The organism is Hydrogenophaga sp. GW823-FHT04C09, assembly GCF_058796355.1.
This window is the reverse complement of sequence record NZ_JBXAIO010000002.1, coordinates 543,303-599,095: the sequence shown is the minus strand read 5'-3', so window position 1 is coordinate 599,095 and position 55,793 is coordinate 543,303. Positions and strand designations below refer to the sequence as shown.

Genomic DNA, 55,793 nt, shown 5'->3' with positions numbered 1-55,793 from the left:
GCCCTGGTTGTCGCGCACGGCGGTCTTGCGCGCCGCGAACACCGCGAGCTTGCCCGCGGCCATGTCGGCCTGGCGCGCCTGCACCTCGTCGCGCACCTTGGCCGGCACCTTGCTGCCGAAGCTGTCGACGCGGATCATGCCCTCCTTCACCCCGCCCCAGACGCTCGCGCTCTGCCAGGTGCCGTCCAGCACGGCCTGCACGCGGCGGGTGTAGTAGTCGCCCCAGAGGTGGGTCACGGCGGCGATCTGCGCATCGGGCCCGAAGCGGCGCATGTCGGAGTGGTAGGCCACGGCGAGCCTGCCGCGCTCCTGCGCGGCCACCATCACGGCGGTGGAACCGGTGTGGAAGGCCAGCACCTCGGCGCCCTGGTTCATCAGCGTCATGGCCGCGTCGCGCTCGCGCGGTGGGTTGAACCACTCACCCAGCCACACCACCTTGACGGTGGCGCGCGGGTTGACCGAGCGCATGCCCAGGGTGAAGGCGTTGACGCCCTGGATCACCTCGGGGATCGGGAAACCGGCGATGTAGCCCGCCTGCGTGGCCATGCGGCCCGCGGCCACGCCGGCCAGGTAGCGGCCCTCGTAGTAGCGCGCGTTGGCGGTGGCGACGTTGGGCGCGGTCTTGTAGCCGGTGATGGACTCGAACTTCACGTCCGGGAACTCGCGCGCCACCTTGAGCGTGGGCTCCATGTAGCCGAAGCTGGGCGTGAAGATGATGCGGTGGCCCTGCTGCGCCAGATCGCGGATCACGCGCTCGGCGTCGGCGCCTTCGGCCACGTTCTCCACGTAGCGTGTCTCGACCTTGTTGCCCAGGGCGGCCTGCACGGCGAGCCGGGCCTGCTCGTGCTGGCGCACCCAGCCAGCTTCGGTCAGCGGCGTCACGTAGACGAACGCGGCCTTGAGCGGCGGCGTCTGTGCCTGGGCGGGGGTGGAAAAGGGAAATAAAAAGCTGGCAGCCGCCAGTGCGCACGCGCACCGGGCCACGAGGTTTTTGTACATGGTGGTCCTCTACATGGCTTCCGTGAATGAAAAAGCGAGCCGGGGAAGCACCGGGCTCGCTGGGGCGTGATTTTACCCGGGCCCGGGGCCGTCAAACAGATCGAGCTGCCGGGCGGGCTGCAGCAGCCAGCTTCCGATCACGTCGTAGCGGTAGTGCTCATCGTGGTCGCCCACCCGGTGTCCTTCGACCAGGAAGAGTTCGTCGATGGTCCACTGGATCGGGCGGATCCAGTGGGTCGCTCGGGCGGATGGCGCCCAGTAACTGATGCTGTAGCGACTCGTGCCAGTTCGCCGGATCGAACATCGCGCCGTCCAGCCGGGCCTTCAGCCCCGAGATCTCGAGCGCGCTCTTCAACGCCGCCCTGTTCATTGGCGAGGGCATGGCCACGACCAGAAACCTCGGTTGGGTCATGGCACGGCCCGTTCAGCCAGCGACCGCGCCGTCCAGCAAGGCCATAAGTTCCGCGCGCCGCGCCGCGCTCACGAAGCTGGCCTCGAAACTGTTGCGAGCCAGGGTGATCACGTCTTCGCGCGTGAGGTCCAGCGCTTGCACGGTCTGCACGAAGTTGGCGTTCATGTAGCCGCCGAAGTAGGCCGGGTCGTCGGAGTTGACGGTGGCGCACAGGCCGGCGTCGAGCAGGCGCTTCATCGGGTGGTCCTTCAGGTCGTTCACCACGCAGAGCTTGAGGTTGGAGAGTGGGCACACCGTGAGCGGGATGCGCCGCCGCGCCAGTTCGGCGACCAGGTCCGGGTCTTCCAGCGAGCGCACGCCGTGGTCGATGCGCTCGGTCTTCAGGTCGTTCAGTGCTTCCCAGATGTAGGCCGGCGGGCCCTCTTCGCCCGCGTGCGCCACCACATGGAAGCCCAGCTCGCGGCAGCGCGCGAAGACGCGCGAGAACTTGGACGGCGGGTGGCCGACCTCGCTCGAATCCAGGCCCACGCCGATGAAGTGCTGGCGGTAAGGCAAGGCGGCTTCCAGCGTCTGGAAGGCATCTTCCTCGCTCAGGTGGCGCAGGAAGCACAGGATCAGCGCCGCGCTCACGCCCAGCTCGGCCTGGGCGCGCGCGCAGGCGCTGGCCAGGCCCTGGATCACCGTGGCCATGGGCACGCCGCGCGCGGTGTGGGTCTGGGGGTCGAAGAAGAGCTCGGCGTGCGCCACGTTGTCGGCCTTGGCGCGCAGGAAGTAGGCCCAGGCCATGTCGTGGAAGTCGGCCTCGTGCAGCAGCACGCTGGCGCCGGCGTAGTAGATGTCCAGGAAACTCTGCAGGTTGGTGAAGGCGTAGGCCTCGCGCAGCGCGTCCACGCTGGCGTAGGGCAGGCTCAGGCCGTTGCGCTGGGCCAGCGCGAAGATCAGTTCGGGTTCCAGCGAACCCTCGATGTGCATGTGCAGTTCGGCCTTGGGGATGGCGGCGGCGAGTTGGGCGGGGGTCATGGTCATGTCACGTCCTTCGGTCAGCAGGTGCCCAGTGCGATGTCCAGGCGTTTCAGGTAGCGGCGGTAGGCGCTGGAGACGCGGTCGGCCGGGCCGTGCACCTCGGTCACGGGGGTGGTGCGGCCCACCGGCAGCGCGCGCGGCGACTGCGATTCCACCACCGGGCGGTCCTGCGCGAACACCGCGTCCTGGAAGGCGACCAGTTCCTGGTCGGTCGAGGCATCGCCGCGCGTGGCCATCACGAACCAGGCGGTGCAGAGTTCGTGGCCGTCGGGCCGGATGAAGAGCGCGATCGCGTTGCTCACCGGGTCGCCCTCGGTGGCGTCCTTGCGCAGGATGGCGGCGAAGGGGTGCGGCACGTCATAGCGGTAGGCGATCCAGGCGCCCGCGTCCGCCCCGGCGTAGGCGCGCGGCTGCCAGGCCCGGGCGTCGCGCACCACCAGACCGGCCTCGCCCTCTTCCACCGCGCCGGTCTGCACCTGCGCGTGGCCGCGTTCGCCCAGCCAGCCTTCGTGCACGAAACCGAAATGGCTCAAGTCCAGGAAGTTCTCCACCAGGCGCGGCGCGCTGGTGTTGAGTTCGTAGGGGCCGCACAGCACGGTGCGCCAGGCCGGGTCGTCGCCCGGCGCGAACGCGGGCGGGTCGGCCAGCGGCGCGGCGAGGGTCTGGGACGGTGGCTGCAGCCGCACCCACACCAGGCCGTGCTGCTCGCGCGCCTCGAACGGGGTGGCGCAGTGGCTGGCCGGCGGCACGAAGTCGGGCGCGGCGGGCACGTGCTGGCAGCGGCCCTCGCCGCCGAATTGCCAGCCGTGGTACGGGCACTCCAGGCGGGTGCCGTGCAGGCCGATCAGCACCCGGCCCAGCGAGAGCCGGGCGCCCCGGTGCGGGCAGCGGTCGGCCCAGGCATGCACGCGGTGGGTGTCGTGCGCCTGCTCGCGCCAGAGCACCAGCGCCTGCCCGAGCAGCGAACAGGCCACGGGCTGGTCGCGCACCTGGTGCGAGGCGATCACGGGGTGCCAGAGTTGTGGTTCGATCATCGTGGGTTCACTCCAACAAGAAAGCCGCCCGGAGGCGGCTTTCTTTTTCCAGGGCACGGCGGGTCCGGCTCTGCCGGCCCGCACGCGCCGCCCCCTCGAGGGGGTCGCGCGAAGCGCGGCAGGGGTGGGTCAATTCGGCACTTTGCCTTCAACGCCCTTCACGTAGAACTTGATGCCACCGAGGAACTTGTCGTCGGCGACCGCGTCCTTGGCCAGCACTTCCTTGCCGTCCGAACCCAGGATCGGGCCCTTCCAGATCGAGAAGCTGCCGTCCTTCAGGCCGGCGCGCACGGTGTCGAGCTTGGCCTTCACTTCGGCCGGCACGTCTTCGGCGACGGAGACCATGTCGATCGCGCCTTCCTTCACGCCCCACCACACACCGCCGGTGGACCAGGTGCCTTCCAGCACGTCCTTGGTGGCCTTGATGTAGTACGGCGCCCAGTTGATCACGGCCGAACCCAGGTGGGCCTTGGGGCCGTAGGCGGTCATGTCGGAGTCCCAGCCGAAGGCGCGCTTGCCCAGCTTCTCGGCGGTCTGCAGCACGGCCGACGAATCGGTGTTCTGGAACAGGATGTCGGCGCCGCCGTTGATCAGCGAGGTCGCGGCTTCGGTTTCCTTCGGTGGGTCGAACCAGCCGTTGACCCAGACCACCTTGGTCTTGACCTTGGGGTTCACCGATTGCGCGCCCAGCGTGAAGCTGTTGATGTTGCGGATCACCTCGGGGATTGGGATGGACGCCACCACACCCAGGGTGTTGGACTTGGTCATGCTGCCCGCGATCACGCCGGCCATGTAGGCGCCTTCGTAGGTGCGGCTGTCGTAGGTGCGCAGGTTCTCGGCGGTCTTGTAGCCGGTGGCGTGCTCGAACTTCACGTCCTTGAAGTCGGGCGCGATCTTGAGCATGGGCTCCATGTAGCCGAAGGTGGTGCCGAACACCAGCTTGTTGCCCTGGCCGGCCAGGTCGCGGATCACGCGCTCGGCGTCGGCGCTCTCGGGCACGTTCTCGACGAAGCTGGTCACGATCTTGTCGCCGAATTCCTTCTCCAGCGCCTTGCGGCCGTTGTCGTGCGCGAAGGTCCAGCCGCCGTCGCCCACCGGGCCGACGTAGGCAAACGCGATCTTCAGCGGTGCGGCCTTCGGTGCCTCGGCCGCAGCGGGTGCGGGCGCGGCGGGCGCGGCGGCCTCTTCCTTCTTGCCGCAGCCGATCAGGACGGCGCTGGTCAGCGCGGTCAAGGCGGCAACCTTCATCAGGGAACGTTTGCTCAGGTCTGTCATGGATAACCTCTTTGTTGGGAAAGGGTGGAGCGGAAACTATGCAAAAAACAGAAAAGATTATGCGCCCGGGTAAAAGGGTTTTCCGATCGAGGACGGCATGTTGATGCGGATCCACGTCGGGTTGCGCGAGATCAGGACCAGCACGACGATGGTGGCGATGTAGGGCATCATGGTCAGGAACTGGCTGGGCACGTTGACGCCGATGCCTTGCAGGTGGAACTGCAGCATGGTCACGCCACCGAACAGGTAGGCCCCCAGCAGCACGCGGGCCGGCCGCCAGGTGGCGAAGGTGGTCAGCGCCAGCGCGATCCAGCCCTTGCCGGCGATCATGCCCTCCACCCACAGCGGTGTGTAGACGGTGGACACATAGGCACCGGCCAGGCCGCAGAGCGCGCCCCCGGCCATCACCGCCACCAGGCGGATGCGGCGCACCGGGTAGCCCAGCGCGTGCGAGGACTCGGGGCTCTCGCCCACGCTGCGCAGCACCAGGCCGGCGCGCGTGCGGTACAGGAACCAGATCAGGCCGATCACCAGCGCCACACAGATATAGACCATGGGGTGGTGGCGGAACAGCGCGGGGCCGATCAGCGGGATGTCGCCCAGCAGCGGGATCGCGTGGCGGGTCTGCTCGGGCAGTTTTTCCTGCACGTAACGGGTGCCGGCGAAGGCCGAGAAGCCCGCGCCGAACAGGCTGAGCGCCAGGCCCGTGGCGTACTGGTTGGTGTTGAGCCAGATCACGAGGCCGCCGAAGATGGCCGCGAGCAGGGCCCCGGCCGCCATGCCGGCCGCGAAGCCCAGCGTGGTGCTGCCGGTGTGGACCACGGTGGCGAAGCCGGCCAGCGCGGCGCACAGCATCATGCCCTCGGCGCCGAGGTTGACGATGCCGGCTTTTTCGTTGATGAGCAGGCCCAGCGAAGCAATGGCCAGCACGGTGCCCGCGTTGAGCGAGGCGGCGATCAGGAGTGCGATGGATTCCATGTCTTGCTCACTTTTTCCAGACGAGGCGGTAGGCAATCAAGGTGTCGCAGGCCAGCAGCGCGAACAGCAGCAGGCCCTGGAACACCCCGGTGATCGACTTGGGCAGGCCCAGGCGCGACTGCGCGAGTTCGCCGCCGATGTAGAACATGCTCATGAGAATGGCCGAGAACACGATGCCCACCGGGTGCAGCCGCCCCACGAAGGCGACGATGATGGCCGCGAAGCCGTAGCCCGCCGGCACATAGGGCGTGAGCTGGCCGATCGGGCCGGCCACCTCCAGCGCGCCGGCCAGGCCGGCCGCGCCACCCGAGGTCAGCAGCGCGATCCACAGCGCCTTGCGCGAGGAAAAGCCCGCGTAGCGCGCCGCCGCGGGCGCCAGGCCGCCCACCAGCTGGGCATAGCCCGCGTAGGTGCGAAACAGGAAGACCCACACCGCCGCCACGCCGGCCAGCGCGATCAGCAGGCCGATGGTCACGCGAGAGCCCTGCATCAGCTTCGGGATCTGCGTGACCGACTCGAAGGTCTTGGTCTGCGGGAAGTTGTAGCCCATGGGGTCCTTCCACGGGCCATAGACCAGGAAGTTGAGCACCTGCACCGCCACGTAGACCAGCATCAGGCTCACGAGGATCTCGTTGGCGTTGAAGCGGTCGCGCAGCAGCGCGGTGATGCCGGCCCAGAACATGCCGCCCAGCACGCCGGCCACCAGCACGGCGGGCACGATCCACGCGCCGGTGCTCTTGTCGGCGGTGAGCGCCACGCCGGCCGCGAAGATGGCGCCGATGATGTACTGCCCCTCGGCGCCGATGTTCCACACGTTGGAGCGGAAACACACCGCCAGCCCGAGCGCGATGACGAGCAGCGGCGTGGCCTTCACCATGAGTTCGGACAGCGCGTAGGTGCTCTTGATCGGCTCCCAGAAGAACACCTGCAGGCCGCGCACCGGGTCCTTGCCCAGCACGGCGAACAGGATGACGCCGATCACCACGGTGATCAGCAGGGCCAGCAGCGGCGAGGCGTAGCCCCAGCGCGCCGAGGGTTGGGGACGGACTTCAAGCCGCAGCATGGGCGGTCTCCTCTTTCTTGTGGTGGGTGGCGGCCGTGTCCCAGAGCCCGGACATCCATTCGCCGATGCGCTCGATGGTGGCTTCGGCCCGGTCCAGGCTGGGCGACAGGCGCCCCTTGGCGATCACGTGCAGGCGGTCGCTGATCTCGAACAGCTCGTCGAGCTCCTCGCTCACCACCAGCACCGCGCAGCCCGCGTCGCGCAGCTTGAGGATCTCGCCGCGGATCTGCGCGGACGCGCCCACGTCCACGCCCCAGGTGGGCTGGCTCACGATGAGCAGCTTGGGCCTGGCCTCGATCTCGCGGCCGACGATGAACTTCTGCAGGTTGCCGCCCGAGAGCGACTTGGCCGCCGCGTCCGGCCCGTTGGCCTTGACCTTGTAGCGCGCGATGATGTCGGCCGCCTGCGCCTTGAGCGCGCCCACGCGGATCCAGCCGCCCGAGCCCAGCGCGTCCTTGCGCGAGAGCAGCAGGTTGTGCGACAGCGAGAGCGTGGGCACGGCGCCCCGGCCCAGGCGCTCCTCGGGCACGAAGTGCTGGCCCTGGGCGCGCCGCCGGCCCGGGCCGGCGTGCGACACGTCCTGCCCACCCAGGCGGATGCTGCCGGCCGGGGCGCGGCGGTCTTCGCCCGAGAGCGCGTAGAGCAGCTCGCTCTGGCCGTTGCCCGAGACGCCCGCGATGCCCACCACCTCGCCGGAGCGCACCGTGAGCGCGATGCCATTGAGGTGCGTGCCGAACGGGTCATCGCTCTGCAGCGTGAGGCCGTTCACCTCCAGCACCGCCGCGCCGGCGTGCAGCTCGCGCACCTCCAGCGCGGGCGGTTCGGCGCCGATCATCAGGCGCGAGAGCGAGGCGTTGCTTTCCTGGCGCGGGTCGCACACGCCCGTGACCTGGCCGCCGCGCAGCACCGTGCAGGCGGTGCACAGCTCGCGGATCTCGTGCAGCTTGTGGCTGATGTAGAGGATGCTGCAGCCCTCGGCCGCGAGCTTGCGCAGCACCACGAAGAGCTTTTCCACCGCCTGCGGCGTGAGCACCGAGGTCGGCTCGTCCAGGATCAGCAGCTGCGGGTTGGTCAGCAGCGCGCGGATGATCTCCACCCGCTGCATTTCGCCCACCGAGAGCGTGTGCACCGGGCGCGAGGGGTCGATGTCCAGCCCGTACTCGGTGGCCTTGGCGGTGATGCTCGCGCTCACCTCCGGCAGCGTGAGCGACTTGTCCAGGCCGAGCCAGACGTTCTCGGCCACGGTGAGCGTGTCGAACAGGCTGAAGTGCTGGAACACCATGCTGATGCCCAGGGCGCGCGCCTCCTGCGGGTTGCGGATGTGCACCGGCCGGCCGTTGAACATCACCGTGCCCTCGTCGGGTTTCACCGAGCCGTAGATGATCTTCATCAGCGTGGACTTGCCGGCGCCGTTCTCGCCCAGCACGGCGTGCACCTCGCCGGGCTGCACGGTGAGCGAGACGCCGCTGTTGGCCACCACGCCCGGATATCGCTTGGTGATGCCGCTGAGTTGCAGTCGTGTCGTGGTCATGGGTCTCCTTCGTGGTCTTGTGGGGTCAGCTCTCGGCGTCGGGCCGCTTCAGCGAGGCGGCCACGCTCTTGACCTGCTCGCGCAGCCAGCGCCCGGCCTTGGAGGCGTGGGTGCGCTCGTGCCAGAGCTGGTAGTACATCATTCGCGGGAACTCCACCGGGCTGGGCAGCACCTTCACCGGCAGCACGCCGGTGAAACGGTCGCAGTACTGGCGCCCGGTGGTCAGCACCAGCAGGCTGCCGGCGACCATGGCCGGGATCAGCCCGAAATGCGGGCAGCGGGCGGTGATGTTGCGCACCAGTCCCAGGGTGGCCAGGTGCTCGTCGACGAAACCGCGCGCGCCGGGGTGGGTGGGCGTGGGCGCGATGTGCTCGGCGCCCAGCCAGGCCTCCACGTCCCAGCCCCGGCGCGCCGCCGGGTGCTGCTGGGAGACCAGGCAGACCACCTCGTCGCCGAACAGGCGGCCCAGGTGCAGGTCGTCGGGTGGCTGCGTCCAGTTGCCGATCACCACGTCCACGTCGCCCTGGGCCAGGTGGTTGCGGTAGTCGGAGTCGCGCGAGAGCGGGTGGATGTCGATCGGGCAGTTCGGCGCCTGGCTCTTGATCTGGGTCACCAGCTGCGGCAGGAACAGCGGGTCCATGTAGTCGCTGGCGGCGATGCTGAAGCTGTGGCGCGCGGTGGCGGGCTCGAAGCTGCGCGCGTCGGAGAACAGCACCTCGGCGCTGCGCAGGATGTCGGCCGCCGGTTCGATCATGCGCAGCCCCGCCACCGTGGGCACCATGCCCGAACCCGAGCGCACCAGAAGGGGGTCGCCGGCCATTTCGCGCAGGCGTTTGAGCGCCGCACTCACCGCCGGCTGGTACATGCCCAGGCGCAGCGCCGCGCGCGACACGCTGCGCTCGGTGAGCACGGTGTGGAGCACGCGAATCAGGTGCAGGTCAATCTTGTCGAACATGGACATGTATTTCATACCCTTGTCATATGCGACTGAATGGTGTTTTGGGCATTTTGGACATATGGCCGAGCATATGTTGTGCCAAGGGGGCAGCGCTATGCTGGCACGCATGAGCACCGAAATATCCGCACAAACCCTGACCTTCCTGCGCCGCGGCCAGCCCGTGACGCTGCGCCACGTGGCCCCCGACCGCACCCTGCTGGAGGTGCTGCGCGAAGAACTGCACTGCACCGGCACCAAGGAGGGCTGCGGCGAAGGCGACTGCGGCGCCTGCACCGTGGTGCTGGGCGAGGCGGTGGACGGGAAACTGGAATACAAGGCCATCAACAGCTGCATCCGGCTGGCGCACTCGGTGAACGGCCTGGCGGTCTGGACCGTGGAGGACCTGGCCAATGAAGAAGGCGAGCTGCACCCGGCGCAGGAAGCCATGGTGCAGTGCCACGGCAGCCAGTGCGGTTTCTGCACCCCGGGTTTCGTCATGAGCCTGTTCGGCATGTACCAGAACACCCAGGGCGGCCAGGGCATCGACCGCGCCCAGGCCCAGGCCGACCTCTCCGGCAACCTCTGCCGCTGCACCGGCTACCGGCCCATCCTGGACGCCGCGCAGCAGATGGGCGGCCTGCCGCTGCCCCAGGGCTGTGGCGTGAACGAGGCCGCCACCGTGGCGGCGCTCCAGTCGCTCAGGAAGAACCAGGAAGACGGCAGCACCTACCTGCGCCCGACCCGACTGACCGAGCTGCTGCGGCAGCGCGCCGCCCACCCCCGGGCCCAGGTGGTCGCGGGCTGCACCGACGTCGGCCTGTGGGTCACCAAGATGCACAAGCGCTTCGCGCAGGTGCTGGACGTGACCGCCGTGCGCGAGCTGCGCCGGGTGGAAGACTATCCCCACCACATCGCCATCGGCGCGGCCGTGACGCTCACCGACGCCTACGCCGCCCTGGTGAAAGACCGCCCCCAGCTCCAGACCTTCGCCCAGCGCTTCGCCGGCCTGCCGGTGCGCAACTCGGGCACGCTGGGCGGCAACGTGGCCAACGGCTCGCCCATCGGCGACTCCATGCCGCTGCTGATCGGCCTGGGCGCCAGCGTGGTGCTGATGCGCTGGGACGCGAAACGCGGCGCCATCGCCCACCGCGAACTGCGGCTGGAAGACCTCTACACCGGCTACCGCACCAACGTGATGCGGCCCGACGAACTGCTGGCCTGGATCAAGGTGCCCCGCCCCACGGCCGGGGAAACCTTCAAGGCCTACAAGATCAGCAAGCGCTTCGACGACGACATCTCCGCCGTCTGTCTCGCGATCCAGATGACGGTGACCGACGGCGTGGTGGCGCAGGTCTCCATCGGCGCGGGTGGTGTGGCCGCCACGCCGGCGCGCGCGCGCCAGACCGAAGCCGCCCTGCGCGGCCAACCCTGGACGCCCGAAGCGGTGAAAGCCGCCGTGGCCGCGCTGCGCGCCGAGTTCCAGCCGATCTCCGACATGCGCGCCAGCGCCGCCTACCGACAGGCCGTGCTGGGCAACCTGCTGCAGCGCTTCTGGCTGGAGAGCCAGGGCCTGCAGCACATCAACCTGGAAAACCTCAACGCGGCAACGCTGGAGGCACTGGCATGAACGCACGCGACCCCAACAACCCCAACACACCCGCGCCGGTGGTGATCTCGTCCCGCGCGGACGCCGTCGCCCCGCCCGAGGATGTGGCCGAAGCCCGCCCCGCCACCCCCGTGCCGCCCGCGAGCCCGCGCGCCGCCGGTGTCTCGCGCTTCCATGAAAGCGCGCGCGCCCAGGTGGCCGGCGGCGCCACCTACATCGACGACATCCCCGAGGTGCGCGGCACGCTGCACGCCGCCCCGGTCTGCTCCCCCGTTCCCCACGGCCGGCTGCGCGGCGTGGACGCCTCGGCCGCCCTGGCCGTGCCCGGCGTGCGCGGCGTCTTCGGCGCCAGCGACATCCCCGGCGACCCCACGCTGGCCGCCTTCGCCCACGACGAGCCCGTGTTCGCCAGCGAGACGGTGCAGTTCACCGGCCAGGTGGTGGCCGTGGTCGTGGCGGACGACGTGATGACCGCGCGCCGCGCCGCGCGCCTGGTCAAGCTCGACATCGAGCCCCTGCCCGCCGTGCTCTCGGTGCACCAGGCCCATGCCCAGGCCAGCTACGTGCTGCCCCCGGTGCACGTGAAGCGCGGCGACGCGGCCGCCGCCCTCGCGCGCGCCCCCCACCAGCTCGAAGGCACGTTCGAGGTCGGCGGCCAGGAACACTTCTACCTGGAAGGCCAGATCGCCTACGTGCTGCCGCTGGAACAGAACCAGTGGTGGGTCTACTCCAGCACCCAGCACCCGGGCGAGGTGCAGCACTGGGTGTCGCACGCGCTGGGCATCGACAACCACGCGGTGACGGTGGAATGCCGGCGCATGGGTGGCGGCTTCGGCGGCAAGGAAACGCAGGCCGGCCACCTCGCGGTGTGGGCCGCCGTGGCCTCGCGCAAGCTGCAGCGCCCGGTCAAGCTGCGGCTGGACCGCGACGACGACTTCATGGTCACCGGCAAGCGCCACCCCTTCGCCTACCACTACCGCGTGGGCTTCGACGACACCGGTCTGCTCAGCGGGCTCGACCTGGAGATGCTGGCCAACTGCGGCTTCAGCGCCGACCTCTCCGGCCCCGTGGCCGACCGCGCGATCTTCCACGCCGACAACGCCTACTTCCTGGAAGACGTGACGATCTCCAGCTACCGCTGCAAGACCAACACCCAGAGCCACACCGCCTTCCGCGGCTTCGGCGGCCCGCAGGGCGTGATCGTGATCGAGCGCATCCTCAGCGACATCGCGCAGGCGCTCGGCAGGGACCCGCTGGACGTGCGCCTGCGCAACCTCTACGGCATCGAGAGCCGCAACGTCACGCACTACCAGATGGCGGTGGAGGACAACATCCTCGAACCGCTCATGACCACGCTGGCGCAGACCAGCCGCTACCGCGAGCGGCGCGGCCAGATCGCGGCCTGGAACGCGGACAGCCCGGTCATCAAGAAAGGCATCTCGCTCACGCCGGTGAAGTTCGGCATCAGCTTCACCGCCACGCTGTTCAACCAGGCCGGCGCGCTGGTGCACGTGTACACCGACGGCAGCGTGCAGGTGAACCACGGCGGCACCGAGATGGGCCAGGGCCTCAACACCAAGGTCGCCGCCATCGTGGCCGACGAGCTGGGCGTGCCCTTCGAGCGCGTGCTCTCCACCGCCTCCGACACCAGCAAGGTGCCCAACGCCAGCGCCACCGCCGCCTCCAGCGGCACCGACCTCAACGGCCGCGCCGCGCAGTTCGCCGCGCGCCACGTGCGCGACAACCTCGCGGCCTTCGTCGCCGGGCTGGACGGCTGCGGCGCGGGCGCGGTGCGCTTCGAAGGCGGCCAGGTGATCACGCCCAAGACCACGCGCAGCTTCGAGGAGGTGGTGCACGCGGCCTACGCCAACCGCATCCAGCTCTGGAGCGACGGCTTCTACCGCACGCCCAAGATCCACTACGACAAGACCACCCTCACCGGCCGGCCCTTCTACTACTTCGCCTACGGCGCGGCGGTCACCGAAGTGGCGATCGACACGCTCACCGGCGAGAGCCGCGTGCTCAAGGTGGACATCCTGCACGACGTGGGCCACAGCATCAACCCGGCGATCGACATCGGCCAGATCGAAGGCGGCTTCGTGCAGGGCATGGGCTGGCTCACCACCGAGCAATTGGTCTGGAACGACAAGGGCTACCTGCAGACCCACGCGCCCAGCACCTACAAGATCCCGGCCACCGGCGACATCCCCGCGCACTTCAAGGTTGAACTCTGGCCCGAGGCCAACCGCGAGGACAACGTGCACGGCAGCAAGGCCGTGGGCGAGCCGCCCTTCATGCTGGCGATCAGCGTGTTCGAGGCGCTGCGCGACGCGGTCGCCCAGGCCGGCGGCCGGCCCGGGGCAATGAACGCACCGGGCACGGCGGAAGAGGTATTGAAGGCGGTGGGCGCTTAGACAAAGGGCCGTTGCCGCTGCCCCACCTTGAAGGTGTTCAGCGGTTGAAGATTGGGCGGCGTGATGCGGTTGACCATGACGCCACCTCCGTCGTTTCCGATCCCGCCGTGCTCCTCCGCACCCACATCGAAATCATCGAGGGCTTCGTGCTGGTTGTCGTTGCCCACTGCCTGAGTTTCAGCGCCATTGTCGGCCGCGTTGTGCTCTGGCTGTTGCGCCCCGCCCCGATGGAGTTCAACGGGCTCCACGGGCAGGCGAGGCACAGAGCTGATGCCAGAGGAACTGCCCTCCCTCTCGATGGGAACCGGTGACCCGTTCCCATGGTGCCTTTGCAACCGTTGCGGCAGGGACAGGTTGCTCACGGAATGCTCGATGAACCCGGTGAGGGGTGCCTCCTCCTGCCGGTCCATACACCCAAGAATGAAGGTCATCAGCCAGAAGATGCCGATTTCGATGCCATCGAACAGGGCGACAAAATCATGGAAGCCCACAGAATCCGAACCGCGCTGGCACAGGTTGTTGGGAGACAAGCCTTGGTGCATGTGGTGCTTCCAGGCCGCCAGCAGCAGGCCTTCGCCAACGGCCTGAACGCCGTGCGTGATGCCCTTGGTGTGCAGGCCGACAAAGGGTTGGGGATCGTGCTGGTGCCAGCTTTTGAACGCGACCTGGGTGAGGTAGCCAATCGTGAGCGAGGCCAGCAGGTCGGTGACCGCGAACAGCCCGGTTTGCAGGCTGTTGCCCCAGACGTCGGGCAGTTGCCGTTGCCCGCTGCGGCGAACGGGGGGAAGCTGGCTCGACAGAAGCAGCCCCATCTGATCGAACGAGCACACCACCAGGGTCACCATGAGAATCCACAGATGGACGCGGCCAGGGGCCTTCAGGGTTCTCAGCCCCAGGCGCTGCTTGGCCACCGGAATGGCCACGTCGCGCAACGCGAACCGCACCCCATGCTGCACCGTTCGATTGACCAGCTCGGCGGCCACGCGTTTTTCGTAGGTCAGGTCGCCACCGCCATCGCAAAACGCGTGCTCCATGGCGGTTTGAACAGCGGTGCCCGCGATGTAGCCCAGGAAGTTCGCAAAGGCGATCGCCACCGCATCGCGAAAAATGGGGCCGTGTTGAGGCCCCTCCCCGAGCATGGCCAGCACCTCATCCACCCGACTGCCCAGGCGGCCAGGGTCATGCGGGCCGTGCAGGTTCTCCAGCCCGTCCAGCGCGCGGTTCAGGTGGCGAATCAACTCCTCGCCGCTTCTGAAGTACCCGCGGAAAGAAAGAGGCTCCTTCTGATAGTGGCGCTGGAGTTGCTGCAGCAGTTCAAGGTCGGGTTTCTCTCCGAGGAGGAGAAGCCCGGCCTCTCTCTTCAACCTGGGCCAGTCTTCGGGCAGCCAGTGCTGTTCGCACATGCGGTCAAACCGTTGTGCCAGATTGACGGCCGTCAAATCGGGAGGGATGGGTTGAACGCGCTGAAAAGAAGGGCTCGTCATGCTTGAGGTTGGGGTCGCATCGAGGTGCGCGCGGGCACCAACGAGGTCCTTTAGTGGCAGCGTCCCAACGACGGTTCGGCCATGGCCGGCGACCGGGGCGTTCTCGCCCCGGCCTCTTTCATCAGAACGTGTGGCGCATGCCCACCTGGATGCCGCGCAGGTCTTGGCCGAGCGCGGGCACGCGGGTGCCCATGTCCTGACTGGACGGGAACATCGCGATGCGCGAGGCGCCGCTGTTGTTCAGCAAGGCGGCCGAGGTGTAGAGCATGGTGCGCTTGGAGAGGTTGTGCGCATAGCCCACGGCGAACAGGGAGGCGTCGCCGGTGGCGCGCTGGTTCTGGATCCAGGAGGCGCGGAACTCGCCCGCGCCCACCGGCACCGTCAGACCCAGCAGGTACCCCTTGGCCGAGGCCAGGTTGTCGACCTTGTTGTGCTGCAGGTAACCGAACAGCTTGAAACCGTCGAAGCGGTAGGTGGCGCCCAGGCCGGTGGTCTGGCTGAACACATAACCCGCGCCCGGCGCGCCGATGGTGGCCCGGGCCACCTCGATGCGGTCGGTCGCCAGGCCGACGTACAGGCGGTCGGCCGTGTACTCGGCGCTGGCCGCGAGGTTCTTGTTCGGCGTGTCTTCGCGCATCTGGACCAGCAGCCGCATGTTCAGGCCGCCGAACAGCGTGGGCGAAAGGTACTGCACCGAGTTGGGCAGCATGGGCGTGTAGCCGCGCACCGCCGAACCCTGCAGCATCGACAGCTGGGCGCCGGTCTGCGCGCGGGCAAAGGGATCTGTCTTGCCGGTGAGGAAGATGAAGGGGCTCCAGTGCGCGCCGAGTTCGATCGCACCGAGCTTGGCGTCGCGCAGGCCGACGTAGGACTCGCGGTTGAAGAACGCGGTGGTGCTGGACTGCATGCCGGTGTCGGCCTGGAAGCCGCTCTCGAGCTTGAAGTAGGCCGACAGGCCGCCGCCGAGCTGTTCGGTGCCGCGCAGGCCGAACAGCGAGGTGTCGCTGCTCAGGGTCTTGCGGGTGCCGGACTCGCCCTGGTATTTGATGGCGTTGACGCCCAGGTCGATGCGGCCGTACAGCTCGACGCTGGACGTCTGCGCCGACGCGATCAAAGGCAGCAGCGCGAAGGGAATGGCGCCGAGTGCGTGGAACCTCATGGGGTGTGTCTCCAAGGATGTTGTGGGTGGGTGGATCGAGGTGTGCCCGCTCAGCGCGGCGGCGGCCTCACGCCGGTGCGTTCACCACATGCGCCTGCATGTAGTGCTTGAGGCCCTGGGCGGCGTACTCGCTGCCCAGGCCCGATTGCTTGGCACCCCCGAAGGGGATCTGGGCATCGAGCCAGAGGTGCTGGTTGACGCTGGCGGTGCCGACCTCGAGCCGCGCCGCGACGCGGGCCGCGGCAGGCACATCGCGGCCCCAGACCGAGCCGGTGAGCCCGTAGGGGCTGGCGTTGGCGCGTTGCACCGCCTCGTCCACGTCGGTGAAGCTCAGCACCGGCAGCACCGGGCCGAAGGGCTCCTCGGCCACCAGGCGGCTGTCGTCCGCGAGGCCGCTGACCACGGTGGGCGCGATGAAATAGCCTTCCCGGTCCAGCGCCTGGCCACCCGCATGGAAGCGCGCACCGCGCTCGCGCGCGTCGTCGAGGATGCCGAGCACGATGCGGTGCTGCGCCGCGTTCTGCACCGGGCCGAGCACCACGCCCGGCTCGAAGCCGCCGCCCACCGCCACCGCTTTCGCCCGCTTGGCCAGGGCCTCGCACACCGCGCCATGCAGGCGCTCGTGCACGTACAGGCGCTTGATCGCCATGCAGATCTGGCCGCTGTTGGCGAAGGCGGCGTTGAACAGCGGCTGCGCGATGGCCTCGGGGTCGGCATCGGGCAGCACGATGGCGGCGTCGTTGCCGCCGAGTTCGAGCGTCAGGCGCTTGAGCGTACCGGCGCTGCTGGCCATGACCTTCCTGCCGGTGGCCGCCGAGCCGGTGAAGCTGATCTTCTGGATGTCCGGGTGCTCCGCGAGCGCACGGCCCAGGTCGTTGCCGCCGGAGACCATGTTGAGCGTGCCGGCGGGCAGCAAGGCCTGCGCGCGCTGCGCGAAGCGCAAGGCGCTCAGCGGCGTGTAGGGCGAGGGCTTGACCACGATGGTGTTGCCGGTGAGCAAGGCGTGCACGATCTTCGGCACGCACAGCACCAGCGGCATGTTCCAGGGCGTGATCGCGCCCACCACGCCGAGCGGGCGGTGGTGCAGCTCGACGCGGCCCTGGGCGTCCTCGCGCAGGGTTTCCACCGGCACGTCGAGCGCCACCAGGCGCTGCAGCTGCGCCGCCGCGCGGGCCACCTCGTCGCGGGCGCGCGGCAGCGGTTTGCCCTGCTCCAGCGTGATCAGCCAGGCCAGCGACTCCAGGTCCTGCAGCAGCAGGTCCGCCAGCGCCAGCAGCTTCTGGCGCCGCTCGGCCCAGGGCCGCGCGGCCCAGGCGGGCTGCGCGCGCCGCGCGGCGGCCACGGCCTCGTCGAGCTGGGCCAGCGAGGCCTCGGGGGCGGTCGCGAAAGGCTGGGCGGTGGCGGGGTCGATGACCTCGAACCGGCTTTCGCCCTCGCGCGCCTGGCCGTCGATCGACAGCATCAGGGGGGTGTCGTCCAAACGCAGGGTGCGCAAGGCCTCGGCACGCATCGGATGGTGCTCCATGGAATTCCTTTCGGGGGCTCGCGCCCCGGGGTCGTGGGGTCGGCGGGCGTTACTCGCCGATGACGTTGAGCAGGGCCTGCCGGCCCTCGACCTGCACCGCGTGCAGGGCGCGCCGGAGCGCGGGCATGAGGTCTTCACGCCGTGTCACGCGCTCGCCGTGACCGCCGGAGGCCTCGGCGTAGCGCTCGAAATCGGGCACGGGCCGCAGCGAGGACAGCGGCTCCGGCCGGCGCTCCCGGGCCTGCCGCGCGGCGTGGCCCTGGGGGTACATGCCGGTGGCGGCCTTCTGCACGCCTTCCCAGCCTTCGTTGTTGAACACCACCGTGAGCACGGGCAGGCCGTGCATCGCGGCGGCGTGGTGGCAGGCCGCGGGGTTGGCGAACAGGTAGGCGCCATCGCCCACCACGCAGATCACGGTGCGCCCCGGGGCCGCCTGCTGCGCACCCAGCGCGGCGGGCAGGCCCCAGCCCAACCCGCCCGAGGACGGCAGCTGGAAGAAGCCGCCGGCTTCCTCGAAACCCATCTGCTCGCGCACGGCCGAGTACTCGTTGACCAGGATCGCGTCGCGCGGCCGCACGGCCTCGAGGCAGCGCGAGAGGAACAGCTTGCTGATGGCGCCGCCGCGCGCCTCGTCGCGCTGCGCGCGGGCCGCGATCTCGCCACGCACCGCCGCGCCGATCGCCTGCGCGCGCTGGCGGCGCCGCTCGGCCTGCGAGAGCGCGCCCACGGCTTCGAGCGCGGGGCCCAGCGCGGCCAGCAGCGCGCTGGCGTTGGTGGTGATGCAGAGGTCGGACGGGAAACTGCGCATCGGGTAGCGCTCGAAGAGCGGGTCGCTGCCCGCGAGCGCCACGAAGGCGCCCGGCCGGGGCGTGGCGACGGCGGGAATCCAGGGCACGTCCGTTTCGAGGAACAGCAGCGCGTCGGCGTGCGGCAGCACCGCGCCCATCTCGTAACCCAGGTGCAGCGGGTGCGAGGACGGAAAGCTCACGTAGCGCGGCCGGTTCTCGGCCACGCCGATGCCGAAGCGGTCCGCGAGTTCGCTGAGCTGGGCCACGGTCTGCGGGTCCGCGCCGCTGCTGGTGCAGACGATGACCGGGCATTCGGCCGCGGCCAGCGCGCGCGCCAGGGCCAGCACGGCCTCGGGATCGGGGTGGGCGGCCGAGGCCACCGGCACCTGGCCACCCACGCGGCAGGCGGCGTGCGGCTGGGCCAGCACCTCGCGCGGCAGCGTGAGGTAGACCGGGCCGCGCGGCTCGGTGCTCGCCACGCCCAGCGCACGGTCCACCACCTCGGCCACGTGGTGGCCGTCGCGCAACTCGTAGTCCCACTTGACCAGCTCGCGCACCATGGCCCCCTGGTCGAACATCTCCTGCGCCCAATGGACCTCGTGGGTGCGCGAGCCGGCGCGGCCCTGTTCGAACCAGGGCGTGCGCCCGGCCGCGAGCAGCAGCGGCACCTGCGCGCGGATCGCGTTGAACAGCCCGCACACCGCGTTGGCCGTGCCCACGCTCACGTGCAGCATCACCGCCTGCGGGCGGCGCGCCACCATGTAGAAGCCGTGCGCCATGCCGATGGCGAGGTTCTCGTGCCCGATGAGCACCGGCTCGGGCAGCACCAGGCCGGCCTCGGCGGCGCGCGCATAGGCCTCGATCACGGGCGCGGTGTCGGTGCCCGCGCCCACGTAGAAATGGTCCACACCGCGGTCCTTGAGCAGCACGAGGAAGGCCTCGGCCACGGATTCGGTGCACACGGTCCGGGCGGCGTCCGCCGGCAATGCCTGGTTCATGGTGAGGTCCTGTGTCCTGGCATCAGTCCAGCGTGATCTGCGCCGAATCGATCACCTTCTTCCAGCGCGCCGACTCCTCGCGCAGCATCGCGGCGGTGGCCTCGGGCGTGCTGCCCACCGGGTCGGCGCCCAGCGCCTCGAACTGCTTGACCACGTCGGGCATCTTCACGATGGCCGCGACTTCCCTGGCCAGGGTCTGCGCGATGGCCGGCGGCGTGCGCTCGGGCGCGACCAGCGTGACCCAGGTGCCCGACTCGAAGTTCGGCACACCGGCTTCGTGCATGGTCGGCACGTCGGGGATGAAGCCCACGCGCTCCTTGGTGGCCGAGGCCAGGATGCGCACGCGCTTGCTCTGGTGGAAGGGCAGCGTGGTCGTCACGTTGTCGAACATCAGGTCCACGGTGCCGGCCATCAGATCGGTCAGGGCCGGCGCGGAGCCCCGGTAGGGCACGTGGACCATCTTGATGCCCAGGCGGCTCTCGAAGTACAGCGCGGTCAGGTGCGAGGTGCTGCCATTGCCCTGCGAGGCGAAGCTGAGCTTGCCCGGGTTGGCCTTGGCGTAGTCGATCAGCTCCTGCAGGTTGCGCGCCTTCACCGAGGGGCCCACCACGATCACGTTGGGCATGTTGGCGATGGTGGTGATCGGCACGAACTTGCGCGCGTCGTAGTTGATGCTCTTGTAGAGGTTGAAGTTGATCGCCAGCGGCCCGGGCGGGCTGGCGAACAGGGTGTAGCCATCGGGCGCGGAGCGCGCCACGTGCGCGCCGCCGATGTTGCCGCCCGCGCCGGGCTTGTTGTCGACGATCACGCTCTGCTGGAAGCGCGCGCGCAGCTTGTCGGCCACGATGCGCGCGATCGAGTCGGTGGTGCCCGCCGCAGGAAACGGCACGACGACGGTGACGAGCTTGTTCGGGTAGGGGCCGTCCTGGGCGGCGCCCGGCAGGGCGAAGGACAGCAGCGCGGCGGCGCACAGGGCGAGGCGGGTGAAGGGGCGGCGGTTCATGGGGTTGTCTCCGGTGTTGGGTCGGGGTCGGTGGGATCGGATCGGGAAACGCGTTTACATGGCCACGTCCTGGGAAGGCGCGAAGGCGTCGCAATAGAAACGGGCCGGGTCGAGGCCGCGCTGCGCGAAGGCCTCGCGCGCCGCCGCCACCATGGCGGGCGAGCCGCAGGCGTAGACCTCGTGGCCGCTGAGGTCCGGCAGATCTTCGACCACCGCCTCGTGCACCCGGCCGGTGCGCCCGCTCCAGCCGCCGTCGGCAGCGGCGGCCGCGGAGACCACGGGCACGTAACTCGTCTTGCCCGCGTCGGCCCAGCGCTGGGCCAGCGCGTGGCGGTACAGCAGCTCGGGCGTGCGCGCGCCCACGTAGAGGTGCAGGCGGCGCTGGGTGCCTTTCTTCAGCAGTTCCTCGAGGATGGACTGCACCGGCGCGAAGCCCGTGCCACCCGCGACGAACACGATCGGGGCCTCGCTCTCGCGCAGGTAGAAATCGCCCAGGGGCAGGCGCAGCCGCACCGGGTCGCCCGGCTGCAGCTGGTGGAAGACCTGCTCGGCGAAGCGCCCGCCTTCGAGGTAGCGGATGTGCAGCTCCACGCCGTCGCTCTGCTGCGGCGGGTTGGCCATGGAGAAGCTGCGCTCCTGCCCGTCGTCGAGCAGCACCCGCAGGTACTGCCCGGCGCGGAACTTCGCGCGCACGCCGGCCGGAAAGCGCAGCTTGAGCACGGCCACCTCGGCGGCCGGGCGTTCGATGCGCAGCACCTTGGCGGTGATCACCTTCTCGCTCGCCAGGTCGCGCCGGTGCACCTCGCGCGGGGCGATGCGCAGGTCGGAGCAGGGCCGCACGCGGCACAGCTTCACCGCCGAGGCGGGGCCTTCCTGTTGCGGGCCCAGGTCCTGGCGGCCCGGCGTCACGAACGTGCCGCTGAGCACCTCGCCTTCGCAGCTGCCGCACACCCCCGCGCGGCACGACGCGGGCAAGGCCCAGCCGGCGCGCTCGGCGGCCGCGAGCACGGACTCGTGCGCGGCGCACTCGAAGTCCAGCGCCTCGTCGGCGGTGGTGATGCGGTACACGGCGGTGCTCACAGCGGGATGGCCAGCAGGGTGTCAAAGACCGAGCTGTCGCAGACCACCACGCGGCGGGCGATCTTGAGTTCGCCGTCGCCCTCGATGCGCAGTTCGTCGTGGTAGCAGCCGGTGACGAAGACCTGGCTGGTGCCGTTGCGCATCACGCGGTAGACCGCGAAGGGCGTGCGCGTGCGCACGGTCTGGCCCTCGGTGGCCAGGTGGGCCGGCACGGAGACGATGTGGCGGTAGCTGTGGCGCTCGTAGATGTTGGCTTCGCGCAGGCCCGAGACGCGGTCTTTCAGCATGCCCCGCGAGTCGGCGAAGATCAGGCCGGCGTCCCAGCCGCGCGCGTGGTTTTCCAGCGTGGTGATGCTGTAGAAGCAGTCGGGCGTGAAGAAGTCGGGCCAGGCCTCGAGCCGGTCGGCGTCGATGCAGTCGGCGTAGGCGGCGTTGAGCAGGCTCACGGCCAGGTGGAGTTCAAGGCGGTTCATCGGCTCAGATCCCCATGTGGGCCCGGTAGGCCTTCCAGAAACCGCGCACCGAGGCTTCGGTGGCGCGCGTGTCCTGCGTTTCGGTGCTGGTGCCGCCCATCTGCACGATGGCCGTGTCCTCCTGCGCCGACACCGTGCCACGCTGCACGAAGCCGCCGACGCAGCCGTCCTCCATCGAGACCAGGCCGGCGGGCCCGATCAGGTTGCACTGCTTGAGCCGCGCGTAGCGCATCTCGGGCGTGTCGTCGGCGAAGCCGATGTAGGTCCAGTTCAGCGCGGTCTGGCCCACGCCCTGGGGCAGCACCTGGCGCACCACGATGCTGTTCCAGATCTGACCGAGCACGAAGCCGGGAAACACCGAGAGGATCTGCAGCGTGATGCCGTCGCCCACCTCGTCCGTGCCTTCGAGAAAGCTCGGGTCGTTCAGGCGGTACTGCTCGTTGTCCGAGCGGATGCCCTGGTCGCGGTACTCCGAGCCGGCCTCTTCGGTCTTGTCGATCATGGAGTAGCTCACGTGGCTGCCGCCGTCGTCCGAGACGATCAGGCCGCCGCGCTGCGTGAGGCGGTTGACCTCGAAGGTCGTGAGGAAGAGGTGCAGCAGGCTGGCGTGGTAGCTGTCCTTCACGTTCTCGAAGTACAGCTTCCAGTTGTTGGGCAGCGCCTGCGTGAAGCGGCCCAGGATCTGCAGCGGCTTGTCGCGCAGCACGCGCTGGATGCGCCCGAGCACGGCCTCGCCGATGTACTCCTCGATCGGCGGCACGTCGTCGCTGAAGCTGCCGAACACCAGGCCGCAGACGGTGGACACGCGCAGCTTGCGCGGCGAATGCGCTTCCTTGCAGAAGCCTTCGGGCATGCCGCCCTTGCCGCTCACGCCGCCTTCGAAGGCCACGCCCGTGAGGTTGCCCTGCAGGTCGTAGGACCAGGCGTGGTAGACGCAGGAGAAGTTCTCGGCATGGCCGGCGTTCTCCAGGCAGATCAGCGCGCCGCGGTGCGAGCAGCGGTTCTCGAACGCGTAGAGCTCGCCGTCGTGGTCGCGGGCCACCACCACCGGCGTCTCGCCGGCGAAGGTGCTGACGTAGTCGCCCGCCTGCTGCAGCTCGGCCTCCAGGCAGAGGTAGTTCCAGGTGGCGCCCTGGTAGATGCGGTCCTGCTCGCGCTGGCGGATCGCCTCGTCGCGGTAGATCCAGTAGGGGATGCGGGTCAGGCCGCCTTCGGGCCAGGTCCGCGGGGCCGTCAGGCCGCTGATGTCGATGGGTGCTTCTTGCATGGTCTCTGTTCAGTGCGCATTGCGCACATCGTTCGTTGGGGCGGTGTGTGGGGCAAATTATCGAAGCATCACCGACATGAATCAATGCAACCTGGGTTAAAGTCCGCAATGCGCACTTTTTTGGAGAGACGGCATGAAACTGGAACGACGCGACTTCGTGGCCTCGCTGGAAAGCGGGCTGGCCGTGATCGAGGCCTTCGATGCGCAGCACACCCGCCTCACGCTGACCGAGGTGGCGCAGCGCACCTCGCTCACCCGCGCCGCCGCGCGGCGCTACCTGCTCACGCTGACCAAGCTGGGTTACGCCGACTACGACGGCAAACACTTCTCGCTCGACCTGCGCGTGCTGCGCCTGGGCTATGGGCTGCTGTCGGGTGCGCCGCTGCCGCGCAAGGCACAGCCCGTGCTCGACACCGTGGGCTGGCAGACCGACGAAGTGACCTCGGTGGCCGTGCTCGACGAGACCGCCGTGGTCTTCGTGGCGCGCTCGCAGAGCCGCCGCGTGTTCTCGCCCACCGTCGGGGTGGGCACGCGGCTGCCGGCCTATTGCTCCTCGGCCGGCCGCGCCCTGCTCGCGCACCGCAGCGATGCCGAGGTGCTGCTGCTGCTCGGGCACAGCCCGCTGCAGCAGTTCACGCCGCACACGCGCGCCACGCCGCGCGCGGTGCTCGAGGCGGTTCACCAGGCCCGCGCTCAGGGCTATGCGATCAGCGACGAGGAGTACGAGATCGGCCTGCGCTCCATCGCGGTGCCGGTGCCCAACGCGCACGGCCGCGTGGACGTAGCGATGACCGCCAGCGTGCAGTCCGGCCGCATGACGCCCGCGCAGATGGTGGAGCAGCTGCTGCCCCCTTTGCTGGAAGGCGCGAAGTCGCTCTCCGCCTTGCTGTGAGGTGGATTGACCCGATTTAGGTCGAAATTTGATCTTGTCGGGTCGAATTCGACCGCATAGCATGCGTCTCCAGTGCCGCGCCCGACGACGGCACACCAACGGAGACACGCATCTTGAACTGGAAAGGCCTGAAAACCGGTGAGCGCACCGTGCTGGACCACGTGTTCTGGGCCAGCGGCATCTCGCGCGACGCCCTGGCCGCCGCGGCCTCGTTCTCCAAGACCCGCGCCAACGCGGCGGTGGCCGAGCTGCTCGAACAAGGCCTGCTGGAGCAGACCGGCGAGCAGGTGCCCACCGGCGGGCGCCGCGCCGACACCCTGCGCCTGAGCCGCAGCCTGGGCGTGCTCATCGGCGTGGCCGTGGGCGCCACCGGGCTGGAGGTGGGCATCCTCAGCCCCGACCTGGCCGTGATGGCCCACCACAGCGAACCGGCCGACGTGCACGACGGCCCCGGCCCGGTGCTCTCGCGCATCCGCGTGCTCATGCACGAGCTGCTGGCGCGCTGCGGCGTGGCGCCGCGCCAGGTGATCGGCATCGGCATCGGCCTGCCCGGCCCGGTGGACTTCGACAGCGGCCAGCTCGTGAGCCCGCCGTTGATGCCGCTGTGGGACGGCTACTCCATCCGCGACGACCTCGCCGCCGACTTCAGCGCGCCCGTCTTCGTGGACAACGACGTGAACGTGATGGCCCTGGGCGAGCTCTGGCGCATGCAGCGCAGCCTGCCCAACTTCCTGGTGGTGAAGGTGGGCACCGGCGTGGGCTGCGGCATCGTCTGCCAGGGCCAGGTCTACCGAGGCGCCAACGGCTCGGCCGGCGACGTGGGTCACATCTGCGTGGTGCCCGACGGCCCGCGCTGCCACTGCGGCAACCTCGGTTGCGTGGAGACGCTGGCCGCCGGGCCCGCGATCGCGCGCATGGCCACCGAGGCCGCCCAGGCCGGCCAGAGCCCGCTGCTCGCGCGCATGCTGGCCGAGCGCGGCCCGCTGCGCCTGCAGGACGTGGCCGAGGCCAGCCGCGCGGGCGACATGGCGGCCAACCAGGTGGTGCAGCGCTCGGGCGCGCTGGTGGGGCAGATGCTCGCCTCGGTGGTGAACTTCTTCAACCCCTCGCACGTGTTCATCGGCGGCGGCGTCACGCGCGTGGGGCCGCTGTTCCTGGCCGCCGTGCGCCAGAGCGTGTACCACCGCTCGCTCGCGCTCTCCACGCGGCACCTGGAGATCCAGTACACGCCGCTGGGCGAACGCGCCGGGCTCATCGGCGCGGGCGTGCTGGCCATGCAGGAAAGCCTGCGGCAGATGGAGCTGGCGTGATGGCGGCCGCTGGCGTGCGCGTCGAGCTGCGCGGCATCGTCAAGCGCTTCGGCCCGGTGCAGGTGCTGCACGGCGTGGACCTGGCCTTCGAGCCCGGCCGCGTCTACGGCCTGCTGGGCGAGAACGGCGCGGGCAAGTCCACACTCATGAAGATCCTCGCGGGCTACGAACGGCCCAGCGAAGGCACGCTGCAGGTGAACGGCCGCGCCGTGCGGTTCGACGGCCCGCGCGCGGCCGAGGCCGAAGGCATCGTGCTGATCCACCAGGAGTTCAACCTGGCCGAAGACCTCACGGTGGCGCAGAACATCTTCCTGGGCCACGAGAAAAAGCGGCGCGGCCTCTGGCTGGACGACGGCGCCATGCGCGCCACCACGCGCCGCGTGCTCGACGACGTGGGCCTGAGCAAGGTGCACCCCGACACCCGCGTGCGCGACCTCATCGTGGCCGAGCGCCAGCTGGTGGAGATCGCCAAGGCGCTGTCGCGCCACGCGCGCGTGCTCATCATGGACGAGCCCACCGCCACGCTCACACCGGGCGAGACCGGCCGGCTGTTCGGCCTGGTCGCGCGCCTGCAGGCCGAGGGCGTGACCATCGTCTTCATCTCGCACAAGCTCGACGAGGTGGAGCGCATCACCGAAGAGGTGGTCGTGATGCGCGACGGCCGCCTGGTGGCGCAGCAGGCCACGGCCACGCTCACGCGCGCGCAGATGGCGAACCTGATGGTGGGCCGCGAACTCGCCGACCTCTACCCGCCGCGCGCCGAGGTGCCGGCCGACGCGCCCGTGCTGCTCTCGGTGCGCGCCCTGAGCGTGCCCGGCTGGGCGCAGGACGTGAGCTTCGAGGTGCGCGCGGGCGAGGTGTTCGGCTTCGCCGGCCTGGTGGGCGCGGGGCGCACCGAACTCTTCGAAGGCCTGCTGGGCCTGCGCGAGCGCAGCGCGCAGGCGGTGCAGGTGGCCGGGCGCGAGCTGCTGCCGCGCTCGCCGCACGAGGCGGCCGACGCCGGCCTCACCTACCTGAGCGAAGACCGCAAGGGCCGCGGCCTGCACGTGCGCTTCGGCCTGCGCGAGAACCTCACGCTGATGGCGCTGCAGAAGCACGCCCGCCCCTGGCTGCAGCCCGCGAGCGAAGTCGCCGCGCTGGCGCAGGCGGTGCGCGATTTCGGCATCCGCACCGGCTCGCTCGACGTGCCGGCCGGCTCGCTCTCGGGCGGCAACCAGCAGAAGCTGGCGCTGGCCAAGGTGCTGCACCCGGACCCGCGCGTGGTGGTGCTCGACGAGCCCACGCGCGGCGTGGACATCGGCGCCAAGCGCGACATCTACGCCCTCATCCAGCGCCTGGCCGCCAGCGGCCGCGCGGTGGTCGTGATCTCGTCCGAGCTCATGGAACTCATCGGCCTGTGCCACCGCGTCGCGGTGATGCGCTCGGGCCGCCTGCAGGCCACGCTGTCGGCCGCCGACCTCAACGAACAGGAGCTCATCGCCCATGCCACAGGAACGCACTGACGCCACCCCGGCACCGCCCCCGGCCGCCGGCCGCGCCTGGCGCCTGCCCACCCTGGGCCCGCTGCTCGGCCTGGTGCTGCTATGCATCGCCGGCACGCTGCTCAACCGCGAGTTCGCCACCGTGGACAACGCCATGAACGTGCTCACGCGCACCGCCTTCATCGGCATCATCGCCGTGGGCATGTGCTTCGTGATCATCTCGGGCGGCATCGACCTCTCGGTGGGTTCCATGGCCGCGCTGATCGCGGGCGTGGTGATCCTGCTCATGAACAAGATCGCGCCGCTGGGCTGGCCGCCGGTGGCGGTGGTGATGGTGGGCATGGCCGCCGCCGTGCTGCTGGGCGCGCTGTTCGGCCTGGCGCACGGCCTGCTCATCACGCGCGGGCGCATCGAGCCCTTCATCGTCACGCTGGGCACGCTGGGCATCTTCCGCGCCTACCTCACCTACTTCGCCGACGGCGGCGCGCTCGCGCTCGACAACGCGCTGGCCGACGCCTACGGCCCGGTGTACTACGGCAGCCTGCTGGGCGTGCCCATCCCGGTGTGGATCTTCGCGCTGGTGGCCCTGGCCGGCGCCCTGCTGCTCAACCGCACCGCCTTCGGCCGCTACGTGCAGGCCATCGGCTCCAACGAGCAGGTGGCGCGCTACGCCGCGGTGGACGTGGACCGCATCAAGGTGCTCACCTACACCCTGCTGGGCGTGTGCGTGGGCATCGCCACCCTGCTCTACGTGCCGCGCCTGGGCTCGGCCTCGCCCACCACCGGCCTGCTGTGGGAGCTCGAAGCCATCGCCGCCGTGATCGTGGGCGGCACCGCGCTGCGCGGCGGCGCCGGCAGCATCGGCGGCACCGTGATCGGCGCCATCCTGCTCTCGGTCATCAGCAACATCCTCAACCTCACCAGCATCATCAGCGTGTACCTCAACGCGGCGGTGCAGGGTTTCGTGATCATCGCCGTCGCATTCATGCAGCGGCGGCGTCCCTGAAGGCACGCCATGCCTTCTTTCTTTCCCTGTCATCAACACATCAAGGAGACAAGCATGAAGTACCGTTCCCGTCTGCTCGCGCTGGCCGCCCTGGCCGCGCTGGGCATGGCCAGCCCGCTGCTGGCGCAGGCCCAGAACAAGGTGAACCTGGGCGTGGCCATCCCGGCCGCCACCCACAGCTTCGCCGCCGGCCTGGTGTACTGGGCCAACGAAGCCAAGAAAGAACTGGAGAAGGACCCCAACATCAAGGTCACGATCAAGACCGCCAGCGGCGCGCCCGAGCAGGCCAACCAGCTGCAGGACCTGGTCACCGCGACCAAGATCGATTCGCTGGTGATCCTGCCCTTCGAATCCGCCGCGCTCACGCGCCCGGTGCAGCAGGTCAAGGCCAAGGGCGTGTACGTGACGGTGGTGGACCGCGGCCTCACCGACACCAGCGCGCAGGACGCCTACGTCTCGGGCGACAACACCGCCTTCGGCAAGGTGCCGGCCGAGTACCTGGCCAAGGCGCTCAACGGCAAGGGCAACATCGTGGCGCTGCGCGGCATCCCGACCACCATCGACAACGAGCGCATGGACGCCTTCAACGCGGTGATGAAGAACCACCCCGGCATCAAGGTGCTGGACGCCAAGCACGGCAACTGGAACCGCGACGACGCCTTCAAGGTGATGCAGGACTACCTCACGCGCTTCAAGGAGATCGACGCCGTGTGGGCGGCCGACGACGACATGGCCTTCGGCGTGCTGCGCGCGATCGAACAGGCCAAGCGCAAGGACATCAAGATCGTGTTCGGCGGTGCCGGTGCCAAGGCCATGGTCAAGACGCTGATGGACGGCAGCAACCCGCTGATCCAGGCCAACGTGTCCTACTCGCCCAAGTTCCTCTACGACGCCATCAAGATGACCGCGCTGGCGCGCAAGAAGGGCGAGAAGCTGCCGCCGTCGACCATCGTGCCCTCGGTGCTGATCACCAAGGCGAACGCCAAGGACTTCTACTTCCCCGACTCGCCGTTCTGAGTCCGCGCGCCAGGAGGACCCCATGAAAACCATCCAGGGACCCGGGATCTTCCTGGCCCAGTTCATCGGCACGGCCGCGCCGTTCGACACGCTCGACGGCCTGGCCGGCTGGGCCGCCTCGCTGGGCTACCGGGGGGTGCAGATCCCCACCAGCGACGCGGCGATCTTCGACCTCGATCGTGCCGCGACCAGTGACACCTATTGCGACGAGGTGAAGGGCCGGCTCGCCGCGCACGGCCTGCAGATCACCGAGCTCTCGACCCACCTGCAGGGCCAGCTGCTGTGCGTGCACCCCGCCTACGACCTGCAGTTCGACGCCTTCGCCGCCCCCCAGGTGCGCGGCAACCCCACGGCGCGCACGGCCTGGGCGCACGAGCAGCTGCTGCTGGCCGCGAAGGCCTCGCGACGCCTGGGCCTGAAAGCCCACGCCAGCTTCTCGGGCGCGCTGGCCTGGCCCTACCTCTACCCCTGGCCGCAACGCCCGCCCGGCCTGGTGGAAGCCGCGTTCGCCGAACTCGCGAAGCGCTGGCGCCCGGTGCTCGACGCCTTCGATGAAGCCGGCGTGGACGTCTGCTACGAACTGCACCCCGGCGAAGACCTGCACGACGGCATCACCTTCGAGCGTTTTCTCGACGCCGTGGGCCAGCACCCGCGCGCGAACATCCTCTACGACCCCAGCCACTTCGTGCTGCAGCAGCTCGACTACCTGGCCTTCATCGACCACTACCACGAGCGCATCCGCGCCTTCCACGTGAAGGACGCCGAGTTCCGCCCCAACGGCAAGCAGGGCGTGTACGGCGGCTTCTCCAGCTGGATCGACCGCGCCGGCCGCTTCCGCTCGCTCGGCGACGGCCAGGTGGACTTCAGGGGCATCTTCTCCAAGATGGCGCAACACGACTACGCGGGCTGGGCCGTGCTGGAGTGGGAGTGCTGCCTCAAGCACCCGGAAGACGGCGCGCGCGAAGGCGCGGCCTTCATCCGCGAGCACCTCATCCGCGTGGCCGACCGCGCCTTCGACGACTTCGCCGCCAGCGCGGGCGACCCCGCCACCCTGGCCGCCCTGCTCGGCCTGAACCGGGGCGCGGCATGAGCACGAACGACGGGCGCGCGGCGCGGCGCATCCGCCTGGGCATGGTGGGCGGTGGCGACGGCAGCTTCATCGGCGCGGCCCACCGCATCGCCGCGCGGCTGGACGACCAGTTCGAGCTGGTGGCCGGCGCGCTCTCGTCCACCGCCGAACGCGCGCACGCCAGCGCGGCCCGGTTGCACATCGCGCCCGAGCGCAGCTACGCCGACTACACCGCCATGGCGCAGGCCGAGGCGCGGCGCGAGGACGGCATCGACGCCGTGGCCATCGTCACGCCCAACCACCTGCACGTGCCGGTGGCGCGCGCCTTCGTGGAGCAAGGCATCCACGTCATCTGCGACAAGCCGCTGGCCACCTCGCTGGCCGAGGCCCAGGCGCTCGCGCAGGCGGTGCGCGAGCGCGGCCTGCTGTTCCTGCTCACCCACACCTACGCGGGCTACCCCATGGTGCGCCAGGCGCGCGAGATGGTCGCCGCCGGCGAACTCGGCGAGCTGCGCATCGTGCAGGTGGAGTACGCGCAGGACTGGCTGGGCGAACCGGTCGAGCACCAGGGCAACAAGCAGGCCGAATGGCGCGCCGACCCGAATCGCGCCGGCCCGGCCGGCGCGCTGGGCGACATCGGCACCCACGCCTACCAGCTGGCGCGCTACGTGAGCGGCCTGCAGGTGCAGGAACTCTCGGCCGAACTCACCCGCTTCGTGCCCGGCCGCGCGCTGGACGACCACGTGCAGGCCATGCTGCGCTTCGACGGCGGCGCGCGCGGCATGCTGTGGGCCAGCCAGGTGGCCAGCGGCGCCTGCAACGCGCTGCGCCTGCGCGTCTACGGCACGCGCGCCTCGCTGCATTTCGACCAGGATCAGCCCGAATTCCTGAACTTCGCCCCGCTGGGCGGCCCGGTGCGGCAACTGCGCCGGGGCATGGCGCCGCAGATCGCCGCCAACCGCATTCCGGCCGGCCACCCCGAGGGCTACTTCGAGGCCTTCGCCGAGCTGTACCGCGATTTCGCGCGCGCCTGGCGCGGCGAAGCAAGCACCAACATGCCCGGCCTGCTGGACGGGCTGGACGGCATGGCCTTCATCGAGGCCGTGCTGAACAGCCACCAGCAGAACGCGCGCTGGGTGCGGCTGGAGCGTTAGCCGAGGCGCTCGATCAGCGCCATCGCGGCCGCCGGGGCGCGTTCCTTGGCGCCGCTGATGAAGTACATGAACACGTCCCGCGCCTTGGCCTTCGGGCCGGCGCCGTCGACCCGCGGCACGTCGGCCGGCTCACCGCCGGCGGCCCAGGTCCTCGCGGCCTCGGCCCAGCGGTCCAGCGCCTTGGGGGCGTAACCGGTCTTCACCTTCGGGTCGGTGCGCATCAGGCGCGCGTAGACAAAGTCGCCGGTCAGGTCGGCGAACGAGGGGTAGTCGTCGGAGTCGGTGAACACCGTGGCGCAGCGGTGCTTGCGCGCGAGCGCGAGGTAGGCCGGGTCCAGGAAGCTCGCGTGCCGCACGTCCAGCGCGTGGCGCAGCGGCAGGCCGTCCACCTCGCGCGGCAGCAGTTTCAGGAAGGCCTCGAAGTCCACCGGGTCGAACTGCTTGGTGGGCGCGAACTGCCAGACCAGCGGCCCGAGCTTGGGGCCGAGTTCGCTCAGGCCACTGCCCACGAAACGTTCGATGGACTCGCCGGCCTCGGCCAGCACGCGGCGGTTGGTGGTGAAGCGGTTGGCCTTCAGCGAGAACACGAAGCCCTCGGGCGTCTCGTCGCGCCACTTGGCGAAGGTGGGCGGCTTGAAGGTGCTGTAGTAGGTGCCGTTGACCTCGATCGCGGTCAGCTTCGTGCTGGCGTAGGCCAGCTCCTTGCTCTGCGCCAGGCCTTTGGGGTAGAAGTTGTCGCGCCAGGGCTCGTAGGTCCAGCCGCCCACGCCCGACCGGATCGCGCCCGATGTTGCCTTCTTGCTGGTGGCCATGCCGTCTCCTGCGGAAAAAACGTCTGCAACTCTACAAGATGACCGGCGCGGCAGGGCGATTTTCCCAGGCACGCCATTTGCCCCACTGGCGGGTATGGCTCAGCTCCCGCCCTCCCTTCAACACGCCGTGCTGGCCGGCGATCCCTCGATCCGGGCCCGCAAGGTGGCCATCCTGGTCGCGCACGGCATCGTCGGCAAAAGCGCCGTGGGTCTGCACGCCACCTTGCTCGCCCTCGGCGCCCAGCCCTGTTTCGTGGCACCCCGGATCGGCCCGGTGAAGACCGTGGACGGGGTGTTCGTCGACGCGGAGGCTTCGCTGCAGAACGAACCCGGCTTCCTGTTCGACGCGCTCGCCCTGCCCGACGGCGACGAAGGCGTGCAGGCCCTCGCGCGCGACACCCACACGTTGGACTTCATCCGCGACCAGCACCGCAGCGGCAAGGCCATCCTGGCCATGCCCGCTTCCCGCGCGCTGCTCGAAGCGGCGGGCGTGTCCCCGACCCTGCCGTCGGGGCAGGCGGACCCGGGGCTGGTCGTCGGCCACGACGCCACGGCCTTCGTGCAGGCCATCGTGCGCGACCGGCATCCCGGCCGCCACATCGAGCCGCCGTCCCCCTGACGCCCTCCCGGTGACCCGGGAGGGCCGTTACCATGGTCATCCTTTGCCGCGGGCCCGAAGCCACGCGACAAGCCATGGACGTTCACCCGCCTTCCCCCTCATCGCCATGACCGCTCCCCTCCCCCTATCCCACAGCTTCGCGCCCACCGGCCGCCTGCGCGCCTCCATCAACCTGGGCAACCCCCTCCTGGCCAACCGCAACCCCGCCACCGGGCAGCCGTTCGGCGTCTCGGTGGACCTTGCGCATCGCCTGGCGCAGCGGCTCGGCGTCGGGATCGAGCTGGTGGTGTTCGACACGGCCGGCCAATCGGTCGAGGCGGTGAGGAACGGCGCGGCCGACGTCGGCTTCTTCGCCATCGACCCGCTGCGCGGCGAGGGCATCGCCTTCACCGCGCCCTACGTGCTGATCGAAGGCAGCTACCTGGTGCGCCAAGAATCCCCCCTGCAGAGCAACCACGAGGTGGACCGGCCGGGCACGCGGGTGACCGTGGGCAAGGGCAGCGCCTACGACCTGTTTCTCTCGCGCGAGCTGCGGCACGCCGAGATCGTGCGGGCCGCCAGTTCTCAGGCCGTGGTCGACGAGTTCGTGCGCCAGGGGCTGGACGTGGCCGCCGGCGTGCGACAGCAGCTGGAACACGACCAGCAGCGCCACCCGGGCCTGCGGCTGCTGCCGGGCCGCTTCATGGTGATCCAGCAGGCCATGGGCCTGCCCAAGGACCGCGGCGCCGACGCCGCGCGCTGCCTGCACGCTTTCGTGGAGGACATGAAGTCGTCGGGCTTCGTGGCCGCCGCCTTGAACCAGCACCAGATCCAGGGCGCCTCGGTGGCCCCCGCCGCCACCGCCCCATGAAAGACTTTCTCCCCGCCTACGCCCACCCCTTCATCGACGTCATCACCATCGCGCTGCAGATGGCGCTGATCGTCTTCGTGGCGCTGCTGCTGCGCTCGCTGCTGCACCGCCTCATCACCCGCGTGGGGGAGGACAAGCGCCTGCCGCTGGAACTCGTGATCGGGGGCCGGCGCGTGGTCACCTTCCTGCTGTTCGGTGCCGCCCTGCTGCTGGTGCTGGACCGCGTGGGCGTCTCCGGCATGGTGATCTGGACCGCCTTCACCGGCTTCGCCGCCGTGGGCGCCATCGCCTTCTTCGCGGCCTGGAGCGTGCTCTCCAACATCTTCTGCGCAGTGCTGATCTTCACCTCGCGCCCGTTCGGCCTGCGCGACCGCATCGAGCTGCTCGAAGGCGGCGACAAGCCCGGCCTGGCCGGCGAGGTGATGGACATCAATCTGATCTACACCACGCTGCGCGAAGACACCGCCGAGGGCGCGGAGCCCTCCTACCTGCGCGTGCCCAACAGCCTGTTCTTCCAGCGCACCACGCGCCTGCGCACGCGCGAGTCGGTGGTGCGTTCGCTGCTGGACTGAACGGCGCTCAGGGCCGGTCGGCCGCGAGCACCTCGCGCACGCGCGCGGCGTGCGGAATGGGCGCCACCGCGCCATAACCCTCGGTGGAAAGCGCCGCCACCGTGGCGGCGTAGCGCCCGGCGGTGGGCAGGTCGTCACCGGCCACCAGGCGCGCCACGAAGGCACCGCCGAAGGCATCGCCCGCGCCGGTGGCGTCCACCGGCTGGCAGCGCGCGGGCGCGATGCGGTGGCGCTCGCTGGCCGTGGCCACGATCGCGCCCTGCTCGCCCATCTTGAGCGCCACCGTCTTCGCGCCCAGGCGCAGGCAGTGGTCCACCAGCGCGTCGGGCTCGCGCAGGCCGGTGATGGCGACCACGTCGTCGTAGCTCGGCAGGCAGATGTCGCTCAGGCCGATCACGTCCGTCATGACGGCGCGCGCGCGCTCGACCGACCACAGCTTGAGCCGCAGGTTGGTGTCGAACGACACCCAGGCCCCGGCGGCGCGCGCGCATTCGATGGCGGCGTAACCGGCGTCGCACGCACTGGGCGAAATCGCCAGCGAGATGCCCGAGAGGTGCAGCACGCGCGCCGTCTCGATCGGCGCGCGCGGCAGCGTGGCCGGGGTGAGCCGGCTCGCGGCCGAGCCGCTGCGGAAGAAGCTGAAGTGGTGGCCCTGGTCGTTGTGGGTCACGAAGTAGATGGCGCTGAAGGCCGCCGGGTCGCTGAGCACGTGGCTGTGGTCCACGCCCTCCTCGTCCCACAGGCGGCGCAGCAGGGCGCCGTAGGGGTCGTCGCCGAGCGCGCTCACGTAGGCCACGCGCGCGCCCTGGCGGGCGGCGGCGATGGCGAAGTTGGAGGTGTCGCCGCCGAAGCCCTGCAGGTAGCTGCGCCCGCCGTTCTCCCCGGTCTGGTTGAACTCGACCATGGCCTCGCCCAAGGCCACGATCTGCGCGGCCCCGGCGTGGCTGGGTGCCTCAGATGCGGCCATATTTGGCCAGGCCCTTGCGCAGCGACTTCTCGGCCATGATGAGCTTGGCCTGCTCCAGCTCGCGTTCGTCGATCTCGCGCGAGGCGGCCAGCACCTCGGCAGCCCGCGCGCGCGGCACCACGACCACGCCGTCCACGTCGCCCACCACGATGTCGCCCGGGTGCACCACGATGCCGCCCACGCGCACCGGCACCTGCGAGGCCACCGTGCGGAAGCGGCCCAGCGTGGTGCCGGGGCTCACGTCGCGGGCATACACCGGGAAGCCGTAGTCGCGCCGGATCTCGGTGAGGTCGCGCACGCCGCCATCGAGCACCGCGCCGGCATGGCCGTTGGCCACGGCACCGGCCGTCATGAGACCGCCCCACACCGCCACGTCGGGCTGGCCGCCGTCGATGGAGATCACGATCACGCTGCCCGGTTCGGCTTCGTCGATCAGGTCCAGCGCGTGCTGGGGCGGCACGAACTCATCGGTCGCCGATTCGAGCACGGTGGCGGCCGGGCCGCAGAGGCGCTTGTCGTTGATGCGCGGCTTGATGGGCGTGTCCATGTAGCCGCGCTGGCCGCAGACCTTGTCCACCGCGTCGGCCACCGAGGCCACGGCCACCTGGTTGAAGCCGTCGACCAGCTCCTTCAATTCCTTGTTCATCGTTTCTCCGTTCCATCAAAAAATCACCAGCGGTTGAGCCAGTGCAAGGGTTGTTCTCCGCGCAGGACGCGCACCGCCTCCTGCGCCGTCTTGAGCTGCAGCTCGCGCATGGCCTCTTCGCTGTACCAGCCCATGTGGTTGGTCACGACCACGTTGTCCAGGCCGAACAGCGGGTGCGTGCCCGGGGGTTCCTGCTCGAACACGTCCAGCCCCGCGCCCAGGATGCGGCGCTCGCGCAAGGCCTCGTACAGCGCCTGCGTGTCCACCAGGCCGCCGCGCGCCGTGTTCACCAGGATGGCGGTGGGCCGCATGAGCGCGATGCGCCGCGCGTCCACCATGTGTTTCGTGTGCGCGTTCAGCGGCGCGTGCAGCGAGATCACGTCGGCCTCGGCGAACAAGGTGTCGAGGTCGGTGCGTTCCACGCCGGGGGGCATGTCGGTCTTGGGGTCGTGCACCAGCACGCGGCCGAAACCGAAGCCGGCGAGTTTCTCCAGCGTCATGCGCGCGATGCGGCCGAAACCCACCAGGCCCAGCGTGCGCCCGCGCAGCCGGAACATGGGCTGCAGCACGCCGGTGGACCAGCGGCCCGCGCGCACCTCGGCGTCGTGCAGGCCGATGCGGCGCGAGACGGCCAGCGCCAGCGCCACGGCCTGCGAGCTGACCTCGTCGGTGCCGTAGTCCGGCACGTTGGCCACCATGATCCCACGCTCGCGCGCGGCGGCCTGGTCGATGTTGTCCACACCGATGCCGTAGCGGATCACCGCGCGGCAGCGGGTCATGGCGTCGATCACCCGGCGCGACACCGGCGACTCGCGCACCAGCACCACGTCGGCGTCCACCACCGAGGCCGCCGCCGCGTCTTCGTCGCGGCGGCAGGGGCGCACCTCGAAGCGCGCGCCCTCGGCGCCCAGCAGGGCCTCTTCCTGGTCGTAGGCGGCGTAGCCGTCGTCCAGGGCCACCACCAGGCGGTCTTGCATCACCCCGTCGCTCACTTGGCGGCAGCGGCTTGCAGCAGCTTCTCGGTCCACTCCTTGCTCACCTCGGCTTCGAGGTAGGCGCGCACCGGCGGCTGCGCCACCTTGCGGAAGCGGTCGATCTCGGCCGGGCTGAGTTCGGTCACCGTCATGCCCTTTTCGGTCAGCACCTTCTTGGCCGAGAGGTCCTGCGCGCGCGTCATGTCGCGGTGGATCTTCTTGGCGATGTCCACGCCTTCGGTCACGGCCTTCTTCTCCGCGGCGCTCAGGCCGTTGAAGAAACGCTCGCTGACCATGTAGGCGTGCAGGCTGTAGACGTGGCCGTCCAGCGTGATGTGTTTCTGGTGCTGGAACAGGCTGGCGGCCATGATGTTGGTGACGCCGTTTTCCTGGCCATCGGCTGTGCCCTGCGCGAGCGCGGCGGGCAGTTCGCCCCAGTCGATCGCGGTGGGGCTCGCGCCCAGCGACTCGACCAGCTTCACGAACACCGGGCTGGGCTGCACGCGGATCTTCAGGCCCTTCATGTCCTCGGGGGTCTTGATGGCGCGCTTGCTGTTGGTGAAGTGGCGGATGCCGTTGTCGGCGTAGGCCATGAGGCGGATGCCGGTGCGCTTGCGCATGTCCTCGGCCAGCTCCTGGCCGAACTTGCCGTCGAGCACGGCGTAGGCGTGCGCGTGGTCGTTGAACAGGAAGGGCAGGCCGAAGATGTTGAAGGTCTTGTAGACGCCGGGAATGCCGCCGTCGTGCACCACGGCGAGTTCGACCGTGCCCAGGCGCAGGCCTTCCATGACCTGCTGCGCCGGGCCCAGCTGGCCGGCGGGGTACAGCTCGACCTTCAGCGAGCCGTTGGTGGCTTTCTCCACGTGGTCCTTGAACGCGAGCGCGGCGGCGTGCTTGGGCTGGTCGTTGCCGGCCGGTTGGTAATGCGTGTACTTCAGCACCTTCTGCGCGAACGCGGGGCCGGCGCCGAGCGCCAGCAGGGAGGCGGCGGCCACGGCCGCCAGGAAGTGCTTGCGATGAATCTTCACGGGGAGTCTCCTTCTGTGGTTAGTGTTGGTAGCCGAGCACGCCGGGCAACCAGGTGGAAAACGCGGGAACGAAAGTGAGCAGCATCAGCACGCCGAACAGCGCGACCAGCATGGGCACCATCTCGCGCACCATGGGGCCCATGCGCACGCCCGAGACGGCGGAGGTGACGAACAGCAGCCCACCCACGGGCGGCGTGACCATGCCCAGCGTGAGGTTCACGATGACCACGATGGCGAAATGCAGGGAGTTCAGCCCGGCCGCCTCGGCCAAGGGGCCGAGGATGGGCACCATGATCATCACGCCCGGCAGCGGCTCGATGAAGATGCCCACGAGCAGCAGCAGCACGTTGATGGCGATCAGCAGCTCGATCGGCGAGAGCGACATGCCGGCGATCCAGGCGGCCATGGTCTGCGGGATCTGGCCCACGGTGAGCACCCAGGCGAACACCGCCGAGGTGGCGACGATGAACAGGATGGAGGCCGTCATCAGCGCCGAGCGGAACAGGATGGCGGGCAGCATGTTCCATTGCAGCGTGCCGTAGACGAAGCGGCCCACCAGCAGCGCATACAGCACGGCGGCGGCCGAGGCCTCGGTGGGCGTGAAGATGCCCAGGTGAATGCCGCCCAGGATGATCACCGGCAGCATCAGCGCCGGCAGCGCGCGCCAGAACAGGCGCAGCAGCGGTGCCGGGTCGAGCAGCTCGGGCGAGGAGCGGTAGCCGCGCCGCACGCTCACGATGTGGTTCACCACCATCAGCGAGAGCGCGATCAGGAAGCCCGGCACCACGCCGGCCAGGAACAGGCCGGTGATGCTCACGCTGTTGTCGGTCATCGCGTAGACGATCATGATGATCGAGGGCGGGATGATGGGGCCGACGATGGCCGTGCTCGCGGTGAGCGCGGCGGCGTAGGCGTCCTTGTAGCCGGCCTTGCGCATCATCTTGATGAGCATGGCGCCGGGACCCGCCGCGTCGGCCAGCGCCGAGCCGCTGATGCCCGAGAAGAAGGTGAGCGTGAGGATGTTGGCGTGGCCCAGGCCGCCGCGGCGCATGCCCACCAGGCGCGCGGCGAACTTGAGCAGCACGTCGGTGAGCGCGCCGCCCGTCATGAGCTCGGCGGCGAGGATGAAGAAGGGAATCGCCATCAGCGGGAAGCTGTCGAGCCCGCTGAAGAGGTTCTGCATCACCACCAGCGAGGACAGGCCGGGCTTGAGCCAGACCGCCACCAGACCGGCGATGAGCATCGCGAAGGCAATGGGTGCGCCGATCACCATCAGCGCCAGAAAGACCAGACCGAGAACCGTCGTCATCGCAGGCCCTCCGGGTTCACAGGGCCTGCGGGTCGAAGCCTTCGACCCGGTCCCACTCGCCCAGCACGATCCACTGCCGCGCCACCATCGCCAGGTGCACCAGCATCAGCGCCGCGCCCAGCGGCAGCGCGAGGTACACCTTGCCCAGCGACCAGCCCAGCACCGGCGATTCCTGGTACCAGGCGAACTCCACGTACTCGATGCCCAGCCAGACCAGCGTCAGCAGCGTGGCCGCGACGATGGCCACGATGAGCACGCGCAGCAGCCGCGCCATGGGCTGCGGCACCGAGGCCTGCAGCGTGTCGATGGCGATGTGGCCGCCCACGCGCAGCGCGGGGCCGGCGCCGATGAAGGCGGCCCAGATCATCATGTAGCGCGTGGCCTCTTCCACCCAGGTGAAGGAATGGCTGAAGGCATAACGCGCGAACACGTTGCCGATCACCAGCGCGGCCATCACCCCCAGCAGCACGATGAGCACCCAGCGGTTGGCGGCGAGAAAGGCGCGCGCCAGCGGGTGCGCGGGGGAAGATGGGGAAGGCGGGGAACTCACGTGAATGTCTCCGGGTTGCTCAGCTTGACGTGTCGGCCGCCATGGTATCTGATATCTCAGATGTTAAATCAGCAATAACCCTATACTCCTCGCCACACGAGACCGACCACCCCATGAACACCGCCCTGGAACTGCAACGCCCCCGACTGCTCACCGACGTGGTCGCCGAGCGGCTGCGCGAGGCCATCGTCAAAGGCGACCTCAAGCTCGGCGAGCAGGTGTCGGAAGCCCAGCTGGCCCAGCGCATGGGCGTGAGCAAGACGCCGGTGCGCGAGGCCCTGCTGCGGCTCAAGAGCGAGGGCCTGGTGGAGATCCACCCGCAGCGCGGCACCTTCGTCTTCACGCTCTCGCCGCAGGAGCTGTCGCATCTGCTGCAGTTCCGCGCGATGGTGGAGACCGAGGCGCTGCGCGAGGCCATGCAGTCCCACCCGCGCGAGCTGCTGCAGCGCATGGCGCAGTGCGTGAAGGAAATGAAGACCGCCGAGCGCGCGAAGGACCTGCCCGCGCTCGCGCGCATCGACATGAGCTTTCACCAGGCCTTCTTCGAGAGCTGCGACAACCATTACCTGCGCGCCAGCTACGAGCTGCTGCGTTACCAGCTCACCGCGCTGCGCCACCGCTCGCCCATCACCAACGCGGTCTCCAGCCACCAGGTGCTGGTGGACGCGGTGGAAGACCACGACGCCACGAAGGCCTGCGCCCTGCTGCGCGGCCACGTGCTGGAAAACGAACCGCGCTACCTGCTGGCCTGCGGCATCGCCTGAGGGGCAGCGCGGGCGGCGGGCCTTCAGTACAATCGCCGACCCCTCACCCCGCGCTTACCCCATGCAGTATTCCGTTTCGCACCACAAGCTCAAGCTCATCCTGGCCGCGCATGGCCTCAAGCCGGGCGATGCCGGCGGCATCGACGCGCTGTTCGGCGGCAAGGATGGCTACTACTGGTTCGGCACCGTGCGCGACCTCTGCCCCGAGGGCAAGACCCTGTCGTGGGAGAACCAGTACGCCATGGTCAACGCGATCCAGGCGCACGAAAACGCCACGGCCGAAGAGGACGAAATGAAGCCCCAGGTGCCCAGCGCGGCCAACATCGCGGCGCTCTCCAAGCTGCTGGCCGACCCGCTCTGAGGCCTAACGCGGCCGCTTGAAGCGCAGGCGCGCCTGCGCGGCCTGCGCGCGCATCACGCAGGCCTCGGCGTGGTCGTTGATCAGGCCCATGGCCTGCATGAAGGCGAACACCGTGGTCGGGCCGACGAAGGCCCAGCCGAGTTTCTTCAGGTCTTTCGACAGGCGCACGGAGGCGTCCGACGTGGACACGGTCTGTGGCGCGCCCAGATCCGCCTCGTCGGGCTCGTAGCGCCAGAAGAACGCCGCCAGCGAGCCTTCGGCCTTCACCATCTCCTGCGCGCGCCGCGCGTTGTTGATGACCGCCTCGATCTTGCCGCGGTGTCGCACGATGCCCTCGTCGCCCAGCAGGCGCTCCACGTCCTGGGCCGTGAAGCGGGCGACGCGGTGAAAGTCGAACCCGTGGAAGGCGGCGCGGAAGTTCTCGCGCTTGGCGAGTATGGTGCGCCAGCTCAGGCCGGACTGGAAACTCTCCAGGCACAGCTTCTCGAACAGCCGGCGGTCGTCGTCGACGGGGAAGCCCCACTCCCGGTCGTGGTACGCGAAGAACTCGGGCGCGGCGGCGCACCAGCGGCAGCGGGGTTGGCCATCGGGGCCGGCAACGGTGGTGTTCATGCGGGGTCTTTCTTCATTCAATCCAGGGGCCAGGGCAGGTCGCGCTGCAGGGCCGCTGGCCCGTCGGGCGCTTTCGGGGCTTCGTGGCCGGCGTCCAGCGCGCGCCACCAGGGCGTCACCACCTCGAGCGCGGCCGGCTCCACGGCCTCACCCAGGCGGGGCATGAGCAAGGGCGTGCCCTGCCCTTGCGCCAAGGCCAGCAAGGTCTCCACCGGTTCGTCCCAGGCGTGCATGGCCAGGCTGAAGGTGCCCCAGTGCACCGGCAGCAGGGCGCCGCCGCCCAGCAGCGCGTGCGCCTTCAGGGCGTTGGCCGGCCCCAGGTGGATGTCGCCCCAGGCCGGGTGGAAGGCACCCACCTCCAGCATCACCAGATCGAACGGCCCGAGGCGCTCGCGGATGGTGGCGTACTCCGTGGTCAGGCCGGTGTCGCCGCTGAAGAAGACGCGGTGCCGCTCGCTGGCGATCACCATCGACGACCACAGCGTGGCGTTGCGGTCCTTGAAGCTGCGGCCGGAGAAGTGCTGCGAAGGCGCCGCCGTGACCGTGATGCCGGTGCCGGGCACGCGGTGGCTGTCCCACCAGTCCAGCTCGGTGATGCGCTCGGCCGCCACGCCCCAGGCCTGCAGGTGCGCGCCCACGCCCAGCGAGGTGACGAAGGGCACGCGGCTGTGCCGCGCGAGCGCGCGGATGGTGGGGTAGTCCAGGTGGTCGTAGTGGTCGTGCGAGATCACCACCACGTCCACCTCGGGCATCTCGCGCAGCCGCAGCGGCACGGGCTGGAAACGCTTGGGGCCGAGCAGCCGGAACGGCGAGGCGCGCGTGCCCCACACGGGATCGGTCAGCACGCGGTGGCCGTCGATCTCGATCAGCACCGTGGAATGCCCCAGCCAGGTGGCGCGCAGGCCGCTCTGGGCCGGGCGGCCCCAGCGCTCGCGCGGGTCCAGCGAGGGCAGTGCGACGCCGGGCAGTCGCCGGTCGCCCGCGCTCAGGAACTCCTTGAGCGTGGGCCGGGGCGCGGTGGGGTCGCGCAGCCCGGGCAGCACCGGGTGCAGGTTGCGAAAGCCCGTGCCGTCCCACAGGGGCGAAGCGCGCATGCGCTCCAGGCGCTCGCCCTGCGCCCGTTTGCCAAAACTGTTCATGCCAGCGCTCCTGCGGACGGCGCCCCCCTGCCCGCAGGGAGGATCACCGCTCGACGCAGTGTAGATCGCGGCGTCCGCGGGGTCACTCGTCCAGCCGGAACCCGAAGGTGCGCGAGACCTCGCGCCAGCCCGCGAGCTCGCTGCGGATCTTCGTGGCCAGCGCGGCGCCGTCCAGCTCGGCGGGCACCAGCGCCAGCCTGGCGAAGCTCTCCTTCACGGCCGGCGTGCGCAAGGCGGCGCGCACGACGGTGGACATGCGGTCGATGTGCGGCGCCGGGGTGCCGGGCCTGGCGAACATGCCGATCCATTCGGAACCCAGCACCTCGGGCATGCCTTGCTCCAGGAAGGTGGGCACCTCCGGCACGAAGCCGCTGCGCTCGCGCGCCGTCACCCCCAGCACGCGCAGCTTGCCCCCGCTCAGGTGCGGCAGCATGTCGGTGATGGGGTTGATGACCGCGGGGATCTGGCCACCCAGCAGGTCGGCGATGGCCGGCGCCGAGCCCCGGTAGGGCACGTGCTGCAACGGGAGGCCCGACGACTTCTGCAGCAGGTAGGTCAGGAAATGGGTGATGTTGCCCGCGGCCGGCGAACCCACGTTCAGGGCCGTGGGGTTGGCCCTGAGCCAGGCCACGAAGGCCTTCACATCGCCGACCTGCGCGGGCACGGCCGGCCCCACCGCCAGCGCCAGCGGCACGGTGGCGATCTGGGCCACCGGCACCAGGTCCTTGACCGGGTCGTAGCTGAGCCGGGTGTACACGTGGGGGTAGATGACGATCATCGACCCCGGCGTCACCAGCCACTGACTGCCATCGGCCGGGCCGTGGCGCAGGGTGTCGATGGCGATGCGCCCGCCGGCACCGGCCTTGTTCTCCACCACCGCGGTGTCGGCGGCCACGCCGCGGACGAACTCGGCGATGCGCCGGGCCACGACGTCGATCGCGCCGCCCGCGGGAAAGCCCGCCAGCAGCTTCACGACGCCGGGCAGCCGGTCCGAGGCCCGCGCGTGGTGGACAGGAAGGGTGGTCGCGGCAAGGCCCGCGATGAAGCGCCGTCGGTTGGTGTGCATCTCGTTCATGGGGATCTTCTCGTTCGGGGTTCGATGAAAACGTGCCGTGGGTTTCAGAAGCTGTGGCGCATGCCCAGCATGAAACCGGTCTGACCGCGCCCGGCCAGCGGTGCGGCGCTGGCCAGCTCGCCCGCGGAAATCGAATAGGCCGCCAGGCGGTCGTTGGACACCCGGCCCAACAGCGCATAGGCCGAGGTGCGCCGGCTCAGCGCATAGTTCCCGCGCAGCACGAGCATGCGGGCGTTCGCGTCGGGTCGCTCGTCGCGCAGCTGCAGCACCTGCGCGTCCACGCTCCAGGCGCCGGACAGGGGCACGTTGGCGCCGACGAACACGAGGTCGGTGGACAGCGGGGTCGGCGAGGCCCGCAGCCGGCGCTGGATCCAGCCGGCGCCGATCTTCGCGCTGCCCAGCTTCGCGTAGCCGGTGAGGAGGGTGCGGCGGTCCAGGTTGCCGGCGGCCGGCAGCGTGCCGGGAGGCTGCCCGAAGAAATTGCCCGCGGCGCCCCCCTTCTGCAGGTCGTGCGCCAGCGCCACACCCCAGCGGGGTGCGTCGTACTTCACCATGGCCGACCAGGCGCGGCACTCGCGCGCCGTGTTCTCGCCCGCGCAGTTGGCCGGCGCCAGGGCATCGCGCCCCAGCGAATAGGTGGCACCGACCGTGAGCGCGCCGAAGCTGCCCCGGTAGGCGATCGCGTTGTCGGTGCGGGCGTTGGGCAGGTAAGGGTCCAGCGCGGCCGAGCCGAACACCGCCGGGCCCACCACGTCGGCATCGAGCATCGAATAGAAGCTCATGGTCCAGTGGCGCCCCAGGGTCAGCGTGCCCCAGGGCGCGGAGAGGCCCACGAAGGCCTGGCGGCCGAAAGCCCGCCCGCCCTGCAGGGCCGTGCCGTTGTCCACGCCGAAGCCGGACTCGAGCGTGAACACCGCCTTGAGGCCGCCGCCCAGTTCCTCGTTGCCGCGCAGCCCCCAGCGCGAGGGCAGCTGCCCACCGCTGAGCGAGGGCATGCGGGTCACGCTGGCGCCGGACGCACCCACGTTGCTGAGGTGCTCCACGCCGGTGTCGAGCACCCCGTAGAGCTGCACGCCGCCGGGCGTGGGTGCTTGTGCGTGGGCGCTGGTCAGCGCGCCCAGCAGGGCCGCCAGGGTGAGGCTGGTTTTCATGGGGTGTCTCCTCGTTGTGGGGAAAGGGTTGGACTCAGAGGTCCAGGGTGAGAAACGGGCCGCGCGCGCGCGAGACGCACAGCGCGATGCAGCCGCCTTGCGCTTTTTCGGTGTCGGTCAGGAAGCCGTCGCGGTGGTCGACCTCGCCCTCCAGCACGGGGGTGACGCAGGTGCCGCAGATGCCTTGTTCGCACGCGGTCTCGACGGCCACGCCCTGCTCGCGCAGCGCGTCCACGATGGTCATGTGCGCCGGCACGGTCACCGTGCGGGCACCGCGCGCGAGGCGGACCTCGAACGCGCTGTCGGTGGCCTCCGAGGCGGTGGTGGGCGCGGCGAAATGCTCCAGGTGCACCTGGCCGGGCGGCCAGTGGCGCGCCGCCACCGCGAGCACCGTGTCCATGAAACCGGCCGGTCCGCACAGGTAGAGGTGGGCGCCCGCAGGCGGCCTGGACAGCGCGCGTTCCAGCTGCTCGCGCACCGCCTCGGGTGGCAGGCCGCACCAGAGCCGGCAGTGGGCCGAAAAAGGATCGGACGCCAGCAGCTCCCGGTAGGCCGCGTGCTCCGCGGCGCGCACGAAATGCAGCAGCTCGAACGGCTTGCCACCGACCTGCAGGTGGCGCGCCATGCTCAACAGCGGCGTGATGCCGATGCCGCCGGCGACCAGCACGCTGTGCGCCGCATCCGTCAGCAGCGGGAAATGGTTGCGGGGCGTCCCGATGTCGAGCACGGTGCCGATGGCCACGGCCTCGTGCAGGAAGCGCGAACCGCCCCGCGAGGCGGCCTCGAGCTTGACCGCCACCGTGTAGCTCGCGCGGTCGCCGCCATCGCCACACAGCGAATACTGGCGCACCAGGCCGGGCTTCAGATGCAGGTCGATGTGCGCACCGGGCGTGTAAGCCGGCAGTTCACCGCCGTCGAGCGCCTCGAGCGTGAGCTCGCGCACGTCCAGCGCCACGCGCCGGGCCGAGCGCACGCGCACGCGCACGCGAATGGTCTCCAGCCCCTGGCGAGCCGGTGCCTGCCGCTCGGCCACGATGAGCGCGCTCATGCCGCCGCACCAGCGTGCGAACCGGCGGTCTGGGGCGCGAACAGCGTGGCATCGGCCGCGTAGCGGGCGCAATACGCTTCCTTGGGCATCGCGTTCGGCAGCTCGCCGGTGACCACCACCATGTCCCGGAAGTCGTTCTCCTGCGCCTGCCGCACCACGCCGCGTGGATCGCCACCGGCCTGCACGGTGTCCACGGCTTCGTCGAGCATGCGGCGCGCGCGCACGATGGCGATGTCGGACGACGACAGGTGCTCGTCCCTTTGCTGGTGGACCACGCCCTGCGACTGGGTGATCGCAATGTCGTGCACCGAGAAGCACTGGCCCAGGCCCAGGTACTCCTCGCGCTTCATCGCCTCCCGGTTCTGCGCGTACAGGCCGTCCTTGCGCCGCCACATGCGATCGCCCTCCTCCTTCTCCGCCTGGTACTGCTTTTCCAGCGCCGCCGTGTCCAGCGACCCACTGCGGTGGAAGATGAACTCCCAGCGCCAGTGGCGCTCGTCGTCGATCGGCACGTCCCACAGCATGGTGAGGCCCCCTTCACCGAGGTAACCCTCGAAGCCGCCCACCGCGCAGGCGTTGGGCATCACGAAGTTGGTGATGCGCAGGGAGCAGCGGTCCGTGCCTTCGATCTGCCGGCGCGTGTACAGGCGAACACCAAAGCGCGTGTCCTCGATCGACAGCTCGGGGCGCGCCTGGTTGGCGAACACGCCCCAGCGCGCCTTCATCTGCTCGTCCGCCAGTTCTAGCTGGTGCAGGTACGAGGTGTGAACCGGGTCGATGTTGCCTTCGCTGGCCTGCAGCCAGTTGCACTCCCCGAGCCAGCGCGTGGTGTAGCAATGCGCCGCGCCGCCCTGCAGCGCCGGGTAGTTCGGGAACAGCGGCGGCTCTCCGGGCCCCATGTAGGCCCAGAACGCGCCCGCGGCCTGGTGCAGCGGATAGGACTTCATCTGGATGCGGTGCCTGGCCGTGGCCGAGGCCTCCGCGGGCTGATCCAGGCAGCGGCCCGCCACATCGAACAACCAGCCGTGATACGGGCAGCGGATGCCCCCGTCCTCGATGCGACCCAGCGCGAGGTCGGTGCAGCGGTGCGCGCACTTGCGGTCGATCAGGCCCACGCGGTCCTGGTCGTCGCGAAAGAGCACGAGGTCTTCGCCCAGGATGCGGATCGGTTGCGGCGGCGCGCCGGCCGGCAGGGACGCCACCAGCGCCACCGGCTGCCAGTAGCGGCGCAGCAACTCGCCGGCGGGTGTGCCGGCGTTGGTCTGGGTGAGGTACTGGTGGCGGTCGGCACCCCGGGGTCTGGCGTGGAGGGTGATGGGCTTCGCGAGCTCGTTCATGGCGGTCAACTCCTGAAATCAGATACAAGTATTTCTGCTAACAGAGTTAATCTAGTTCTATGTCTCGCGCGTTTGAATGGTAGATTCACCGAAACCGGACATCACTTTTTTTCATGGCTCGCATGGACGTCAAACAACTCCAGAATTTCTGCAAGGTGGCCGAGGTGGGCAGCCTCACGGCGGCGGCCCACGGTCTGGGCCTGACCCAGGCCGCGCTCAGCCGGCAGCTCGCGATGCTGGAAGCCGAACTCCAGGTGGCGCTGTTTCGCCGCACCGGCCGGGGCCTGGACCTCACGCCCGCGGGGCGGCGGCTGCTGGAGCAGGCCCACCTGGTGCTGCAGCAGATGGCGCAGATTCCGCGCGTGGTGCGGGGCGACGGCAAGGCGGCCCGCCTGAGCCTGGCCGTGGGCCTGCCGCCCAGCCTGGCGCGCACCATCGTGGTCCCGCTGGTGGAAGCCTTTCAGAACGACATCCCCGAAGTCGCGATGCGCTCGGTGGACGGCCTCTCGGCCAACCTGATGGACCTGGTCGCGGCGGGCAAGCTGGATTGCGCGGTGGTCTACAACACCGCCCCCACCGACAAGGTGCTGCTCACACCGATCGCCGAGGAAGACCTGTACCTCGTGACGGCCCAGGCCATGGCCGGCGGCACCGAGCCCGGCAGCTCGGTCCCGCTGGCCGACATCGCTCGCCTGCCCCTGATCACCGCGGGCGAGGGCAATGCCATCCACGTCACGCTCTCGGCCGCGCTGGCCCGGCTGGGCAAGACCGCCCAGGTCGTGCACGAGATCGCCAACCTCACGGCCATCCTGGACCTGGTGCGCAACGGCCATGGCTGCTCGGTCATCCCGCTCAGCGGCGTGCACTCCTGCATCGGCGACAAGACCGTGCGCCTGCACCGCATCCGGCGCCCCGCGCTGCGCTGCTCGCTGTTCATGGCGGTGCCCGCCCGCTCCGACGACCCCCTCACCGTGAGCGAACTGGACCTGCTGCGCAAGGTCGTGGTGCGTCAGCTGCGGCAGTTCGACGACGAGGTCGAGGCCTTCATCGCCGAAGGCCGGCGGCGGCATCCAGCGGCGTCCTGAGCGGTCCGTTCGGGGGCACAGCGGCCATACTCCGGCATCGCGTCGCTCAGGACCCCTCACCATGCCTCTGTTCGCAGCCACGGTTTTCCTGTCCGCTTTCCTGCTGTTCCAGATCCAGCCCATCGTGGCCAAGATGATCCTGCCGTGGTTCGGTGGATCGTCCTCGGTCTGGACGCTGTGCATGGTGTTCTTCCAGGTGGAGCTGCTGCTGGGTTATGCCTATGTGCACCTGGTGCACGAGAAGCTCAGCGCGCGGCGCCAGCCCTGGGTGCACGGCGTGCTGCTGCTGCTCAGCCTGGCCACCCTGCCTGTGGTGGCCGATCCGTCCTGGAAGCTCGACGCCCAGGCGCACCCGACCTGGAGCGTGCTCGCCGTGCTGGCCACCACCGTGGGCGTGCCCTACCTGCTGCTGTCCACCACCGGCCCGCTGATGCAGGCCTGGTACGCACGCGCCTTCGTGGCCCGGGGCGTACAGCCCTACCGCCTGTACGCGCTGTCCAACCTGGCGTCCATGCTGGCGCTGCTGTCCTACCCGGTGCTGGTCGAGCCGGTGCTGGCGGTGAAGCCACAGGCCTGGGTGTGGTCGGCCGGCTACGCGCTGTTCGTGCTGGTCTGCGTGGCCACGGCGGGCTACACGGTGCGGCGCCAGAACGGCGCCACGGCCCACACCGCCCAGCTCGAAGACGCGCCCCGCCCCAGCTGGCGCGAGTGCCTGCTGTGGGTGGGCCTGGCGGCCACCGCCTCCATGCTCTTGCTGGCCATCACGCGCCACCTCACGCAGGACGTGGCGCCCGTGCCCTTCCTCTGGGTGCTGCCGCTGGCGCTGTACCTGCTGAGCTTCATCCTGTGTTTCGACGCGCCGCGCTACTACGTGCGCCCGCTTTTCCTGGGCGCCCTGCCGCTGGCCTTCGTCGCGCTGGACTTCGCGATGAACGAAGGCCTGGACGTGCCGGTGCTGGTGGCCCTGCTGTGCGCGGCGGTGTTCGTGTTCTGCATGGTCTGCCACGGCGAGCTGGTGCGCCGGCGCCCGCCGCTGCGCCACCTCACGCTGTTCTACCTGATGCTCTCGGTGGGCGGCGCACTGGGCGGCCTGTTCGTGGGCTTGGTGGCACCAGCGGTCTTCAACGCCTACTTCGAACTGCCGCTGGGCCTGTTCCTGTGCGCGCTGCTGACGGTGCGGGTGCTCTGGCCCGGGCTGCGCGCGCGCTGGCGCGCCGCCCTGCTGCTGGCGCTGCTGCTCTACGGCGCGCGCCTGGCCAGCATCTCGCTGGACTACGTGCAGGGCTACACCGAGGTGGTGCGCAACTTCTACAGCCAGACGCGCATCGAGCAGAGCGTGGACGAGGACGGCCTGGGCCCGGTCCGCAAGATGGTGCACGGCAGCATCACGCACGGCGAGCAGTACCTCAACCACCCGAAGCGCGCCACCGCCTATTACTGCGAGCGCACCGGCATCGGCCGCGCGCTGTTGAGCCTGCCCACCGACCGGCCGCGCAAACTCGGCGTGGTGGGCCTGGGCGCGGGCACGCTCGCGGTGTACGGCCGGGCGGGCGACGAGATGCGCCTGTACGAGATCAACGACCAGGTGCTGGACCTGGCGCGGCGGCATTTCACGTTTCTCTCGGACAGCGCCGCGCGCACCGTGCCGGTGCTGGGCGATGGCCGCCTGATGCTGGAGCGCGAGGCCCCGCAGGCCTTCGACCTGCTGGCCATGGACGCGTTTTCAGGCGACTCGATTCCCACCCACCTGCTCACGCTCGAGGCCTTTGACGCCTACCAGCGCCACCTGCGGCCGGACGGGCTGCTCGCGGTGCACATCACCAACACCTACCTGGACCTGCGCCCGGTGATGGCCTCGGCCGCGTTGCACATGGGCAAGGTGGCGCTGCTGCTGGAATTGCCCTCGGGCCATGGCGACCCGTTCTGCCGGCGCTCCTCGTGGGTGGTGTTCGTCAACCCGGCGCAGGCGGCAAACCTGCCGCCCGCCTTGCGGGATGCTCAGGTGCTGACACCGCGCCCGGGCTTCCGGCCGTGGACGGACACCTTCTCCAACCTGTTCGACATCCTGATCTGAGGGCCGCTCGGCGCCGTTGCACTTTCTTGCAACTGCGCCGCGCCGGCTTCACGACTTCGCGTCGGGCGGTGGTGTGGTCACCACCTGGCCGTCCTTCACCGGCAGCGTCGCGCCGGGCTTGAACGAGGTGCGCACCGTGCCGTCCTTGCCATCCAGGCGGTAGGTCACCTGGTAGCCGCTGAGCTTCTGCGTCTTTTCGTTGACCGTCTTGCAGCGCCGCTCCACCGAAGCGACCGTGTCCTTCTGCTGCATGTTCTTCTGCACCTGGTTGCCGGCGTAGCCGCCAGCCGCGGCACCGGCCACGGTCGCCAGCGTCTTGCCGCTGCCGCCACCAATCGTGCTGCCCAGCAGGCCGCCGGCCACGCCGCCGATCACCGAGCCGGCGATGCGGTGCTGGTCCTTCACGGGCGCCTGCCGCTGCACCGTCACGTCCTCGCAATGCTCGCGCGGCGTGACCACCGTGGCCATGACTTCCTTCACCTCGACCACCTCGGCGACTTTGGGTTTCATGAGCGTCTGGTAGCCGGTGACGCCGCTGGCGCCGATGACGACCGTGGCGAGCCCGCCGACGACCAGGCCCTTCATCATTGATTTGTCCATGTTTGCATCCTGCCTTTCTGTGGAATCCATCTTGCGCGGCAATCTATCGCTGTTCTGTCGTGTTCTTGTGACAAAGCGTGTCCGCGTACACTCTGCCCTGCTCCGGGGTGCACGGACTCGAAAGGGTCCGGCGCTGAGACGGCTTGACGGCCGAACCCGTGAACTTGATCCGGTTAGTACCGGCGAAAGAAGAGCGCATGCCCCACGGCGGCATGCGGGTGCGGCCCTTCCCCCGGCGGAAGGGCGGCGCCCGCGCACGCGGTCACTGGGGCGGTCCTCCGGAGCATTCATCCATGCCCATCCACCGGAACCGGAGACCGCCACCATGAACGCCCCCGACAAGATCCCCACCGCCTCGCTCGCGCTCAGCCGCGAACCCTTTCCCGCCTCCCGCAAGATCCACGTGCCCGGCCAGCTGCCCGGCGTGAGCGTGCCCATGCGCGAGATCGCGCTCACCAACGGCGAGCGCGTCGTGGTGTACGACACCTCGGGCCCGTACTCGGAACCGACGGCCGCGATCGACGTGACGCGCGGACTGCCCGAGGCGCGCGGTGCCTGGATCGCCGCGCGCGGCGACACCGAAACCTACGAGGGCCGCGCGCGCCAGGCGCTGGACGATGGTGTGAAACACGAAGCCCGCGAGGCCGAACGCATCGAGGCCTTGCGCGCCTCCGCCATCGGCCTGCAGCGCACGCCGCGCCGCGCGCGCACCGGCTCGAACGTGACGCAGATGCACTACGCGCGCCGCGGCATCGTCACGCCCGAAATGGAATACGTGGCCGTGCGCGAGAACGGCAAGCGCGAATGGATGGCCGAGTACCTGGGCGACGCGGCGCGCGAAGCGCGCCTGCGCGGCAACCCCATGGGCGCGCGCATCCCCGAGATCATCACGCCCGAGTTCGTGCGCGACGAGGTGGCGCGCGGCCGCGCCATCATCCCGGCCAACATCAACCACCCCGAGGTGGAGCCGATGGCGATCGGCCGCAACTTCCTGGTCAAGGTCAACGCCAACATCGGCAACTCGGCCGTCACCTCCAGCATCGAGGAGGAAGTAGACAAGCTGGTGTGGGCGATCCGCTGGGGCGCGGACAACGTGATGGACCTCTCCACCGGCCGCAACATCCACACCACGCGCGACTGGATCGTGCGCAACTCGCCGGTGCCCATCGGCACGGTGCCAATCTACCAGGCGCTGGAGAAGGTGGGCGGCGTGGCCGAGGACCTGAGCTGGGCGATCTACCGCGACACGCTGATCGAGCAGGCCGAACAGGGCGTGGACTACTTCACCATCCACGCCGGCGTGCGCCTGCCCTTCATCCACCTCACCGCGAACCGGCGCACCGGCATCGTCTCGCGCGGCGGCTCCATCATGGCCAAGTGGTGCATCACGCACCACCAGGAGAGCTTTCTCTACACGCACTTCGACGAGATCTGCGAAATCATGAAGGCCTACGACGTGAGCTTCTCGCTCGGCGACGGCCTGCGCCCCGGCAGCGCCGCCGACGCCAACGACGAAGCCCAGTTCGCCGAATTGAAAACCCTGGGCGAGCTCACGCAGACCGCGTGGAAGCACGACGTGCAGACCATGATCGAAGGGCCGGGCCACGTGCCGATGCACCTGATCCAAGCCAACATGGACGAGCAGCTCAAGCACTGCCACGAGGCGCCGTTCTACACCCTGGGCCCGCTCACCATCGACATCGCGCCCGGCTACGACCACATCGCCTCGGCCATCGGCGCGGCCATGATCGGCTGGATGGGCACGGCCATGCTCTGCTACGTGACGCCCAAGGAGCACCTGGGCCTGCCCGACCGCGACGACGTGAAGCAGGGCCTGATCGCCTACAAGATCGCCGCGCACGCGGCCGACATCGCCAAAGGCCACCCCGGCGCCCGCGCGCGCGACGACGCCATGAGCAAGGCGCGCTTCGAGTTCCGCTGGCACGACCAGTTCAACCTCGGCCTGGACCCGGACACCGCGCGCGACTTCCACGACGAGACCCTGCCCAAGGACAGCAGCAAGGAAGCCCACTTCTGCAGCATGTGCGGGCCGAAGTTCTGCTCGATGAAGATCACGCAGGACGTGCGCGACTACGCCGAACAGGGCATGGCCGGCAAGTCGGCCGAGTTCAAGGCCGCGGGCGGCGAGTTCTACGTGCCGGTGCCGTCGATTCCGATCAAGGCCGGCGCCTAAACTCCCCGCCATGACCGACGACGACCTGCCCCCGCTGAACCCCACGCCACCTGGCCTCTACCGCCACTACAAGGGCGGCTGGTACGAGGTGCTGGACACCGTGCGCTGCAGCGAGACCCTGCAGGGCATGACCCTGTACCGCGCGCTCTACGGCGGCTGGGGCCTGTGGGTGCGGCCGGCGGCCATGTTCGCGGAGGTGGGCACGTTCGAGGGGCGCGAGCAAGCGCGCTTCACGCGGCACGACCCGGCCGGCGTGCCGCTGGCCGACCTGCCCACCGCGCAGGCGCTCGTCGCCTACCTGCGCGGCCTGGCGCAGCGCCGGGGCATGGACCTGGACAGCGCCCTGCGCCCGCCGCCGCCCGAGCCCGCCACCTGCTGCGGGCGGGGTTGCAACGGCTGCGTCTGGGAAGGCTTCTACACCGCCCTGCACCACTGGCGGGAGGACGCGCTGGCCCGTCTTTTGTGACATTTGACCGGCCCCGGGCCCGGGCGGCGCCTCGGCCCGGGGCCCTTCCGTATACTGGCCGGGGTACAAAACCAGCGCCCCGCCTCAGCGCCCAGGGGACGCGACCGAATCAAAGAGGGAAGTCGAGTGAGTCAATCGAACATCGGCGGTTTCCGCATCGCAGGCATCAGCACGTGCCTGCCTCCGATGGTCGTGGACAACCTCGACCCGGCCCTGGGCTTCCCGCCGGAGGACGTGCGCAAGGTCGTGGCCATGGCCGGCGTGCGCGAACGCCGCGTGGTGGACCCGTCCATCACCTCGGCCGACCTGTGCCACCGCGCCGCCACGCGGCTGATGGAGCGCCTGGGCTGGGCGCCCGAGAGCGTGAGCGCGCTGATCTTCGTCACCCAGACGCCCGACCACTTCCTGCCCTCCACCAGCTGCCTGCTGCAGCAGCGCCTGGGCCTGCCCGACACCTGCGCCGCGTTCGACGTCGGCCTGGGCTGCTCCGGCTATCCCTATGGCCTGTACATCGCGGCCGCGATGCTGCGCGCCGGGGGCCACCAGCGCGTGCTGATGCTGCACGGCGAAACGCCCAGCCGCTTCGTGAGCCCCGAAGACCAGGCCACCGTGCTGCTGTTCAGCGACGCCGGCTCGGCCACCGCGCTGGAGCTCGACGACACGCCCGGGGCCGGCGGTCAGTTCGTGCTGCACACCGATGGCAGCGGCGCCAACGGGCTGATCCTGCGCGGCGGCGCCTTCCGCGACCGCGAGCCGACCAACCCGCGCCACCACTTCCTGGAAATGGACGGCGCGGCCATCTTCAACTTCACCATCAAGCGCGTGCCCCCGCTGATCGCCGAGACGCTGGCCTTCGCGGGCAAGACCGTGGCCGACGTCGACGCCTTCGTGTTCCACCAGTCCAACCGCTTCATCATGAAACACCTGATGAAGAAGAGCGGACTGCCGGACGACCGGGTGCCGATGTCCATCGAGGACAGCGGCAACTGCGGCGGCCCCTCGGTGGCCGTGGCCATGACGCGCCGGCTCACCCCGCCCGCGCCGGGGCAGCGGCTGCACTGGATGCTGCTGGGCTATGGCGTCGGACTGTCATGGGGATCGGCCATGATCCAGATCGACGACCGCGCCGTGCTGCTGCACGACGACGGTGAAGGCCTGTCATTGAATCGAGGTGCCACCGATGAGTGAGAAATCCAAGACCCAGGTGTCCGTGAGCGATGCCCTCGCCATGCTCGCCGAGTGTTTCAACCTGCCCGTGGAAGACATGCACGCCGACCTGCAACGCGACGCCATCGACGACTGGGATTCCATGGGCGCGCTCATGCTCATGGCCGAACTCGACGAGCGCTTCGGCATCGAGCTCACGGCCGAGGTGTCGCGCGAGATGACCCGCATCGGCGATGTGCTGGCCTTCCTCAAGGTGCACGGGGTGCTGAGTGAAAACGCCTGATGTGCGGCGCTCCGTGGCGCCCGCGCCCCGCCTGCCCGAGCACGAGAAGCTCGGCCGGCTGGTGGCGCGCAGCCTGGGGCTGGACGCCACGGCGCTGCAGCTCGGCCTGAACCCGGCCCTGCTCGCCGACCTGCCCGAGGTCATCGCACTGCGCCGCGAGCACCTCAACGGCGGCTGGGACGACGACACCTACCTGCGCTGGCGCTACCGGCTCGGGCGCGCCAGCGGCGGCTTTGGCGACCTGTGGTGCCTGCGCGCCAAGGGCCGGCTGCTGGCCATCATCGGCGTGGAGGAACTGCGCGTCGAGCACGACGGCCAGCTGCACGCGGGCGCCCAGGTGATGGACCTGCTGGTGCGCCCCGAGACGCAGGAGTCGGGCCTGGGCATCTGGCTCAACCAGGCCATGCTCGCGCGGTACGACTTCACCCTCGCGGTGGGCGCCAACCAGAACTCGGCCGGCATCGTGCGCCGCATGTTCGAGCCGCTGCCCTCGCGCCTGACCTTCACCCACCCGCTGGACCTCGCGCCCTTCGTGCGCCGCCGCTGGCCGGCGGTGGCCGGCCTGCCCCTGGCCATGCGCGTGGCCAACGGCGGCCTGGCCCTGCGCCGGCTCGCGCTGCGCCGCCACCGGCCGCGCGGCCTCACGCTGGAAAACACCACCCAGCTCGACCCGGCACTGGCCGTGCCCGACACCCTCGATCCGGCCAGCGTGCACCTGCGCCGCGACAGCAGCTACCTGCAGCAGCGGCTGCTGGGCAACCCCCGGCGTTCGCTCGTGGTGCGCGTGGCGCGCCGCGAAGGCAAGGTGGTGGGCCTGATCGCCTGGGCGATGGAAACCGACGACAAGGGCCGGCCCGAGCTGCACGTGATCGACTGGCACCACGACAACGACGCCACCCTGATGGGCCTGCTGCACGACGCGGTGCGCGAAGCCGCCGCCCGGCGCTGCAGCTGCGTGCGGCTGAACCTGCAGGACAGCGCCACGCAACGCGTGGCCGCGCGCGCCGGCTTCCTGCCCTCGCGCGACGACGAAGGCCGCCTGTGCGGCGTGCAGTCGCGCGACCCGGCCCTGGGGGGGGGGGTGGGGGGGGGGGGGGGGGGGGGGAAAGAAGCGAGCGACGAAAGCGACGCG

The 55,793-nt window shown here is 69.9% G+C and carries 50 protein-coding genes, 1 pseudogene and 1 riboswitch (1 of these 52 only partly in view); of the genes and pseudogenes, 21 read left to right on the top strand and 30 right to left on the bottom strand.

Features of this window, described 5'->3' with window-relative positions; genetic code table 11:
• The 8 genes from AC1Q9M_RS08000 to AC1Q9M_RS07965 all read right to left on the bottom strand — a co-directional run.
• Positions 1–999, bottom strand: partial view of a BMP family ABC transporter substrate-binding protein gene (locus AC1Q9M_RS08000; protein ID WP_492433211.1) — the 5' portion only. The gene continues 96 nt to the left of window position 1, outside the view; 999 of the gene's 1,095 nt are visible here — the first part of the coding sequence; the start codon lies at positions 997–999; the stop codon falls past the left edge of the window.
• 424 nt (positions 1,000–1,423) lie between these two features.
• On the bottom strand, positions 1,424–2,431 hold the full coding sequence (locus AC1Q9M_RS07995; RefSeq protein WP_492433410.1) for an adenosine deaminase: 1,008 nt from the start codon (positions 2,429–2,431) through the stop codon (positions 1,424–1,426).
• Positions 2,432–2,451: 20 nt separating this feature from the next.
• Positions 2,452–3,468, bottom strand: coding sequence for a Rieske 2Fe-2S domain-containing protein (locus AC1Q9M_RS07990; RefSeq protein ID WP_492433209.1), 1,017 nt, complete (start codon positions 3,466–3,468; stop codon positions 2,452–2,454).
• A gap of 129 nt (positions 3,469–3,597) precedes the next feature.
• Positions 3,598–4,743: a BMP family ABC transporter substrate-binding protein gene (locus AC1Q9M_RS07985; RefSeq protein ID WP_382323585.1), complete on the bottom strand. Its 1,146-nt coding sequence runs from the start codon at positions 4,741–4,743 to the stop codon at positions 3,598–3,600.
• Between the two features lie 57 nt (positions 4,744–4,800).
• Positions 4,801–5,721: an ABC transporter permease gene (locus tag AC1Q9M_RS07980; protein WP_382160486.1), complete on the bottom strand. Its 921-nt coding sequence runs from the start codon at positions 5,719–5,721 to the stop codon at positions 4,801–4,803.
• 7 nt (positions 5,722–5,728) lie between these two features.
• Positions 5,729–6,784, bottom strand: coding sequence for an ABC transporter permease (locus AC1Q9M_RS07975; RefSeq protein WP_382323584.1), 1,056 nt, complete (start codon positions 6,782–6,784; stop codon positions 5,729–5,731).
• Positions 6,771–8,315, bottom strand: a complete 1,545-nt coding sequence (locus AC1Q9M_RS07970; RefSeq protein WP_492433206.1) for an ABC transporter ATP-binding protein — start codon at positions 8,313–8,315, stop codon at positions 6,771–6,773. The genes AC1Q9M_RS07975 and AC1Q9M_RS07970 overlap by 14 nt, the downstream gene beginning before the upstream one ends.
• A 25-nt stretch (positions 8,316–8,340) precedes the next feature.
• Positions 8,341–9,285 (bottom strand): LysR family transcriptional regulator, encoded by a 945-nt coding sequence (locus AC1Q9M_RS07965; RefSeq protein ID WP_382160492.1) that lies wholly within the window; start codon positions 9,283–9,285, stop codon positions 8,341–8,343.
• A gap of 94 nt (positions 9,286–9,379) precedes the next feature.
• On the opposite strand from AC1Q9M_RS07965, the gene xdhA reads away from it, so the two are divergent.
• A complete protein-coding gene (xdhA, locus tag AC1Q9M_RS07960; RefSeq protein WP_492433204.1) occupies positions 9,380–10,879 on the top strand; it encodes a xanthine dehydrogenase small subunit in 1,500 nt (499 codons plus the stop codon).
• Positions 10,876–13,272 carry a xanthine dehydrogenase molybdopterin binding subunit gene (gene xdhB / locus AC1Q9M_RS07955; RefSeq protein ID WP_382323581.1) on the top strand — a complete coding sequence of 799 codons (2,397 nt, stop codon included), beginning with the start codon at positions 10,876–10,878 and terminating at the stop codon, positions 13,270–13,272. The genes xdhA and xdhB overlap by 4 nt, the downstream gene beginning before the upstream one ends.
• On the opposite strand, the gene AC1Q9M_RS07950 is transcribed toward xdhB, so the two are convergent.
• The 8 genes from AC1Q9M_RS07950 to AC1Q9M_RS07915 all read right to left on the bottom strand — a co-directional run bounded on the left by AC1Q9M_RS07950 (position 13,269) and on the right by AC1Q9M_RS07915 (position 23,049).
• Entirely contained in the window at positions 13,269–14,756 is a 1,488-nt protein-coding gene (locus AC1Q9M_RS07950; RefSeq protein ID WP_444688284.1) for a hypothetical protein, read from the bottom strand. The genes xdhB and AC1Q9M_RS07950 overlap by 4 nt on opposite strands.
• Positions 14,757–14,877: 121 nt before the next feature.
• Positions 14,878–15,915: a porin gene (locus AC1Q9M_RS07945; RefSeq protein ID WP_492433201.1), complete on the bottom strand. Its 1,038-nt coding sequence runs from the start codon at positions 15,913–15,915 to the stop codon at positions 14,878–14,880.
• Positions 15,916–15,982: 67 nt separating this feature from the next.
• Positions 15,983–17,440 (bottom strand): aldehyde dehydrogenase family protein, encoded by a 1,458-nt coding sequence (locus tag AC1Q9M_RS07940; protein WP_492433199.1) that lies wholly within the window; start codon positions 17,438–17,440, stop codon positions 15,983–15,985.
• Between the two features lie 49 nt (positions 17,441–17,489).
• Positions 17,490–19,226, bottom strand: a complete 1,737-nt coding sequence (locus tag AC1Q9M_RS07935) for a thiamine pyrophosphate-requiring protein (protein WP_382323576.1) — start codon at positions 19,224–19,226, stop codon at positions 17,490–17,492.
• A 22-nt stretch (positions 19,227–19,248) separates the two neighbouring features.
• Entirely contained in the window at positions 19,249–20,229 is a 981-nt protein-coding gene (locus AC1Q9M_RS07930; RefSeq protein ID WP_382323575.1) for a Bug family tripartite tricarboxylate transporter substrate binding protein, read from the bottom strand.
• A 54-nt stretch (positions 20,230–20,283) separates the two neighbouring features.
• Positions 20,284–21,309: a 2Fe-2S iron-sulfur cluster-binding protein gene (locus AC1Q9M_RS07925; protein WP_382323574.1), complete on the bottom strand. Its 1,026-nt coding sequence runs from the start codon at positions 21,307–21,309 to the stop codon at positions 20,284–20,286.
• A complete protein-coding gene (locus AC1Q9M_RS07920; RefSeq protein WP_382323573.1) occupies positions 21,306–21,782 on the bottom strand; it encodes an aromatic-ring-hydroxylating dioxygenase subunit beta in 477 nt (158 codons plus the stop codon). The genes AC1Q9M_RS07925 and AC1Q9M_RS07920 overlap by 4 nt, the downstream gene beginning before the upstream one ends.
• Positions 21,783–21,786: 4 nt before the next feature.
• Positions 21,787–23,049 carry an aromatic ring-hydroxylating dioxygenase subunit alpha gene (locus tag AC1Q9M_RS07915; protein ID WP_444688288.1) on the bottom strand — a complete coding sequence of 421 codons (1,263 nt, stop codon included), beginning with the start codon at positions 23,047–23,049 and terminating at the stop codon, positions 21,787–21,789.
• Positions 23,050–23,182: 133 nt separating this feature from the next.
• On the opposite strand from AC1Q9M_RS07915, the gene AC1Q9M_RS07910 reads away from it, so the two are divergent.
• The 7 genes from AC1Q9M_RS07910 to AC1Q9M_RS07880 all read left to right on the top strand — a co-directional run bounded on the left by AC1Q9M_RS07910 (position 23,183) and on the right by AC1Q9M_RS07880 (position 30,978).
• Positions 23,183–23,941, top strand: a complete 759-nt coding sequence (locus tag AC1Q9M_RS07910) for an IclR family transcriptional regulator domain-containing protein (protein WP_382323571.1) — start codon at positions 23,183–23,185, stop codon at positions 23,939–23,941.
• Between the two features lie 113 nt (positions 23,942–24,054).
• A complete protein-coding gene (locus AC1Q9M_RS07905) occupies positions 24,055–25,251 on the top strand; it encodes an ROK family transcriptional regulator (protein WP_382160502.1) in 1,197 nt (398 codons plus the stop codon).
• Entirely contained in the window at positions 25,251–26,753 is a 1,503-nt protein-coding gene (locus AC1Q9M_RS07900; RefSeq protein WP_492433195.1) for a sugar ABC transporter ATP-binding protein, read from the top strand. Before AC1Q9M_RS07905 ends, AC1Q9M_RS07900 begins: the two co-directional genes overlap by 1 nt.
• Entirely contained in the window at positions 26,734–27,738 is a 1,005-nt protein-coding gene (locus AC1Q9M_RS07895; RefSeq protein ID WP_382327211.1) for an ABC transporter permease, read from the top strand. Before AC1Q9M_RS07900 ends, AC1Q9M_RS07895 begins: the two co-directional genes overlap by 20 nt.
• Before the next feature lie 54 nt (positions 27,739–27,792).
• The gene (locus tag AC1Q9M_RS07890; RefSeq protein WP_444688290.1) at positions 27,793–28,755 is read left to right on the top strand and encodes a substrate-binding domain-containing protein; all 963 of its coding nucleotides are present in this window, start codon (positions 27,793–27,795) and stop codon (positions 28,753–28,755) included.
• 22 nt (positions 28,756–28,777) lie between these two features.
• Entirely contained in the window at positions 28,778–29,845 is a 1,068-nt protein-coding gene (locus tag AC1Q9M_RS07885) for a sugar phosphate isomerase/epimerase family protein (RefSeq protein ID WP_492433192.1), read from the top strand.
• Positions 29,842–30,978, top strand: a complete 1,137-nt coding sequence (locus AC1Q9M_RS07880; RefSeq protein ID WP_492433190.1) for a Gfo/Idh/MocA family protein — start codon at positions 29,842–29,844, stop codon at positions 30,976–30,978. The genes AC1Q9M_RS07885 and AC1Q9M_RS07880 overlap by 4 nt, the downstream gene beginning before the upstream one ends.
• Here AC1Q9M_RS07880 and AC1Q9M_RS07875 read toward each other — a convergent pair.
• Positions 30,975–31,790 carry a DUF72 domain-containing protein gene (locus tag AC1Q9M_RS07875; protein ID WP_444688293.1) on the bottom strand — a complete coding sequence of 272 codons (816 nt, stop codon included), beginning with the start codon at positions 31,788–31,790 and terminating at the stop codon, positions 30,975–30,977. The two genes, AC1Q9M_RS07880 and AC1Q9M_RS07875, sit on opposite strands and share 4 nt — an antisense overlap.
• Before the next feature lie 94 nt (positions 31,791–31,884).
• Here AC1Q9M_RS07875 and AC1Q9M_RS07870 point away from each other — a divergent pair, with 94 nt between their 5' ends.
• The 3 genes from AC1Q9M_RS07870 (at position 31,885) to AC1Q9M_RS07860 (ending at position 33,831) form a co-directional block, all read left to right on the top strand.
• Positions 31,885–32,409 (top strand): DJ-1/PfpI family protein, encoded by a 525-nt coding sequence (locus AC1Q9M_RS07870; protein ID WP_444688294.1) that lies wholly within the window; start codon positions 31,885–31,887, stop codon positions 32,407–32,409.
• 106 nt (positions 32,410–32,515) lie between these two features.
• Positions 32,516–33,259, top strand: a complete 744-nt coding sequence (locus tag AC1Q9M_RS07865; protein WP_492433187.1) for an ABC transporter substrate-binding protein — start codon at positions 32,516–32,518, stop codon at positions 33,257–33,259.
• Entirely contained in the window at positions 33,256–33,831 is a 576-nt protein-coding gene (locus AC1Q9M_RS07860) for a mechanosensitive ion channel domain-containing protein (protein WP_382160522.1), read from the top strand. The genes AC1Q9M_RS07865 and AC1Q9M_RS07860 overlap by 4 nt, the downstream gene beginning before the upstream one ends.
• Positions 33,832–33,838: 7 nt before the next feature.
• Here the strand turns inward: AC1Q9M_RS07860 and AC1Q9M_RS07855 are convergent, their stop codons facing one another.
• The 6 genes from AC1Q9M_RS07855 to AC1Q9M_RS07830 are packed head-to-tail and all read right to left on the bottom strand — an operon-like array spanning position 33,839 to position 39,305.
• On the bottom strand, positions 33,839–34,798 hold the full coding sequence (locus tag AC1Q9M_RS07855) for a sugar kinase (protein WP_492433185.1): 960 nt from the start codon (positions 34,796–34,798) through the stop codon (positions 33,839–33,841).
• Entirely contained in the window at positions 34,785–35,444 is a 660-nt protein-coding gene (locus tag AC1Q9M_RS07850) for an RraA family protein (RefSeq protein ID WP_382160527.1), read from the bottom strand. Before AC1Q9M_RS07850 ends, AC1Q9M_RS07855 begins: the two co-directional genes overlap by 14 nt.
• 23 nt (positions 35,445–35,467) lie before the next feature.
• A complete protein-coding gene (locus tag AC1Q9M_RS07845) occupies positions 35,468–36,421 on the bottom strand; it encodes a C-terminal binding protein (protein ID WP_492433183.1) in 954 nt (317 codons plus the stop codon).
• 11 nt (positions 36,422–36,432) lie between these two features.
• Complete coding sequence (locus AC1Q9M_RS07840) at positions 36,433–37,446, bottom strand: TRAP transporter substrate-binding protein (RefSeq protein WP_382323562.1); 1,014 nt, start codon at positions 37,444–37,446, stop codon at positions 36,433–36,435.
• Between the two features lie 19 nt (positions 37,447–37,465).
• On the bottom strand, positions 37,466–38,755 hold the full coding sequence (locus AC1Q9M_RS07835) for a TRAP transporter large permease (protein ID WP_382323561.1): 1,290 nt from the start codon (positions 38,753–38,755) through the stop codon (positions 37,466–37,468).
• Positions 38,756–38,771: 16 nt separating this feature from the next.
• Positions 38,772–39,305, bottom strand: a complete 534-nt coding sequence (locus AC1Q9M_RS07830; RefSeq protein WP_492433180.1) for a TRAP transporter small permease — start codon at positions 39,303–39,305, stop codon at positions 38,772–38,774.
• A 113-nt stretch (positions 39,306–39,418) separates the two neighbouring features.
• Between AC1Q9M_RS07830 and AC1Q9M_RS07825 the strand changes: the two genes are divergently transcribed.
• Positions 39,419–40,069 (top strand): GntR family transcriptional regulator, encoded by a 651-nt coding sequence (locus AC1Q9M_RS07825; RefSeq protein ID WP_382160542.1) that lies wholly within the window; start codon positions 39,419–39,421, stop codon positions 40,067–40,069.
• 61 nt (positions 40,070–40,130) lie between these two features.
• Positions 40,131–40,430, top strand: a complete 300-nt coding sequence (locus AC1Q9M_RS07820; RefSeq protein ID WP_291116509.1) for a hypothetical protein — start codon at positions 40,131–40,133, stop codon at positions 40,428–40,430.
• A gap of 3 nt (positions 40,431–40,433) precedes the next feature.
• Here the strand turns inward: AC1Q9M_RS07820 and AC1Q9M_RS07815 are convergent, their stop codons facing one another.
• The 6 genes from AC1Q9M_RS07815 to AC1Q9M_RS07790 form a co-directional block, all read right to left on the bottom strand.
• Complete coding sequence (locus tag AC1Q9M_RS07815) at positions 40,434–41,042, bottom strand: DNA-3-methyladenine glycosylase I (RefSeq protein WP_444688299.1); 609 nt, start codon at positions 41,040–41,042, stop codon at positions 40,434–40,436.
• A 17-nt stretch (positions 41,043–41,059) separates the two neighbouring features.
• A complete protein-coding gene (locus tag AC1Q9M_RS07810) occupies positions 41,060–42,181 on the bottom strand; it encodes an MBL fold metallo-hydrolase (RefSeq protein ID WP_444688300.1) in 1,122 nt (373 codons plus the stop codon).
• A gap of 82 nt (positions 42,182–42,263) precedes the next feature.
• On the bottom strand, positions 42,264–43,256 hold the full coding sequence (locus tag AC1Q9M_RS07805) for a tripartite tricarboxylate transporter substrate-binding protein (protein ID WP_382160551.1): 993 nt from the start codon (positions 43,254–43,256) through the stop codon (positions 42,264–42,266).
• A 44-nt stretch (positions 43,257–43,300) separates the two neighbouring features.
• On the bottom strand, positions 43,301–44,407 hold the full coding sequence (locus AC1Q9M_RS07800; RefSeq protein WP_492433176.1) for a porin: 1,107 nt from the start codon (positions 44,405–44,407) through the stop codon (positions 43,301–43,303).
• A 34-nt stretch (positions 44,408–44,441) separates the two neighbouring features.
• Positions 44,442–45,455 carry a PDR/VanB family oxidoreductase gene (locus AC1Q9M_RS07795; RefSeq protein ID WP_492433174.1) on the bottom strand — a complete coding sequence of 338 codons (1,014 nt, stop codon included), beginning with the start codon at positions 45,453–45,455 and terminating at the stop codon, positions 44,442–44,444.
• On the bottom strand, positions 45,452–46,792 hold the full coding sequence (locus AC1Q9M_RS07790; RefSeq protein ID WP_382323554.1) for a Rieske 2Fe-2S domain-containing protein: 1,341 nt from the start codon (positions 46,790–46,792) through the stop codon (positions 45,452–45,454). Before AC1Q9M_RS07790 ends, AC1Q9M_RS07795 begins: the two co-directional genes overlap by 4 nt.
• 122 nt (positions 46,793–46,914) lie before the next feature.
• On the opposite strand from AC1Q9M_RS07790, the gene AC1Q9M_RS07785 reads away from it, so the two are divergent.
• Together AC1Q9M_RS07785 and AC1Q9M_RS07780 are read left to right on the top strand one after the other, a co-directional pair.
• Positions 46,915–47,877, top strand: coding sequence for a LysR substrate-binding domain-containing protein (locus tag AC1Q9M_RS07785; RefSeq protein ID WP_382327219.1), 963 nt, complete (start codon positions 46,915–46,917; stop codon positions 47,875–47,877).
• Between the two features lie 61 nt (positions 47,878–47,938).
• Entirely contained in the window at positions 47,939–49,951 is a 2,013-nt protein-coding gene (locus AC1Q9M_RS07780; RefSeq protein WP_492433171.1) for a spermidine synthase, read from the top strand.
• A 48-nt stretch (positions 49,952–49,999) separates the two neighbouring features.
• Here the strand turns inward: AC1Q9M_RS07780 and AC1Q9M_RS07775 are convergent, their stop codons facing one another.
• A complete protein-coding gene (locus AC1Q9M_RS07775; protein ID WP_382323551.1) occupies positions 50,000–50,551 on the bottom strand; it encodes a glycine zipper 2TM domain-containing protein in 552 nt (183 codons plus the stop codon).
• Positions 50,552–50,644: 93 nt separating this feature from the next.
• Positions 50,645–50,759: riboswitch (TPP riboswitch) on the top strand.
• A 117-nt stretch (positions 50,760–50,876) separates the two neighbouring features.
• Here AC1Q9M_RS07775 and thiC point away from each other — a divergent pair.
• From thiC to AC1Q9M_RS07750, 5 genes and pseudogenes are all read left to right on the top strand, one after another.
• A complete protein-coding gene (gene thiC, locus AC1Q9M_RS07770; protein WP_492433170.1) occupies positions 50,877–52,745 on the top strand; it encodes a phosphomethylpyrimidine synthase ThiC in 1,869 nt (622 codons plus the stop codon).
• 10 nt (positions 52,746–52,755) lie between these two features.
• Positions 52,756–52,983 (top strand): annotated as a pseudogene (locus AC1Q9M_RS07765) (DUF1653 domain-containing protein); the annotation flags it as partial.
• Positions 52,984–53,004: 21 nt separating this feature from the next.
• Complete coding sequence (locus AC1Q9M_RS07760) at positions 53,005–53,211, top strand: oxidoreductase-like domain-containing protein (RefSeq protein WP_492433408.1); 207 nt, start codon at positions 53,005–53,007, stop codon at positions 53,209–53,211.
• 126 nt (positions 53,212–53,337) lie between these two features.
• A complete protein-coding gene (locus tag AC1Q9M_RS07755) occupies positions 53,338–54,399 on the top strand; it encodes a 3-oxoacyl-ACP synthase III family protein (protein WP_382323549.1) in 1,062 nt (353 codons plus the stop codon).
• The gene (locus tag AC1Q9M_RS07750; RefSeq protein ID WP_382160577.1) at positions 54,392–54,661 is read left to right on the top strand and encodes an acyl carrier protein; all 270 of its coding nucleotides are present in this window, start codon (positions 54,392–54,394) and stop codon (positions 54,659–54,661) included. Before AC1Q9M_RS07755 ends, AC1Q9M_RS07750 begins: the two co-directional genes overlap by 8 nt.
• Positions 54,662–55,793 lie beyond the last annotated feature (1,132 nt).

Coding starts and splice junctions, on each gene's coding strand:
- AC1Q9M_RS07785 (WP_382327219.1), top strand. CDS start 46,915: ATGGACGTCAAACAACTCCAGAATTTCTGCAAGGTGGCCGAGGTGGGC.
- AC1Q9M_RS07915 (WP_444688288.1), bottom strand. CDS start 23,049: ATGCAAGAAGCACCCATCGACATCAGCGGCCTGACGGCCCCGCGGACC.
- AC1Q9M_RS07805 (WP_382160551.1), bottom strand. CDS start 43,256: ATGAACGAGATGCACACCAACCGACGGCGCTTCATCGCGGGCCTTGCC.
- AC1Q9M_RS07750 (WP_382160577.1), top strand. CDS start 54,392: ATGAGTGAGAAATCCAAGACCCAGGTGTCCGTGAGCGATGCCCTCGCC.
- xdhB (WP_382323581.1), top strand. CDS start 10,876: ATGAACGCACGCGACCCCAACAACCCCAACACACCCGCGCCGGTGGTG.
- AC1Q9M_RS07890 (WP_444688290.1), top strand. CDS start 27,793: ATGAAGTACCGTTCCCGTCTGCTCGCGCTGGCCGCCCTGGCCGCGCTG.
- AC1Q9M_RS07800 (WP_492433176.1), bottom strand. CDS start 44,407: ATGAAAACCAGCCTCACCCTGGCGGCCCTGCTGGGCGCGCTGACCAGC.
- AC1Q9M_RS07930 (WP_382323575.1), bottom strand. CDS start 20,229: ATGAACCGCCGCCCCTTCACCCGCCTCGCCCTGTGCGCCGCCGCGCTG.
- AC1Q9M_RS07975 (WP_382323584.1), bottom strand. CDS start 6,784: ATGCTGCGGCTTGAAGTCCGTCCCCAACCCTCGGCGCGCTGGGGCTAC.
- AC1Q9M_RS07775 (WP_382323551.1), bottom strand. CDS start 50,551: ATGGACAAATCAATGATGAAGGGCCTGGTCGTCGGCGGGCTCGCCACG.
- AC1Q9M_RS07995 (WP_492433410.1), bottom strand. CDS start 2,431: ATGACCCCCGCCCAACTCGCCGCCGCCATCCCCAAGGCCGAACTGCAC.
- AC1Q9M_RS07910 (WP_382323571.1), top strand. CDS start 23,183: ATGAAACTGGAACGACGCGACTTCGTGGCCTCGCTGGAAAGCGGGCTG.
- AC1Q9M_RS07985 (WP_382323585.1), bottom strand. CDS start 4,743: ATGACAGACCTGAGCAAACGTTCCCTGATGAAGGTTGCCGCCTTGACC.
- thiC (WP_492433170.1), top strand. CDS start 50,877: ATGAACGCCCCCGACAAGATCCCCACCGCCTCGCTCGCGCTCAGCCGC.
- AC1Q9M_RS07895 (WP_382327211.1), top strand. CDS start 26,734: ATGCCACAGGAACGCACTGACGCCACCCCGGCACCGCCCCCGGCCGCC.
- AC1Q9M_RS07845 (WP_492433183.1), bottom strand. CDS start 36,421: ATGCAAGACCGCCTGGTGGTGGCCCTGGACGACGGCTACGCCGCCTAC.
- AC1Q9M_RS07795 (WP_492433174.1), bottom strand. CDS start 45,455: ATGAGCGCGCTCATCGTGGCCGAGCGGCAGGCACCGGCTCGCCAGGGG.
- AC1Q9M_RS07780 (WP_492433171.1), top strand. CDS start 47,939: ATGCCTCTGTTCGCAGCCACGGTTTTCCTGTCCGCTTTCCTGCTGTTC.
- AC1Q9M_RS07850 (WP_382160527.1), bottom strand. CDS start 35,444: ATGAACAAGGAATTGAAGGAGCTGGTCGACGGCTTCAACCAGGTGGCC.
- AC1Q9M_RS07810 (WP_444688300.1), bottom strand. CDS start 42,181: ATGAACAGTTTTGGCAAACGGGCGCAGGGCGAGCGCCTGGAGCGCATG.
- AC1Q9M_RS07935 (WP_382323576.1), bottom strand. CDS start 19,226: ATGAACCAGGCATTGCCGGCGGACGCCGCCCGGACCGTGTGCACCGAA.
- AC1Q9M_RS07790 (WP_382323554.1), bottom strand. CDS start 46,792: ATGAACGAGCTCGCGAAGCCCATCACCCTCCACGCCAGACCCCGGGGT.
- AC1Q9M_RS07860 (WP_382160522.1), top strand. CDS start 33,256: ATGAAAGACTTTCTCCCCGCCTACGCCCACCCCTTCATCGACGTCATC.
- AC1Q9M_RS07835 (WP_382323561.1), bottom strand. CDS start 38,755: ATGACGACGGTTCTCGGTCTGGTCTTTCTGGCGCTGATGGTGATCGGC.
- AC1Q9M_RS07880 (WP_492433190.1), top strand. CDS start 29,842: ATGAGCACGAACGACGGGCGCGCGGCGCGGCGCATCCGCCTGGGCATG.
- AC1Q9M_RS07825 (WP_382160542.1), top strand. CDS start 39,419: ATGAACACCGCCCTGGAACTGCAACGCCCCCGACTGCTCACCGACGTG.
- AC1Q9M_RS07865 (WP_492433187.1), top strand. CDS start 32,516: ATGACCGCTCCCCTCCCCCTATCCCACAGCTTCGCGCCCACCGGCCGC.
- AC1Q9M_RS07990 (WP_492433209.1), bottom strand. CDS start 3,468: ATGATCGAACCACAACTCTGGCACCCCGTGATCGCCTCGCACCAGGTG.
- AC1Q9M_RS07920 (WP_382323573.1), bottom strand. CDS start 21,782: ATGAACCGCCTTGAACTCCACCTGGCCGTGAGCCTGCTCAACGCCGCC.
- xdhA (WP_492433204.1), top strand. CDS start 9,380: ATGAGCACCGAAATATCCGCACAAACCCTGACCTTCCTGCGCCGCGGC.
- AC1Q9M_RS07885 (WP_492433192.1), top strand. CDS start 28,778: ATGAAAACCATCCAGGGACCCGGGATCTTCCTGGCCCAGTTCATCGGC.
- AC1Q9M_RS07815 (WP_444688299.1), bottom strand. CDS start 41,042: ATGAACACCACCGTTGCCGGCCCCGATGGCCAACCCCGCTGCCGCTGG.
- AC1Q9M_RS07965 (WP_382160492.1), bottom strand. CDS start 9,285: ATGAAATACATGTCCATGTTCGACAAGATTGACCTGCACCTGATTCGC.
- AC1Q9M_RS07900 (WP_492433195.1), top strand. CDS start 25,251: ATGGCGGCCGCTGGCGTGCGCGTCGAGCTGCGCGGCATCGTCAAGCGC.
- AC1Q9M_RS07980 (WP_382160486.1), bottom strand. CDS start 5,721: ATGGAATCCATCGCACTCCTGATCGCCGCCTCGCTCAACGCGGGCACC.
- AC1Q9M_RS07870 (WP_444688294.1), top strand. CDS start 31,885: ATGGCTCAGCTCCCGCCCTCCCTTCAACACGCCGTGCTGGCCGGCGAT.
- AC1Q9M_RS07820 (WP_291116509.1), top strand. CDS start 40,131: ATGCAGTATTCCGTTTCGCACCACAAGCTCAAGCTCATCCTGGCCGCG.
- AC1Q9M_RS07875 (WP_444688293.1), bottom strand. CDS start 31,790: ATGGCCACCAGCAAGAAGGCAACATCGGGCGCGATCCGGTCGGGCGTG.
- AC1Q9M_RS07950 (WP_444688284.1), bottom strand. CDS start 14,756: ATGACGAGCCCTTCTTTTCAGCGCGTTCAACCCATCCCTCCCGATTTG.
- AC1Q9M_RS07940 (WP_492433199.1), bottom strand. CDS start 17,440: ATGGAGCACCATCCGATGCGTGCCGAGGCCTTGCGCACCCTGCGTTTG.
- AC1Q9M_RS07945 (WP_492433201.1), bottom strand. CDS start 15,915: ATGAGGTTCCACGCACTCGGCGCCATTCCCTTCGCGCTGCTGCCTTTG.
- AC1Q9M_RS07855 (WP_492433185.1), bottom strand. CDS start 34,798: ATGGCCGCATCTGAGGCACCCAGCCACGCCGGGGCCGCGCAGATCGTG.
- AC1Q9M_RS07970 (WP_492433206.1), bottom strand. CDS start 8,315: ATGACCACGACACGACTGCAACTCAGCGGCATCACCAAGCGATATCCG.